Here is a 57,671-nt window from a genome sequence, read left to right on the forward strand (position 1 = left end):
TGACTTGTACACGTTGTCCGGCAACTTTCAGTTCCCAGTCTTCTTCTTTGGCATCTTTTATAAATTCTCTTAAATGCTGAATTCTTTGAGCTTTGGTCATAGCAACCTGCTGTACCAGATATTTTGTAAGCGGAATATTATGCCACCAAGCTCCAAAAAGCGACCTTATATTTTTTGAATTCACACTTGCAGGAAGATCGAGATAATTTCCTTCTTTTAAAAATTTTGTTGAAAATCCTGCAAACGGCCCAAATAACAGTGCTTTTTGGCCATCAATAATTCTCAAATCCAAATGCGGAACCGACATGGGCGGCGCATCTACCGTTGCCTGTGTGTAGACCTTTGCCTGATGCTGATTGACCAGCTCAGGATTATGTGTAACCAGCCATTCTCCGGAAACCGGAAAACCGCCATAGCCTTCACTTTCTTTAATATCTGAACTTTCTAACAGTGGCAAAGCATAACCTCCCGCACCGATAAAAACAAAATCTGCAACGACTTCCTGCTTATGACTGTGAATTCTGTCTTTCACCTTCATTTCCCATTTTCCATCTTCTCTCGGATCGATATCTTTTACTTCGTGGTAAAGGAAAACTTCGACATTAGAATCTTCGAGCAAATGTCTTCCCATCTTTCGGGTCAAGCTTCCAAAGTTAACATCTGTGCCCAAATCCATTTTTGTTGCGGCAAGAACTTCAGTTTCATTTCTTTTACTCATCACTAAAGGAATCCATTCTCTCAACTGATCGTGATCGGTAGAAAATTCCATTGCGGAAAACAAGGGCGAATCTTTCATCGCTTCGTGTCGTTTTTTAAGATATTCAGCATCTTTTTCACCGAAAACCAGACTCATATGTGCGCAGGAATTTATAAAATCTGTGGGCGTTGAAACATATTTTTTATCTACTAAATATGACCAGAACTGTTTTGAAATTTCAAACTGCTCTGCAATTTTTTCTGCTTTCGAAATATCGATCGTTCCGTCTTCGTTTTCAGGGGTATAATTCAGTTCACAAAATGCTGAATGTCCGGTTCCTGCGTTATTCCATGCGGCTGTACTTTCTTTTGCAAACCTTCCGAGTCTTTCGAAAATGGCAATATTCAAACCGGGATCAAACTCGTGGAGTAAAGTGGCTAATGTGGCGCTCATAATTCCGCCGCCTATTAAAACAACATCGTATTTTGGTTTTGGTGTTCTCCTTAAGATTGTATTTGGCATACCACTAAATTTACTACGAATTTCGTGAAAAGTTTCTTATTAAATGGATGTTTAATGATTTTTAACACCGCGAATTTGAATTAAAATTTTAGAATTTCTTTTTTCGCAGATTGAGCGGATTTCGCGCATTTTTTAATTAAACCTGTAAAAAGAAAATTATTGAATATCGATTATTTTGTGATAATGCTTGATCTCGCAAAGTCAAACAAAGAATTTTAAATCTTTTCCGTAATAAGTTATACAAAGGCGTCAACTTACATAAACAAATACAAGATATTTTCAATTACAGATTGCAGTCAATCATCAAATTATATGCATATTTGCGCCAGAGGTGCAAAAATTCCATTTGGTTTTCTCTTCGCCGGATTTTAATGCTGCAGCCCGACTTGAACGGAGCTCTTTTTGCCGGAGCGAAGCGGAGGCAAAAAAGCGGGAGTGGAAGGCGGAAAAGCTGCCAAAAAAAAACATCAGCAATGAATACTGATGTTCTGTTTTGATTTCTCAAATATTATTAATTTAATTTTGCAGTCAGTTTTTTAAACTGTTTTTCAGCGTTTTTACCTTCATATAAAATCGCATAAATGGTATCAATAATAGGAAGCTCAAGATTTTTTTGTCTCGCTGTTTTGTAAATTGAGTCAGCAGCATAGTATCCTTCTGCAACCATATTCATTGACTGGATCGCTGATTTTACCGTGTATCCTTTACCTATCAAATTTCCTAAGTTTCTGTTTCTTGAGAATAATGAATAAGCGGTTACGAGTAAATCTCCCAGATATGCACTTTCGTTAACATCTCTTGGAGCTTCATAGATCGCCTCAAGAAAAGTTTCCATCTCGCGGATTGCGTTGGATACAAAAACTGCTGTAAAGTTATCTCCGTAACCTAAACCGCTTGCAATACCTGCTCCAATAGCGAAAATATTTTTCAAAATCGCACTATATTCATTTCCTAAGATATCTTTACTCGAATTGACTTTTATAAACTCTGAATTGAAAATCGCGACCAGTTTTTCAGAAGTTTCGTCTTCGACAGTAGCGACAGTGAGATAAGAAAGTCTTTCCATCGCGACCTCTTCTGCATGACAAGGCCCTGCAATAACAGCTTGATTTCTAAAACCGATCTGAAATTCTTCTTTCAGGTAATGCGCAACAACATCATTCACTTTAGGAATAATTCCTTTAATTGCAGAAACAAAAATTTTGTCTTTGTACTCACAAGTCATTTTATCCATAGTATCTGACAAATAAATGGATGGAGTTGCCAAAACCACTACATCACATGCAGAAACCAGCTCATTAATATCGGTGGTCAGCTTTAAATTTTTAAGATTAAAATTAACTGCCGTAAGATAAGTTGGGTTATGACCACGAAGCTCGATTGCGCCTTTTACAAATTCACTTCTTACACACCAATGCACGGTTTTACAGTTTTCCACAAGCATCTTCACAATCGCTGTTGCAAAACTTCCGCTGCCGACAACTCCTACAGAAATATCTTTATTCGCCTTTTTTGAGTTTGCAGATTCTGAAATTGTTTTCTTTTTCGCCATAATTCAAAAGTGAACTGCAAATATATTAAAACAAAGAATAACCCTACTTTATAAATCAGATAAACCTTATTTTTTCAAAAATTTAACATCTTTATGCAATTAAAGATCTAAAAATCCGTTACATGTAAATTATGATTAATTTAAATTAAAGATAATTTCAAAATTAATTTTTATTTAAATTTGCACCCTTAAAACGGTTTTTAAATTCTAAGAAAGAGAAATGAAGAAATTTTTAAGAAGCAAAAAGAAAGTAAACTTACTGATTGGAGGACTTTTACTGATCGTTTTTGCACAAAGTATTTTTATCGCTAATTTATTTTCAAAGAAAGACGATAAAAATTATGAAGTGAATCTGGTAAAAATAAACACCGAAAAAGACAGCGTAGATTACCTGAAAATGAAGACTGATCTTAGTCTAGTAGATCAAACGGTAGAACAGCTGAATTCATTTTTAAAATCTAAAGATATTAAGAACGAAAAACTAATGGTTCTTGATAACGACAGCATTTCCAACTCTATTTATCTAGCTAAGCAATCAAACAGATACAGTCAATATCTGATGGATCTGCAGAAAAAACTGACACAAGTGCCATTGGGAATGCCGACAGAGGGTTATATTTCATCCAATTTCGGGATTAGAAAAAATCCGATTCCTTTCAAAACCGTGTATGCATCTGTAAAAACCACAGCAGAACCGAAAGCTGCAATAGCTGTTGAAGCTGTCCCAAAAGCTGAAGTGAAGGCAGTGCCCGTAGAAAAAATCATTGAATTAACAGACAGCTACGGAAATAAACGTGAAGTAAAAGTGATGGTTACGCCAAAAGCGAAAAGCGAAACGGTAGCTTCTGTACCAGCAGTTTCTTCAAATAAAGCTGCTGCTTCAACCGCTGCAAAAGTTCCTGCTGAGAAAAACAATCCACCTGCTGAAGCTGATCAAATGCAATATCATAAAGGTCTTGATATTGCAGTTCCTTTCGGTTCAAATGTTATTGCAACTGCTGCAGGAACCGTCATTTTCTCCGGACAGAAAGGTGGTTATGGAAACTGCGTTATCGTTTCTCATGGAAATGGTTTAGCAACACTATACGGACATTTATCTCAATTGGTTGCAAAAACAAATGATAAGGTAAAAGTAGGACAAGTGATTGCTAAATCAGGAAACTCCGGCCGTTCTACAGGACCTCACTTGCATTATGAAGTACACAAAAACAATACTCCGGTGAATCCAAAGTTGTTTATGAATTTATAAGAATTTGATCTCAAAAAATAGTTTCGGCGGCACCTTTGGTGCCGCCGAAACTATATAAATCAAGAAAATTAATAAGCCGCAGTAAAACGTTCACGAATGTGATTATTCTGTTCCAATTCATCAACCAAAGCTACTGCAACATCTTCTACAGACAAAATACTCCTTCCGTTTTCATCAAATACCGGCGACTCTAATGAGGTCCTGTACTTACCGGTTCTGATTCCTGCTGTTCCGGGGTGCATCTCGATTGCGGGGCTGAAAAACGTCCAGTCCAAAATATTGTTTTGTTTGATTATACTTAAATAATCTCTTGCAGCACTTGCCCCCGGCTTGATATCTGCGGGGAAATCCGGACCGTCAACCAATTGATTCCCGTCAATAAACAAACTTCCCGCACCTCCAACAGTGATAAATCTTTTAACCCTGGATTTTTCAACTGCTCTTTCAATATTTTTACTTCCGTTTAAAAAATCGTTGTAAAGATTCGGGTTCGTCCAGCCTGCATTAAAGGTACTGATAATTGCGTCATTTCCTTTTAAGCCTTCAGCAAGATCATCGATGTTATTAACATCAATACTTTTTGCGGTTACATTGTCCTTCAGCTCCACTTTTGAAGCATCTCTGACGATAGCCTCTACGGCATACCCTCTATTTATGAGCTCTTTTACAACTTGGGTTCCCACAAATCCTGTGGCTCCGATAACTGCTACTTTTTTGTTCATATTTTTTTTATTTAAGTAATTGTAATAATTATTGTTACATTTTTTATTAAAAAATTTTATTAAAACTGGTCTGTAAATTCCTGAAGAGATTTGTCTCCAAGAAAATCTTTCACTAATGCATCCGTTTGATCAAAAAGAATGGAAAGATGGCTGTTGATCTCCTTTCCTACCGGACAGGCAGGATTGGGATTTTGATTTTTTCTGCCTAAAACTTCATTGTTTTTTACGGCAGCATAGATTTCGGAAATTTTAATTTCTTCGGCGTTTTTTGAAAGTCTCGTTCCGCCATCTTTTCCTAGTTTGCTTGTTATCAAACCCGCTTGGCGTAATTCACCCAATTCTCTACGTACAATCACAGGATTTACATTGATACTACCCGCGATCCAGTCCGAAGTCAGCCATTCCTGCGGAACTTTTGCCAGTAACGTCATAATATGTATTGCTGTTGCAAATCTTGTATTGCTCATAATTATAAGGCAAAGATAAACAAAATTTAATTGTAACAAAATTAATTACAATTAAAAAAAGATCATTATAATTCATTTCATGAGATTATTAGAGAATTTAGTTTTCTAATTTATATGAATCATCTTTATCGATGATCGTAACTAAGAACGTCACTCATGATCCACTTTCCGTCATTCTTCGTCCAGACGGTGGTAAACTTTGCCTTACCTCCTAAAACATCATCTTTACCTTTTTCGCGAATATAAAACTGATGTTCTCCCGACTGTATGGCACCATACAATTTACCGTTATTGTACAAAGGGAATACTTCCAGACTGCTTTCAATCACCTTACGAATTGGCTTTTGATTAGGATTTGAACAAAGATTTTGTTTTGTTCTTTCTAAAAATAATTTCTTATCCTGAAAACCCCCGTTGTCGTGATAGAATTTCAGATTGTTATCAACTGTTTTTTCCAGATACGCCATGTCGCAATTATTAAAACCCCTTTCAAAGAAAAGACTGTCCTGTTCTTTTAATTCTAAAAATAATGGTGAATTTTTTGCAACTTGAGCATGAAGATTTACGATAATTACTGAAAATATAAAAATGCTGATGTTGAGTCTCTTGATCATAGATTAATTTTTTGACAAAGATTCAGAACTTTCAGAATTCATTCAAAAAAAAGACCCGACAAAGACCCGACAATTGAATGTCAGAATTATATCATGCTGAAATTCAGCTTATAATAAAGGACTTGTTTCCTATCAATTTCATATGCATTCTTCAAAATAATGCATACATTTGAAAGTACCAATAAAATCATGGTAATCATTACCGAGGGAGATCCCAGTTTTAAGATTGCAACAATCATAAAAATGATCGGTGAAATGATGGCTACAAAGATTTGTAGAGAAACAATTTGCTTTACAATTTGAGATTTCTCTTTTGTAAAAAGCATGATCAGTAAAGGAGGTAAAAAATTGGCAACCGGAAACCATGCAAAAGGAAGGGAAGAAAGATTTATTATTTTAACTAAACCCGCATTGAAAACCTCATTTTTCTCGACCGCTACTATTGTTTCTTCAATTCTGATTTCTTCTTTTGAAATTTCTTCAATAAATAAATCTTTTTGTGAAATATTGAGAGTCGCGGCCAAAGTTTTCAATGTATAACCTTTCGGTTCTGTCCCGGCTTCGATTCTTTGAATGGTTCTTACAGAAATACCTTACATTTCAGCCAATTCTTCCTGAGTGATATTTTTTTCTTCTCTGATTTTCTTTAATTGCGCCATTTGCAAAAATTTACAAAACAAATTTACAGATTCAAACTGTTGATTTAAATAAAAAATTACCCGTAAAACAGGTAATTTAATTTGAATAGATGGGTCAAAATTATTTAATATCCAACAGCTCAACCTGAAAGACAAGTGTACTGTTGGGCCCGATTTCTTTGCTGATCTGCTGATCTCCATACGCTAAATGCGGCGGAATTATTAATCTCCACTTGCTTCCTACCGGCATGAGTTGTAAAGCTTCTGTCCAGCCTTTGATTACTTTATTCAGGGGAAATGAAGCAGGAGTTCCTCTTTTTACGGAACTGTCAAAAACCTTTCCACCAATAGTTGTACCGTGATAATGACATTTCACTACCGATTTCGGACCTGGTTTCGGGCCGTCACCTTCTGTCATGATTTCGTATTGCAAACCGCTTGGTAATTCAATCACACTTTCTCTTTTTCCATATTCGACCATATATTCCTGACCATCTTTCAGGTTTTTTTCAGCCTGCTCTTTTTTACGCTTAAATAACATATCTGCTACTCCCATAATTTTTTTTTACAAAGATATGATTTATGGCTGGAAGTCAGAATTTTGTAGTTACGAGTATCTAGACAATATAATTATTGTGGCTAGAGGCACTTAATTCACAAAATTCAAACAATTTTAATATTCTCTTAACGCAGATTTAAAAACTTGGCGTTATACTTGAATTTTAAAATTTATGCCAGATCCATTACAATACAACAACAACCTTGACAAGCTTTCTTATGAAGAAAAAATACTTTTTGAAGAGACCAAAAAGAGCATTGCAGATTTTGTAGAGCATTCATCTGTGGTAAGCGATGTCAATTATGCCACAAGAAATGCACATGCCAAAACATACGCTGTTTTAAAAGGTGAGTTGATCATCAATCAGAAAATCAGGCCAGATTTGCTGCATTTTTTTGATAAGGAAAAGTATAATATCATCGTAAGACTATCCAATGCTCATTTAAAGATTAGGAAGAATAAAAAAGACATTCCAGCTTATGGTTTTGCGATTAAAATAAAAGATGATGCAGACCGTACGATTGCAAATTTTCCTTTGGTAAATTTTCCTTTATTCCCCATCAATTCTGTTTCTAAATTTTTAAAGTTATTTACTGCAATTAATCATTTTTTTATTAAAAAATGGGGAAATTTATATTCTCTCTTTTCAAATATTTATAAGATTCTGCCCGATATTCTAACCTTATCTTTTTTAAAAAAAGGTATAGAATTACTCTTGAAAAAAGATAATTTTATGATGTCTTTCGATTATCATTCCGTCGGAGCTTACCGATTGGGCGAACATATGATAAAAATTAAGCTGAGTCCAAAAAATCCACAAAAAAAATTTGGCGAACACTTAACAATGAAAAAAGCAATCGAGAGTTTTTGTTTCGAGAAAAATTATGATGCGGATGTTTTGATTCAGTTCTGTTATGATCTGAAAGACCAGCCTATCAATATTCTGAACCGTGAATGGAAAAATTCACCTTTTATTAAAATCGGTGAAGTGCATATCAAAAAAAATTCTTTGATTGATGCTAAAGCCTGTGATAATGAATTACTGTCATTTAACCCCTTTGAAAGCGCAGAAATCTTTCAACCGGTCGGGAAAATACAAAAGCTGCGAGACGAAGCGTATAAAGTTTCGCTTCAGACAAGAAAGAAAATTAATAAGCTTTTGAAATATAAATAAAGTGAATGATGAATATTGCTTCGCAAGTGAATGGTGAATTTCTCCGTAAAAATCTAAGATTTGATACAAAAAAAGGCTTTACAAATGGTAAAGCCTTTTTGCATTAGATTAATATTTTATTCTATTCTTCCTCTATTTCTTCCTTTTTATCCGGGAAAATAATTGAAAGCAGAACCGAGACTACCAATACTCCACCCACGATTCCTAATGAAACCGGTGATGAGATGTGATACCAAGGTGCAATCAACATTTTGACACCAATAAAAGCTAAGATAATGGCTAAACCATAAGGTAATTTGCTGAACATGTGAATGAAATTCGCCAACAAAAAGTACAATGATCTCAATCCTAAGATCGCAAAAATATTTGAGGTGTATAGGATAAAAGGGTCATTTGAAATTGCAAAAATCGCCGGGATAGAATCTACAGCAAACAATACATCGGTAAACTCAATAACTGCAACCACAACTAAAAGTGGGGTTGCCATTTTAATTCCGTTTTGTATGGTGAAGAACTTATCGCCATCGTAATTATCTGAAACTTTCCAGAAACTTTTGATCAACTTGGCTCCGGCGGTATCACCATAATTCTCATTATCATCATCTCCATCGTCTCCCCAGGATTTAATTCCTGCATAGATCAAAAACAAGCCGAAAAGCGTCATCACTACATTGATTTTAACAGCATTACCAAAAATGTTCATTTCAGGTAAATACGTCAATTCAATCAATTCGACTCCCGCAAAAATAAAAATAGCTCTGAAGATCAACGCTCCGATAATTCCCCAAAATAAAACTTTGTGATGGAGAAATTTAGGCACCTTAAAGAAACCAAAAACCAGAATAAAGACGAATAAATTATCCACAGAGAGCGCTTTTTCGATCCAGTAAGCTGCTTGGTACTGGGTGAATTTTTCTACGGCTACAGCATGACTTCCGGCCGAACCGTCGCTGTTGAAAACCCAATAAACAACTCCCGAAAACACCATCGATAAAGAGATCCAGACTATAGACCAAATGGTTGCCTCTTTTGAAGAAACCTCATGGCTTTTCTTATTGAAAACTCCTAAATCCAGAAGCAGCATGATAACTACTGTTATTGCAAATCCCCAGACCAACCCGGGATGCATATCTAAAATATTGTGTTGTTCCACTTTATGATGTATTAATTATATGATAAAAGCAATAGCTGTAAAGATACAGCTATTGCTAAATTTTATGAGTCTAAAACCGCACAATTTCAGACTTTTGTTTATGATTTTACAAATATTTTTGTTGAACGGTCTGAATTGTCTGCTCTAATTTTTTGTCAGCAGTAGGATCACCGATTGCGTTGAACTTCCATTCGTTATTTTTCTTATAAAAAACTCCCATTACCATGGCAACATGACCGTTGAAAGATTTGTCGTTTGCAATGTCATATTTAGCAAATACTTCTCTTACATTGGTTGGCGTACCTTCATAAATACGGATTGACGCAAAAGGAATGGTGCCAAAATCCTGACCTTTGTAACTGTTTAAAACCAAAGCTACATGCTCTACTGCAGGATCTAAACTGGCAAAATCTACAGTAATCACTTCATTATCCAGACCGTCGTCACCGTTTACATCGCCTGTCAAATCATCGCCACTGTGCTTTACAGAACCGTTTTTAGATTTCAGGTTTCCAAAATAGATGATTTCGGTTGCATTTTTGTTGGCATCATACAAAATACAGCTTCCGTCTAGGTCAACTGCTTCTTTTGAAATTCCGCCAAAAAAACTTTTTTTCTCAATTGCACCCCAATTGATTCCTATACAAGCCTGAGAAAGTGTCGTTCCGTTTTCTTTGGTAAGATTTATTCTCTGCCCCTTTTGTAAGTTAATAGCCATATTTATTTTTTTATTATTAAAATTTAGTTTAGTTATTCAAATTTAAATTCAACATTGCACGAAGTATATTGGTCTCTTCGTTCACATCAAATATTTTGCTCATAATATCTACATTTTCAATATTTCTCAGATAGTCTTTTAAAACATTGTCAACTCCTTCAGGCAAAATCCTTTTCTTTTCATGAAGGGTTTCTTCAAGGTCTTCATTTCTTCTTTTAAGCTGATGGATCACCGATGCCTGATTTGACTGATTTTCTGAAGTATCTAAGCCGGATAATTCGTCATCAATCAAATACAGCCTCTTCTCCTCAATATTAAATATAAAATACTCATTGGATTGAAATATTTTAAACAATTCATATTCATCCCGACCCACTCTGTAGCCACACACAAAACGGACTTTGAAATTCTGAATATTAAGCTTTCCCAGTAATTTTCTCTCTATCGAATAATCCTGATATTGGTAAGAAGGCGTATTACTTAATTTCAACTTTGTTTCATCAGCTACTATTCTGTAGAATTCTATCGCATATTTTTTGTGAAAATATAAAACATCATTCCAATTGAGTGTAAATTTATCCTCAGTAAGGTCTTTATACAATTTTCTCAAATGTTCAGAAAAGACTCCGCTGTAGAATTTCCGGTCTGTTTCAAAACTATCAACTTTTTTCTCTTCAAAATTGGTAATATATTGATTATTAATGTTGATTTCATTAATGACAGCTAAAAGATCATTTTCTTTTTTCTTTTTGATCTTCGTCAGTAGTTCTATCAGACTGTCAGTATATTGCAAATGAAAAAGCTCCAATTTATTGTAATCTAAAGTCTTGCTTTCTTCGAATAATTTATGAATAATATCTGTTTTGATGTATACCGATATCATGTCAATATTTTCAAAGAAATTAGAGAGAAGTTTAAGCTTTGTTAATCTTCTCCTGCTTTGAGACATTATAATTGCAACCTCATCATTCACGCTTACCTTATTTATCCTCTGATATTTGCTTTTAATTCTGATTCTAACGTCTGAAGATCCTGATCTAATTTTCTTCTGCTTTCTGTACCCTGTTTTTGAATTTGTTTCACTTCATTTAAGGTGTTGATCAGCATTGCTGTTGTCTCTTTCAGTGTTTCCGCTGAAACAATGGTTTGCTCGTTGGCTTTAGCTACGTTAATTGAATTCTGACCTAAACGTTCTGCATTTTTTCTCAGAATTTCTTCTGTTGTGGAAGATACTTTCTGCTGAACTTCAATATTCTGCTGTTGTCTGTGCATTGCAACCGCCAATGAAAGCTGGTTTTTCCAAACCGGTAAAGTTGTGGTCAAAATCGTCTGTGCTTTTTCAGCTATTGAAACATTGTTATTTTGTACCAACCTGATTTGTGGCAGTGACTGCATCATAATCAGACGAACTACTTTCAGATCAGCAAGTCTTCTGTCTAATCTATTGATGAAATCTCTTTTGTCAGCAATCTGATAATCGGCAAAATTCTGAACATTGGTTTCCATTTCTGCCAATTCAACAGCCGCTTTTTCCATCCTTAGGTTTCCTGCAATGACCAATTCTTCAATCGCTTTGATTGAATTGACATTGCTGTCGAAAATGGTCTGTAATACCGCATTATCTTTAGTAGAAGTGATGATTCCTGCATTTACTTTATGCGAAATCTGATCGATATTGCTGGTAATTTTATCATATTTCGCAAAAAGGTTGTCTACCTGAGTCAACATCTTTTTCATAAAAGGAAGTCTGCTCAGAAAGCCTTTCACTTTGCTGCCATTGATCTCATCAACATCAACATAATTTAATTCTACTAGCAAATTATTAATCAGCTCACCAACTTCACCGGAATTTGACCTTCTTACATTTCCTAGGAAGCTGTCACTCTGATTCGCCAAAGTTTTTTGTAAATCTGAACCGAAATTTACGATCGAGCCGGGATTGGTTTCATCAATTGCATTGGCTAGCAGCTCATACTTATGACGTTCTGCATCCTGAATCTGACTTAAATTCACATTTCCGTCCCTGTCTACCAAAACTGCCGGAGCCGAACTTTGAGTTGGCTGAGCCGGCTGTATTGGTGTTGGCTCAAATGTTTTCAGAGGCTCAATCGACTGAAGCGGGTCTACATTTTGATTTTCCTGATTGTCCATAATTGATTATTGATACATTGATACAAATTTATCTAAACCATCTCTTTGACCCGCACCTACCGCTTCAAATTTCCATTCTCCATTTCTGTTGTAGATTCTCCCGAATTCTACTGCGGTTTCTATTGAGAAATCTTCGTCTAATTCATATTTTAAGATCTCTTCATTGGTATCTGTATTAAAAATTCTGATGAAAGAATTTCTCACCTGCCCGAAGTTTTGCTTTCTGTTATCCGCATCATGAATGGTCACTACTACAGTGATTTCTTTTACAGCATCATCAATTTTAGTTAAATCTATTTTGATCTGCTCATCGTCACCATCACCATCACCCGTCAAATTATCACCGGAATGTATCACTGCTTTATCCGGAGATTCAAGGTTGTTATAAAAAACAAAATGGTTGTCTGACACCAGTTTTTTGCTGTCATTCAATAGGAAAAGAGAGGCATCCAAATCAAATGCTCCGCCTGTAGATGTATTGTTGATATCCCATCCTAAACCGATTGTAAATTTGGGTGCGTTTATATTTTCTCTTTGTCCTTTCTGTAAGTTAATAGCCATAATTATATTCTGTTTGCGTTAAAGTATTTATATTGGTTTCGTATTCTTTGATCAAATGATAATTGTTGCTGATGGCCAGCTCCAAAAGATGAGCTATCTGCTCTTTTTTTATTTTAGACGTAAGATAATCAAAATTACTTGATTCTAAGCCTAAAATATATTTTACAATCCTGGTATTGAACTGGAAACTGGGCTTCAGCATTACATCAGCAACATCCTTTACATCTTTTACTGTATAGTAATTAAAGAAATTTTCAATTTTCGGATCGATTTCAAAATTGGTCAGTTCGGCGTAATATAAAAAGAGAAAATCAGCATTTACATCATACTCATTTAATATTTTATTGACCGTAAACTCGTGGCTGCCTGTAATTTTGATATCATCAATAAAAATACAGAGCTTACCTTTCAGAAAATCTTTATCCAGATAATAGGTATCATTGGCAATCAAACTTTTACGATCTTCAAAACTTAGATTTCCGTAATCTGTGGTGTAGGTATGATTTCTGTTTATTTTTGAAATGATGCTCGATCTTTTTCCTTTCAGAAATAAATAAAAATCGAGTTGTTTTTTAAAATAAAAGCACAAAAAATTAGATGCTGTCGGAATTGCCATGTAAGGACTTGGCAATACGACAATTTCCTTATCTGTATTTAAAATTTCATGATGATCTGCAATAAATCCTTCAAATAATTCTTTAGCGAATTTCTCGGCAAACGATTTGTCACCATACTTAAAATAGCTGTATTCTGCAGGTGAGAAAGTAAATTCGTGCGCAGAGTCTATTTTATGTAAACTGTAGCGTGTGTTCATATTTAAATTTGGTGTGTTAGTAGATGTGCATTGAAACCGAAATCCTTTGCTCCTTTATAATCTGCAATCGCATTGTCACCAATATGCAAAACTTGGCTCATCAAAAGATTCTGATTTTTGAGATTATTTTTGACCTCCTGAAAAACCAGCGGATTCGGTTTAGAAATCTTTAATTCATCAGAATAGATATGGAAATCGATATACTGATCAAGATTTTCCTCGATCAGGAATTTTCTCATTGTGGCACCCTTAATGAAACCTGTGTTGCTCAGAATATTAATGGTTTTACCCTGATTTTTAATCTCATCAAAAAATTGATGCAAATCTTCAAAAATTACAACCGGTTTGTATTCTAAAAATAAGTCTTCACTTTTTTGGTAAAATTCATTCAGCTTGTCTCTATTTAATTGCTTCAAATCTACATTTAGAGAATTTAATATCAATAAATAAATCTCATAAGTATCAACATTCCCGCCAATGACCTCATTGATTGTATTACACAAATCGTCATAGTATTTTACGGTTTTTGTAATTTCATCTAAAGGTTGATCAATACTGAAAAATGAGGTGAAAAGCTCAACGCGTTTTGCTTTAAATTCCGGATGAGATTTTATGAGAGTGAGCCACAGATCAAAAGAGAAATGAGCGTGGTTTTGGATGTCGATATCTGTTTTCAAAATGTTTTAAGTTAGATTTTTTTAGCTTTCTATTGAAAAAGATTTTTTAAATGTTTCATATTTTTTAGATCAATTGTGTTTAAATTTTCAATTCTACCCAAAGATAAAATTTTTCTTTTAATCTTTATTTTTTTTAAGATTATTTAAGAGTTCAGCCAATTTACGGCAATCGAACTTACACATAACTTTATGATATTCATTTGTCGCATGGCACCCACAATGACATTCAAAGCTCCCCTAAACTTCGGGCATCACTTTATAAGTGGGGTCTTCCTGAATATTGACTTCTATTACCGCTTCGGCATTTTTCAACATTTTTCTGCAGTCTTCACTCAGATGTCTCAAATATAGTTTTTTACCAAGCTGGCTGTAACGTTTGGATAATTTATCTAATGCATCGATAGCGCTCATATCGACAACTCTGCTTTCCTTAAAATCAGCAACCACTTCATGTGGGTCGTTTGTGGGATCAAATTTATCTGCAAATGTTGCTACGGAACCAAAAAACAAAGGTCCGAAAATTTCATAATGCTTAATTCCATCTTCATCAATATGCTTTCTCGCACGAATTCGTTTGGCATTATCCCAGGCGAAAACTAAAGCTGCAATAATGACTCCCACCAAAACCGCTAAAGCCAAATTGTGAAGAAGAATCGTAATCAGAGCAACCGTCATCCCTACAAAAATATCTGACTTGGGCATTTTGTTGATAATTCGGATTGAAACCCACTGAAATGTACTTACCGAGACCACCATCATGACACCAACCAGAGCCGCCATCGGAATTTTACCTATAAAAGGTGCTCCAATCAAAATGATTATTAAAATCGTGAGTGATGCAATAATTCCTGAAAGTCTTGCTCGGGAACCTGCATTAAGATTGACCAAAGTCTGCGCAACCATCGCACAGCCACCCATTCCTCCAAAAAAACCATTGGTAATATTTGCAAGACCCTGTGCAACAGATTCTTTGTTTGCATTTCCTTTAGAATCGGTAATCTCATCAACCATTGATAGAGTCAGCAAAGATTCAATCAATCCCACTCCCGCCATAATTATTGCGTAAGGAAAAATAATCTGTAGCGTCTCGAAAGAAAAAGAAATTTCCGGAATATGAAAAGAAGGCAGACTGCCACTGATACTCGCGATGTCTGAAACCGTTTTTGTAGGAATATTAAATCCTAAAACAATTGAAAATACGACAATGATCGCAGCAAGAGATGCGGGTACTATCTTTGTTAGTTTTGGAAAAAAATAAACGATTGCAATTGTTAAAGCAGTCAAACCTCCCATAATATATAAGGAAGAACCTTGAAGCCAACGGACAACTCCATTTTCTTCAATAACTTTAAATTGTTCGATTTGTGCCATAAAAATAATCACAGCAAGCCCGTTCAGAAATCCGTACATGACCGGCTGCGGGATCAGACGTACAAACTTTCCTAATTTAAGAACTCCAACCAGCATTTGAAAAATTCCGGCAAGGGCAACAGCGGCGAAAAGATACTCTACACCGTGAGACTTTATTAAGGCAATCAAAACTACAATTGTAGCTCCTGCTCCACCGGAAACCATTCCGGGACGTCCTCCTAAAACCGCAGTGACCAACCCCATCATAAAAGCCGCATACAAACCCGTCAATGGTGATAATCCTGCGAGAATTGCAAAAGAAAGCGACTCCGGAATCATGGTCATGGCAACAGTAAACCCGGCTAACAGTTCATTTTTATAGTTTATTTTTTTTGAAAAATCAAAAAGAGCAGTGTTTCTCATGAAGAAATGATCAGTACATATGATTGTAAAGTATGCAAAAATATAAGATAAATCAATTAAAATATAATTTTACGTAATAATGTGAATTGGAATGTGGCGAAATTTAATTATAACATTTTTAATTGCAATACAAATGAACAATCATACTATTTCTGTAATGAACAAATTTTGTGATTACAACCTGATTTTCAGGAGAGGATAAAAAATTAAATACAATAACCCTGATTTTTTTGTCACTTAATTGTTAACATAAATTAATTATCGTTCATAATAATTAAAACGCAACTTTAGTGATAGACTGATTATTTTTTTCTAAATTTGGAGTATTGATAAGCCAATTTTTATACGATATTCACATGACTTTTGATTTATTTGCAAGAATTTATCCTTTGAAAATGTGATTTAATGATAAAATTGTTTTAAAAACTTATTTAATACTGATCATAGAGCTCCCTCGCCTTTAATTAGTTTAAAATTATTTTACAGAAAACTATACAGTACGATTTCAACAGCTTTCACCAGAGCTTAAAAACACAGATTTTTCAGTTATGAATTGATGAAAAATATTTACAAATAAACTATTATTTATAAATGTTGTACAAAGTAATACATATCGGTCAATCAATCAAGGAACTTGTAGATCAGAAAGAAATTAATATAGAAAGAATCTGCAATTTTTTGAATAAAGACGAGGAATTTGTAAAAAGCAATTATGAAAGCAAGTCGATTGACACTGATCTTCTTTTAAGATGGTCAAAATTGCTCGAATATGATTTTTTCCGGATTTACAGTTCACATATGATTCTTTATGCGCCTCCATCTGCAGTTAATAAAACGAATCAGAAATCAGACAAAGCACCTCAATTCAGGAAAAATATCTATACTCAGGAAATTAAGAATTTTATTATAAAAAAAATAGATTCCGGCGAGATGACACAGGCAGATGTAATCAAAGAATACTCGATCCCAAAAAGTACTCTTCACCGATGGCTTCAGAAAAAGTAGAAAATAAACAACAATTTATTATTAAATGAAACCAAATTACACCAAAATCTATCACGATCTTCTGCTCGAAGAATATCCTGAAAAATTAAAAGACGTAAAAGTACGAGAGCTTCTGCAAAAGCTTAATACCAGCGATGAAGTCATTAAATTCAATGAAAAAATTTTCGAGCAATCAAAAGAAAGTCTGGAGAACAATCAAAAGCTGAGAACATACGATAAAGAAACGATGTTGAAAATTCTGATGTACCAGAAAGAGCACGGCTTTTCGAGCAGTTATATTTCAAAAAAATATAAAATCAGCAGAACGACCCTTACAAAATGGAAGCGAATCTGCGAAGAAGATTTGCAATAAATAAAATAAGAAATGCTGCATAGATCGCAGCATTTTTTAATTAAACATAATGTCATTTCGCAAAAATCTCTTTCAGCTGAGAAAGGATATTGCTGTTACCGGAAACGGTGATATCTCCGATTTTGTCGGCGATTTTCTCCATGTATTCCATTTCTTTTAGTTTCCACAGTACCTCATTTTCTTCCATCAATTTTGCGGTGTTCAGCAAACTTCTTGTAGAAGCCGTTTCCTCACGACGCATGATGCTGTTGGCTTGGGCTTTTTTCTCAGCGATCAACACCTGATTCATGATTTCTTTCATCTCACCGGTTAAGATAACATCACGAATTCCGGCATCAGAAGCTTTTAGACCCAATTCACCGGCTTTTGTTCCGAGATTTTCAAGAATTTCTCTGCCTACAGAATCTTTCTTCACCAGCAATTCATCCAATGTAATGGCTCCTACGAATTCACGCAAAGCCAATTGCATCAAAATGTAAAGCTGCTTATCATACTCTTTGTTATTCATCAAAGCTTTCACAACATCTTCTACCTGGTAACGCACATAAAAATTGATGCGAAGCATTGCTTTATCTTTTGTCAGCAGTTCCTGGCCTGCAATTTCCATTTGCTGCATGCGCGTGTCGATGGCTTTTACCTCAACAGAAATTTCATTGTTCCAGAAGTAATAGGTGCCTGCTTGCAAAACCTTGTTTAGTTTACCGTCGATCAGCAACAGACCTTGATACTGATTGGTGATAACAAACTTTCTTACAAAACTTTTAAGCTTTACGTTTTCAAGAATTGTTTTAGAAATATTTTCAGTGATTTCTACTTTCGTTAAATCAACTTTTTGAAATTTTCTGTCAACTACATCTTTCCAGAAAGCATATTGACCTACGTTCAAAATTTCTTTAAAAATTCCGTTTTCGTAAACCAAAACAATCTCGCCGTCTTTTACCTCTACGACTTCTACCATTGAAGCCAGATTTTCATTCTTTAGCAAAAGATTCAGATCTTCTCCTGCCTTAAACTGAGATTTCGTTTCAAAAATCTCTACCGATTTATTTCCGAAAAGCCAGTAATGACCTTCTTTCAAAATCTCAACCAGATTCCGGTTTTTAAAAACCAAACCGATCTGATATGCTTTAATATGTACATTTTTTACCATCTTGTTTATTTTATAGTGTTATTAAATAATTTAAAAAGGAAAAACTGAGATTCTATCTTCCAAAAAATGGCGGAAGAAAAGGAGTTCAGGAAATATCTATTCTTATCAAAGCTTGATAGTAAACTATTTTTTAAGATTTAGATTGGGCGTGTCCCTCACCGCCGCAAAGGCAGCAGCTCGGGTCGCTACGTTCATTTCTATCTTTTTTGCAAACAAAAAAGGATATCCATTCCCATCGCTCACGCGGAAAACCGTCATTTTATAAAAATTGGTTTAAAAATCATAAGCTCATCAACCGAATTTCATTTTTCCAGAAACCGTCTTTTCCTGCAAGCTTTCCCGAAATGCTGATCCAACAGCCGAAAAAAACCTCAGAATTCTCCTCTGTTAAATGCTTTTTTAAGGGAGAAAACATCAAAACTCGCCTGTGGGATACAGATTTTGAGCCTGTTTCCATAAAACTACATTAAACGTGTAGTGCTCTAACCAACTGAGCTATCTCAAACCTAAATTGAGAGAGGGAGTCGAACCCTCGCATCCTAAGATTTCCATTGCTATACCATTTAGCTACTGTGTCCATTCACAGAGAGGACTCGAACCTCCATACAAAGAAATAGGGTAGAAATTTTTTGGCAAACTTCTGAAACCTTCAGATCAAGCTGAACAGAAAGCGATGATGTTTCTCAACAAACGCTTCTGCAATGGCGATATACCGAAACGCTCAACATGACCTGTCTGATATTTTGACTCAGATATTGTTTAAAATTCTGAGTATAATTTCTAACTGTTGATGCAAAGTAAAAGCCCTGGTACGCAATCATTTTGCGTAGAGGAAATAATTCAAATTTTATTCAATTTCTCGCTGCAAATGGCGGTGTCCATTTCTTTTTCTTCATCAACTCCTTCACTTCCTCGTAAGAAACCGGATAAAAATTATGACAATCGACTCCAACATCAAGGCTTAAACTCATTTCATCATCCGGCAAAGTTCCGTGTGAGTGACCGTAAAGTTGCCATGTGCCTCGATGAGATCCGTTCCAGGTGCGCATGGCGTAGTGCAAAAGAATTATTTTTTGTTTGCCATTAGTATTCTCCGGCTCATCAATCCGTAATTCATGATAATCTCTTATGGATTCAAATCTTTTAGGATAGGTCAGTGTCGCACCTTCATGATTACCTTTTATCAAGTGGATTTTACCCTGTAACCGATCTAAAACCTCTTTCGTAAAATCCGGTTTTCCTAAACTCACATCACCGAGATGATACACGATGTCGTCTTTTCCTATTTTGTCATTCCACCTTTTGATGAGTTCTTCGTTCATTTCTTCCAAGGACTCAAAAGGCCGCCCGGAAAATTTTATAATATTGGCATGACCAAAATGGTGGTCTGCCGTAAAAAATATATTTGTTTTCATTTTTTTTATTTGTTTTAAAAATTTTTAAATAATTACACCATCATATCAGCACAGTTAGAACTTGCAAAAGCATAAGGTTTCGCTTTAAAAACGTAGCCCATTCCTAATATATAGCCCATTGCATCTTTCAAGGCAACATTAGATTTAAATTCGGGATCGGTATTGATGTCAGCGTGAACTTCCATTTCCACATCATACATTTCCAGAATTGAGCAAATTGCGTAAGCGATTTCTACTGATTTGTTGACCTCGTTGAGCATTCTTTCTTTGATACTGATTTTCCGGATCTCTCTTTCTTTTCTGATAAAGGTAAACGCTCCTTTTCCCTCACGGATAAAGACAACTGCTGTCGCATAATTAATTGTATCACCGTAAACGTGGGAATCTGAACCTACACAAACTTTTATCAGGTGCCCATTTGCCTGTTCGCGGATGATGGCTTCTTCTACCAAATGTGTGATAGAATTCCGGAAGATTTTTCCGGTCATGTTTTGCCAGATTTGTTGTTGCGTTTCCATTTTTTCTACATGTTTTAAATTTGTTTGTTTATAATTATTTGTGAACTTTTCATTTAATGATTCATTTTTACTTTTGAAGAAAAATAAAGCCTGTCTAAATTTTTGTTTGATATAAGAACTTCTGCGCTCGACAAACTTTAGTTTTTCTTCGGAACTCATCTCATTTGATTTATGTGAGATGGCTATGGGAGTTGAACCCCACTCAGTTTACACAGAGGTTTTGCAGACCTCCCCGACTCTCCTACTTCGGCGAACCATCAAGTTATTAGTAATAGGCAATTGATAAGTAGTAATTTCCATGCTGCTGATCAATCTGTGTAAAGAAGAAAAAAGTTTGTCTATTATAATTTGTGTTTTTTTAAAGAACTTCTGCGCTCGACAAACCTTTCTTTTTCTCTTTGAAATAATTATTTTTTTTTTGAAATAATCAATCGTTAATTGGTTTTGCAGTCAATTAAATTCACATAACAAAACTCACAATTCATTCCTACATTTGTCTGGAAAGCAGAGTTCGAACCTGCGACCTCCCGCGTCCAAGACGGGTAAACAACCACCGTTATCTTTCCAGTTAAATTCACCTGATAATCCGGAGTAGAACTACCAGTAAATCATTGCGGTTTATACGAGAATCGAACTCATAGTGCCCGAGAGACAGTCGGGAAGGTTAGCCATTACCTCAATAAACCATAACATTAGGGTTTCTTCGGGGATTGAACCCTGTGTTCTTCGGTACCACAAACCGACGCTTTACCAAATAAGCTAAAGAAACCATAAAAAGAGCGCCTCTTTTAGGGAGGCGCTCTATATATTTTGAAGTGTCAGTTCATCAGCTGACCCACTTATATAAGCACCTTTTATCCAAAAATTCACATGCACATCCCATCGGATCTTGTCCGTCAAGTTTTGAAGATTGATTGGGTATGTGTTGTAAATGTTTCATTTTATTTAAATATTTTAAAGTTGAAAATTATATTTGATTTTAATTTTCGGTTGCAAAGTAAATAGGTTTTTTTTGAACTTGCAAATTTATTTATAATACAAATCATTGAAAATCAATCATTTAAGCATTAAATTTAGCATAAAGGATTATCGTCCGCAATATTTTACAGATACTTTAATTACCTAAATGACTGTCTCTCATCGGTTTATTAATCACTCTTATTTATCGTATTAAATGTTCATTGCTCGTTAAAAAATTTTTATTGTTATGATTATTTTTTTTCATTCTAAATAATTTCAAGTATAAAAACGCAAAAAACGCCTCGTAATTAGAGGCGTTTTGCAGTATTTTGTTTTTAATTTTACGAGTTTACAGTAAAAAATTTCCAAAGTCAGCACATTTCGCCTCATCCCATATCATCAGTTCATATCCGAACAATCCTTTTATTGAAGGGTTGTCGCATAGGCTTGCATTGATATGTGCTCTTTGTATTGTCATAATTTTACTGCTGCAAAGATAAATGTTTTTTGTATTTTTAAGAAAAATTCTAATAACCTATGAGAAAAATTTATCTTTTATTTATTATTTTAATTAATTCTTTAATCTATTCCCAATGTTGGAAAGCCGTGACAAGCGGATACAGAACATCGTTTGGAATTAAAAATGACGGAACATTATGGGCTTGGGGCAAAAATGAGTTTGGCCAGCTTGGAAATGGAACCACTGTAGATTCAATTATTCCAATTCAAGTTGGAAATGAAAATAACTGGGCTCAAGTAGTTGCAATGGATGGTTCAAGTCATGTATTAGCTATAAAAACAGATGGAACTCTTTGGGCATGGGGATGGAATACTTGGGGACAAGTCGGAAACGGAACTAATACAAATGTGTACACCCCTGTACAAATTGGCATCGATCAAAATTGGAAGAGTATCGCATGCTATGATAACCATAGCCTTGCATTAAAAACAGACGGAACTCTTTGGGCATGGGGAAACAACTATCATGGTCAGCTTGGGATGACGGGAGGGCATCGATATTTCCCTACGCAAGTGGGTAGCGATAATAACTGGACAGTCATTGCAACAGGACTTGAAACCTCATATGCTATAAAAACCAATAATACTTTATGGTCTTGGGGGGATAATAACAGATCTCAGTTGGGTAATGGAACATATGGAATATCAAACAATCCTAATCCTACACAAGTAGGAACAGATACCAACTGGAAAACTGTAAGCTCAGGACATGTTCGTGCTGCAGCTATTAAAACTGATGGTACACTTTGGCAATGGGGAGAAAAATTCGACTTTCCAGCAAGCGCACCCTATCAGACAACTCCTATTCAGGTTGGCAATCAAAACAATTGGAAAGATTTAGAATTAGGATATTTGTATGCAACTGCAATAAAAACAGATGGTACATTGTGGTCTTGGGGATATGGGGAACTAGGTGATGGTGTTTTTCATAGTTTTACAGCCAATCCTATTCCGGTTAATTCACAAAACACCTGGAAATCAATATCATCAGGAATGTATTATTCAATGGGGTTAAAAAACGATGGGTCACTTTGGGTTTGGGGGAGTAATACCAATGGAGTTTTAGGTGATGGAACGACAGTTACAAAACTATATCCGATTCCTATTGCTTGCCCTCTCTCGGTTTTATCAACTAATGAAACTGTTTTCGATCATAATTTTGGAATCTATCCCAATCCTGCGAAAAATACTGTTTCCATAATTGGAAATATAGATATTATAAACATTTATATATACAGCATTGACGGAAGATTAATTAAAAAATTATCTTCAGCGAATAAAAAGCTAAATATCAGCTTTTTGGAAAAAGGAATTTACATTCTCAAAGTTCAGGATAAAAAAAATAATTTATATACAAAAAAGCTGATTAAAGAATAATCAATAAAAAGGTGATCGGGATAAATTCAGTCACCTTTTTTTAATTAGAATCTTCATCATTCAACAATTTATCCAATTCTTCAAGATCAGTAAGTAAACTTCCTTGCTAGTCGCATAAGCTCACGTGCTTAGTCGTTCTAATAATTACAATTTCTTTACGTCTACTAAAGATAGATTTAGAAAATTTCTCTAATTTTTTTTAATCGTAAATAATGAATTTTTATATTTACTCCTCATTTCATCTATAATTTCGTAAATGTCTGTACTGTTATGTTTAAATTAAGATACTTCGTTAGGTGGCCCATTTCTTTAAATTTTTAATCTTAAATACTTAATTTAATATAAAATTAAACTCCTAAACATCTTATTTCTCCCAGTTCTGCATTTCGAAATATCTTTTAAATTTCTTGTCATACGGAATTCGTTTCCATCATCTAACAAAAATAGAAAATATTATTTGTGAATTGTCAATCTTAAGATACAATTCAAATCACTTTTAAAAATTCGCAAGAGAAGCAAATTGACTATTCACTTTTCACATATTTTCTATCTTTGCATATTCAAAATAAAATTATGAGTGTTCACATCAGTGCAAATAAAGGAGAAATTGCAAAAGTGGTATTACAGCCGGGCGACCCGCTCCGTGCAAAATATATCGCAGAAAATTATCTTGAAAATGCAAAATTGGTAAGTCAGACAAGAGGTATTTTTTATTACACCGGTTTATATAAAGGTAAAGAAATTACCGTCGGAGCCAGCGGAATGGGTTTTCCAAGCATCGGAATTTATTCTTTTGAATTGTACACTGAGTATGAAGTCGACACTATCATCAGAATCGGAACTTGTGGTGCTTATACCACAGATTTGAAAGTTTTTGATCTATTAAATGTTGAAAATGCAGCAAGCGAAAGCACCTATGCAAAATTTGCCTGGGGAATTGAGGAGGAGATGATATCTCATCAGGGAAATACCTTTGAAATCATCAATCAGACTTCGGAAGAATTATTTTTAACTACAAAAGCTACCAATATCCACAGCAGCGATATTTTTTACAGAAAAGACCCTGCTGTTCCTGATATCGCAAAAAAATACAGCTGTCCTGCAGTAGAAATGGAAGCCTTCGGATTGTTCGCCAATGCAAAACATTTAGGAAAAAATGCAGCCACGATTCTTACGGTTTCTGATATCATTCCTACTCACGAAAATATTTCAGCTGACCAAAGAGAAAAAGCCTTACAACCAATGATCGAATTGGCATTGGAATCGGCTTTACGAGCTTAATTAATTTCAGATGCAAATAACTGAAGAGTTTTATCGAAAGATGAAACTTTTTTTAGCATCAAACAGTATTTGTGCAATCGATTAACCTAATTTTGTATTTCAGATAAGATTTTGGGGAATTATAGGCCATAAATAATATCCAGATTTATATCCCTCTATAAAATCCAAAGTTAAAAATAGTGACATAAAATACTCAAAATGAACAAATAAGAGATTCTAAACAGTTCAATATTTTCAGATTCTTAAAAATCTAATGAATATTCGATAAAATTATTACATTTAATGATTAACAATTATCAAATGTAAATGAAATTTATAGGATATGATGTCGGGAGCTCTTCGATAAAGGCATCCATTGTAGATGAAAACGGAAAATTGATCGCTCACGCAAAATATCCGGAAAGCGAGATGCCAATTGATTCTCCAAAGATTGGTTGGGCAGAACAAGATCCGGAGCAATGGTGGCAGAATCTTCGTATTCTGACACAAAAGATCATCGAGGAAAGCCACATTGATAAAAACGAGATCAAAGGAATCGGTATTTCTTATCAGATGCATGGTTTGGTTTTGGTGGGCAAGGACAAAGAAGTTTTGCGTCCTTCGATCATCTGGTGCGACAGCCGTGCAGTAGAAACTGGTGACCAGGCATTCGACGATTTGGGTGAAAAAGTTTGTATGAATAAACTTTTGAACTCACCTGGGAATTTTACCGCTTCAAAATTAAAATGGGTCAAAGAAAACGAACCGGAAGTGTATGAAAAGATCTGGAAATTTATGCTTCCTGGAGATTTTATCGCTTTAAAATTAAGCGGAGAAGCTACTACAACTATTACCGGACTTTCTGAAGGTGTACTTTGGGATTTCCAGAAACATCAGGCTTCAAAAACATTATTAAATCATTGGGGAATTAATGGGTCTTTGGTTTCAAAAGTGGTTGATAATTTTACAGAGCAATGTGTCGTTTCAAAACAGGGAGCAGAAGAAAGTGGTTTGCCGGAAGGTATCCCGATTTTGTACAGAGCCGGAGATCAGCCGAATAATGCGTTATCACTCAACGTAATGAATCCCGGAGAGATTGCTGCGACGGGCGGAACTTCAGGCGTTGTTTATGGTGTGACGGATAATATTCATTCTAAAGAATCGGTAAGAGTGAATAATTTTGCGCATATTAATCATACAAAAGAACAACCGAGAATCGGGAAAATGCTTTGTCTAAATGGCGCAGGAATTCAGTACAGCTGGTTGCGTCACCAGGTTGATCAGAAAAGACATTCTTATCAGGAGCTTAATGATTTAGCTTCACAAATCCCAATCGGATCTGATGGAATTATTGTTTTACCATTTGGAAATGGTGCTGAAAGAGTATTAAAAAATAAAGACATCGGTTCTTCGACTTATAATGTGAATTTTAACCGACATAAAAGTGTTCATTTATTCAGAGCCGGACTGGAGGGTATCGCCTACTCTTTCGTTTACGGAACTGAAATTCTGATGAATGACGGTTTACAGAAAGGAATTATTAAAGCCGGTGGAGACAACTTATTCCGTTCTTCTCTGTTCGCGCAATCGATTGCAACTCTATTGGATACCGAAATCAGAATATTTGATACCACAGGATCGACAGGAGCTGCAAGAGCAGCAGCAATCGGAGCAGGAGCATTTGAAACCTTAACGGATATTTTAACCGAAAAAGATATTACCACAACGTATATTCCTGATTTTAAAAATATGGATCAGTACAGGGAAAGTTATGGTAAGTGGAAAAACAAACTTGAGCAGGTTTTAATCAATTCTTAAAAAAATATCTCGAAGATTTTAAAGATTAAGCAGATTTTTCTTCTTAAAATAAATCTGCAAAATTTTCTTGATCAGCGAGAACATAAATTAAACAAATTACAATCAAAAATATAAAATCAAAATAATGGCAATTACAACAGGAAACAAGGAGTATTTTAAAGGAATAGATAAAATTCAGTTTGAGGGTAGAGAATCAGACAATCCGTTGGCATTCAAATTTTATGATGAAAATTTGGTGGTTCGTGGAAAAACAATGAAGGAATATTTCAAGTTTGCTTCTGCTTACTGGCACACCTTCTGCGCAACCGGTGGAGATCCATTTGGTGCCGGAACTCAGCAATTTGATTGGTTAACCGCTTCTGATGCAAAACAAAGAGCGACAGAAAAAATGGATGCTGCTTTCGAATTTTTCACAAAATTGGGTGTTCCTTACTACTGTTTCCATGATTATGATTTGATTGATGAAGCAGATAATTTCACAGAGTCAACCAAAAGATTAGAGTTCATCACTGATTATGCTAAAGAAAAGCAGGCAGCTTCTGGCGTGAAATTACTTTGGGGAACTTCAAATTGTTTCTCAAACCCAAGATTTATGAACGGGGCGGCTACCAATCCTTCATTTGATGTTTTGGCTTATGCAGGAGGTCAGGTGAAAAATGCTTTAGACGCAACAATCAAATTAGGAGGAGAAAACTACGTATTCTGGGGCGGTCGTGAAGGTTATATGTCACTTTTGAACACCAATATGAAGCGTGAGCAAGAGCATATGGCGAAATTTTTACATTTGGCTAAAGACTATGCAAGAGCTCAAGGTTTTAAAGGAACATTCTTCATCGAACCAAAACCGATGGAGCCTACAAAACACCAGTATGACTTTGATGCGGCAACTTGTTTAAATTTCCTACGTCAGTACGATTTATTGAATGATTTTAAATTAAACCTTGAAGTAAACCATGCTACTTTGGCTCAACATACTTTTGAGCACGAACTTCAGGTTGCAGCTGACAACAATGTATTAGGAAGCATCGATGCGAACAGAGGTGATTACCAGAACGGTTGGGATACAGACCAGTTCCCTGTTGATTTGTATGAAATGACTCAAGCGATGTTGGTGATTATCCAGGCTGGAGGTTTCCAGGGCGGAGGTGTTAACTTTGATGCGAAAATCAGAAGAAATTCAACTGATCTGGAAGATATCTTCATCGCTCACATCAGCGGAATGGACAATTTTGCAAGATCATTCTTAGCTGCTGATAAAATTTTAGAAAAATCAAAATATTCTGAAATCAGAACCAACAGATATGCTTCATTCGACAGTGGAAAAGGCAAAGATTTCGAAAACGGAAACTTATCTTTAACCGATCTTGCCACTTATGCTCAAGGACTTGGAGAAGTTGGAAGAGAAAGCGGAAAGCAGGAATATCTTGAGAGCATCATCAATCAGTATTTATAAAATTTAATTTTAATTATAAACTAAAACAAATTATGCAAATAATAGATTCTGGTCCTAAATATTCTTCAGGAACAAAGGCGCAGATCAATATGCTGTACGTTACTGTACTCACATTGGTCGCCACTTTGGGAGGACTTTTGTTTGGATACGACACCGCTGTAATTTCAGGAGCCGAAAAATCAATTCAGGAATATCTTATCATTCCTTTGGGATTGAGTTCACTGGCTCACGGAGCGACCATTTCGAGCGCATTGATCGGATGTATCATCGGTGGCGCCATTTCCGGGATGATCTCCACAAAGCTGGGAAGAAAAAAATCATTGATGCTTTCTGCATTTCTGTTCTTCATCAGTGCTTTGGGAGCGGCGTATCCTGAATTTTTATTCTTCAAACACGGCGAACATTCAATGGGTGTTTTGCTGGCATTTAATTTTTATAGGATCATTGGTGGAATCGGCGTTGGACTGGCTTCGGCGGTCTGCCCGATGTACATTGGTGAGATTGCACCTGCCGAAATACGTGGTAAACTGGTATCACTGAATCAGTTTGCCATTATTTTCGGGATGCTCGTGGTTTACTTTGTGAACTGGGGTATCGCAAGCGGACAAACCGTAGAATGGATCAACGAGATCGGATGGAGATATATGTTTTTATCACTGACGATTCCCTCTGCTTTATTCGGAATCCTGTTGGTTTTTGTTCCTGAAACGCCGCGTTATCTGACGTTCGTGAATAAAGATGCAGAAGCGCTGAAAATTTTAACCAAAATCAATGGTGAAGCGCGTGGAAAAGAAATTTTCTCAGAAATTAAAAGCACCGTTGTTGAGCATAAAAGCGAAATTTTCGCCTTCGGGAAAACGGTGATCGTAATTGGAATTTTGCTTTCTGTTTTCCAGCAATTTGTGGGAATTAACGTGGCATTATATTACGCTCCGAGGATTTTTGAAAGTATGGGCGTTCACAAAGATTCATCGATGCTGCAAACTGTTGTAATGGGATTGGTGAATGTTGTGTTTACCGTTATCGCTATTTTCACGGTGGATAAATGGGGAAGAAAACCTTTATTGATCGTAGGTTCTGTCGGAATGGCTATTGGAATGTTTGCGATTGCGATTTTATCTTATTATCAGATTATCGGGATTGCAACTTTGGTATTTATCATCGTTTACACGGCTTCGTTTATGATGTCTTGGGGACCGATTTGCTGGGTTTTAATTTCAGAAATTTTCCCGAATAAAATCAGAGGAAGTGCGATTGCGATTGCTGTTGCCGCTCAGTGGGCAGCGAATTATTTAATTTCATCTACTTATCCTTTTATGATGGAATTCAGTGGAGCATTTACTTACGGATTTTATGGGGTGATGAGTGTTCTGTCCCTTTTCTTTGTCTGGAAATGGGTTCCAGAAACCAAAGGCAAATCTTTAGAGGAGATTGAGAAGATTTGGGAAAAATAAATATATCTTAATAATTAATTTGTTTGAAGCAGCGGAATGTCGCTGCTATTTTTCGAAAGATCTACGCTTTTGAGGGGAAGATTTCATACAATACAATTTTATATGTTTTTAAATATTAAATTTTTCATAAAATTCATCAGAAACTATATTATTAATCATTAAAATAGGTATAATTTGATTAATTTTACCATTGTTTCTCAACAGAATAGACAAGGAAAATAACGATAGTCCAGAATACTATGACAAAGAAAAATGCCACAATTTATGACATTTCAAAGAAGCTGAACGTAAGTGTGGCAACTGTTTCCAGAGCATTGAATGACAACCCGAGAATAAGCCAGGCAACCAAAGATCTTGTAGTGAAAACCGCCAAGGAAATGAACTACAAACAAAATAATCTGGCAAAAGCCTTAAAGAGCGGTGAAACAAAAAATATAGGAATCATTGTTCCGTACATCAACACCAACTTTTTCTCGTCGGTTATCCGAGGAATTGAGGAAGAATTATCTCCGCACGGTTACCACGTGATCATTTGTCAGAGCCACGAAGATGTTTTAACCGAGAAAAAACATTTAAACACTTTACTCAATGCACAAGTGGACGGGATTTTCATGTCGGTTTCCAGAACTACAATTGATACCGAACATATTCAGCACATTTTAAATACGACTAATACTCCAATTATATTCTTTGACCGAAAGAAAGACATTCCGGGGATCAGTACTGTAACCATCGACGACTACAGAGGCGGTTATATGGCAACAGAACATTTAATTGACGAAGGTTACAAAAACATTTGCCACTTTGCCGGAGATCTGAATCTTGAGATATATCAAAACCGTCTGAACGGTTATAAGCAGGCTTTGATTGATCATCAGTTTCAGGTAAAAGAAGAAAATATTATCTCTACCGGCAGCTCGATCGATGCAGGAATTGAAGCTGTTAAAAAACTTTGGAACAGCTCATCCGTTCCCGACGCTATTTTTTCTGCAAGTGATTCTACCGCTTTGGGAGCCTGTCAGGAATTGAAAAAAAGAAAAATAAAAATCCCTCAGGAAGTGGCCGTGATTGGTTTTTCAAACGAACCCTTTACCCAATTTATGGAACTTCCGATGAGCTCTATAGACCAGACCCCTGTTTTGATGGGAAATATGGCCGGACAGGTTTTTATTGATAACATTAAAGACAATTCTTCAGGTGTTTCTATTGAGAAGAAAGTTGTGCTTGCACCGCAGATTTGCGTGAGAAAGTCTTCGAAAAGAAAATAGTTTTACTTTATTTTTAATGCTCTTTAAAACCATCCTGTCTTTCGGAAAATCCAACCTCCAAGGGAGGAGGGTTATTGTCCGTTTAAGAAGGTTGAATCTTAATTCAAATTTAAAAAATGTAAGCCAAATATTAATAAAAACTACAGGTGAAATATTACCCTCCTGCGGAAAGGTGGTGAAATTCCATAGAATTTTTGACAGGGTGGTTTTGAATCATAGTTGTCACAGATTACTAATCTGCGATATCGGGATTCTTCAATTTATAACTTTTTTCAAGTTTTAGTTCTTTGTTATAATCAGGTAGTGATCCAGAAGTTTTGTAAACAGAAATAATTTGTAATTCATCATTCTTTTTTATTGCACTTACAGTTCTTATTACGGTTTCTTTTAATGGTTTCTCACGAATAATAATTGTTATTATATTTGGCAATTCTGATATTTTTTTATTTACAGTTTCATTTTCTGTTAAGTAACCATAAATTTTTCTATCATCGTAATTTGTCTCAAATCTTAATGAAGCTAATTTTGTTTGGTTAGGAATTTTACTAAAAGAAATTTCTATGTTTCCATTTTTATCAGTAACAAAATCTATAGAATCATCAAATTTTATTTTAGAATCAAAATCATATTCATAATTAATTTTAACTTTAAGATCTTTCATAACTATTTTTTGATCAGTCTTAAAAGCTAAAATATATTTATCTATATTCTTATTTCTATAAATTTCACGAGAATCTGACTCTTGAACATCGTATTTGTCAGTAAATAAAAGTTCATCACCCTTTTTTTTCCAAGTTCCTTTAAAACTTCTCCAAGTAAGACAACCAACGTGAGGACGCATCCACATTTCATATGTGAAATCAGGATTCAAAATAATTTCATTTACACTTATATTATTATTTAATAAGTTTTCGAATTCACCTTTTCCATTATAATAAGCTGTAGCATTATTAACATAAGTTTCTTGTGAAGATAAATTCAAAAAAATAAAATGGAAGAATATTATAAAAAATTGTTTCATTGTGGTAGCTAAAAATCAAATATATGAAGTTTCGGATAAAGCTAATCCTCATACTTCACAGAAAATTGGGCTTCCTTTGACTTCGCTAAGGAAACGGTTATTATTGATGCAGACATTATGCTTATTTGTGAAAAACATTCGTGTCATTTACATTTAAAAACTACAAACAATCCAAAAAATAAAATGCTCCCTACCGAAGCAAGAAGCATTTTCAACCCTAATATTTAATATAATTAACCCATTACAGAGAGACGCCTCGTCTCCATGGAATGAAATCACTCTGTAATTTTTCTGAAATAATAAGAGGAAGTACAACTTCACATTATTTAAAAAGTCAAAACTTGCTGACACAATTTATTTCCTTACTTTTATCGATATAAATATTGATGAAATACCAAATGTTGGATAAAATACTGTCAGATTAAAATCTGTTTAAAATAATATAGCAATCAGCAACAAAAAACTAAAAATTTAATATTATGAAAACTCTCTTACTTTTCTTACTAATGATGTTTAGTGTCACCAAAATTTCAGCACAAAATAAAACTGACGAAATATCAAAAATTATTAACCAGCAGGAAACCGACTGGAACAAAAACGATATGAAATCCTTTTCCAATGCATTTTCAGATGATGGTATTCTCATTAATTTTTTAGGGTTAGTTTGGAAAGGAAAGAAAATGATCAATGAACAATTTTCATACATTAACGACTGCTGCATCAAACCCACTTCTGTTAAATTTGAAGTGACCGGAGTAAAAGTAATTGATGACAAAACAGCCATCGCTTATATTAATGAAACTTTAACCGCAAAAGAAGATTATCAGGTTCCCGGTGCTACAGTAAAGAAAGGAAGTATTGATAAAAAAATCGTGACAGCAGTATTTCAAAAAGAATCGAAATCGTGGAAAATTGTTTCGATGCAGGTTACGCAGGTAAATCAAATGATGACTAAATAACGAATGCTAAATTTGTTATTTTTATTAAACTGAAATACCTTCAGCAAATTTGTTCATATCATAAAAAAGAAAATGCTCCTCACCGAAGCAAGAAGCATTTTCAACCCTAATATTTAATGATCATTAACCCATTATAGAGAGACCCCTCGTCTCCATGGAATGAAACCATTTTAAATTATAAGAGAAAAACAAAATAGCAATTTTGAATGCTGTAGAAATTAGATTATCTTATGCATACTTAAAACTATTTAAGCTGGATCAACACGAAACATTAAAATCAAAACGTTTTGAAAAAATCTACTATATTAATCTTAATTAATTTCATTACATTCATCGTTTTCATATTTTTAATTTATTCATATATTTCGAGGGAGAAAATTATGAAATCTAATAATTTTATATCAAATTATTGGATTGTTAAATATTATTGTGGGGAAGGATCAAGAGGACGTTCATCAATTAAAATTAATTACAATTCAAAAGAATATTATGTCTCTTTACATTATAATGCATGTGAAGATCTAATGAATAATAATCGGAGCGTAAAATTATATTACGACGATTCATTAGATCAAGTTTTCCATAAAACAGGATTAAACATTCAAATGGTTATTCTTTTTGGATGTGTTTTTATTTTTTTTATTTTTTTCTGGTTGCTTCCAAAAAAATATTGGTGAATTTAAAAACGTAATATGTCAAATTTAAAATCCGTTTCCTTTTCAATAAAATTCTAAGCTGAATTACAAACCCAAAAAGAAAATGCTCCCTACCGTAGCAAGAAGCATTTTCAACCCTAATATTTAATATAATTTACCCATCACAGAGAGACCCCTCGTCTCCATGGAATGAAATCATTCTGATTAAGAACGTCTGCTTTGGTTTTTACTTCGCCGCTGGCTACGTTGATGATGAGTTCCAGAAGCTCGTCTGCTGCTTCGGGAATTGTTTTGTCTCCGCTGATTACGGTACCTGCATTGAAATCAATAATGTCTGACATTTTTTCTGCCAAAACAGTATTGGAAGAAATTTTCACAACCGGAGTAATAGGATTTCCCATCGGAGTTCCAAGACCTGTGGTGAAAAGTACGACTGTTGCACCTGAACCGACTAAAGCGGTTGTACATTCGGCATCATTTCCTGGTGTACACAAAAGATTCAGACCTGGTTTTGTGGCATATTCTGTAAAGTCAAGCACATCAACAATCGGTGCCGCTCCGCCTTTTTTAGAGGCTCCTGCAGATTTCATGGCATCGGTAATTAAACCGTCTTTGATATTTCCGGGAGACGGATTCATATCAAAACCAGATCCTGCCGCAACTACAGAGGCTTCAAAATCTTTCATCAGTTTCAGGAATTTTACTCCGTCTTCATCGTTGATGCAACGGTTGACCAGCTCCTGCTCTACTCCACACAATTCAGGGAATTCGGCCAACATGGTTGTTCCGCCTACTGCCGCCATAATATCTGAAACTTCACCCAAAACAGGATTGGCAGAAATTCCTGAAAAACCGTCTGAGCCGCCACATTCCAAACCAATGTTCAGCTTGGTGATGGACGCCGGTTTTCTCTCTATCTCATTGGCTTTTTTAATGCCTTCGTATGAATCTTTGATAACGCCGGTCAGCATTTCATCGATGGTTCCCGATTTTTGCTGTTCGTAAACTACGATTGGTTTTTTGTTATTGGGAGCCAATGCATGCAGTGAATCCATGAAAATCTGTACCTGAAGATTCTGACAACCTAAGCTGAGAACCGTAGCTCCGGCAACATTCGGGTTGTTGACATATCCTGCAAACAATCTTCCCAATGCTTCAGCGTCCTGACGAATTCCGCCACAACCGCCCTGATGCGTGATGAATCTTGCATCGATGTTTTTAAATATTCTTGTATCCGGCTGTTCTTCTTCAACTTCAACAGTTGCTCCGCCGTTTAACAACGAACGTAATAACAACTGATGTTTGCTGGCTTTATCATGAAGCAATTCTTTTTCAAAAATATCCTTCAGTGTTTCGATATTCTTGTTTTCGCAGAATACTAACGGGAAAAATAACCAAACGTTTTCTGTACCAACCTGTCCGTCTTCACGGTGGTAGCCAATAAAAGTACGGTCTTTCCACTTGTCAACATTGGGTGGAGTCCAGCCCAAAGTTTCGGTTTTCCCGACCACTTTTGCACTTTGATGCTTTACGTTTTCGGTGGTAATCACTTCGCCCTGTCTTACGGATTGGTTGGCTTTTCCAACGATTACGCCATACATGATGATATGGTCGCCATCCTCAAAATCTACGGCAGCGAATTTATGTTTTGCTTTAATATCTTTAAGAATCGTATAATCTGTACCGTCTAAGTGCACCGATTCTCCGGCAGGTAAATCCAACAGCGCTACAATAACGTTGTCTTTGGGATTTACTTTCAGTACTTTCTTTTGCATGATTGTTTAAGAATAAAATTGAATAAAATTTTTGTAGGCAGTTTCCATGTCATTGTGATCGATTTCGAACAATGCTTTTGCGACTGCGGCTTTCAGGCCTGCTACCTGTGTAAGGTCGGTATCCCAGAACAGTTTTTCGCTTAATGCCTGCTCTGAAACTACTTCGTAATCTTCGTTTTTCCAGATTTCTTTAAATCTGTTCACGATCGCTTCTTCGTCATTCAGAGGAAGAGATTTTTCACCAAAACTTCCCTGATAGAATCTGATTAAACTTGCCAGAGAGAACGTTAAGTTCAACGGAAGTTTGTTATTTCTTTCAACATATATCAACAAACTTGGAACGACTCTTACTTTAAATTTAGAAACAAAATACAAAGCGATGCTTGCCAAATGATGCTTGATGAAAGGATTTCTGAATCTGTCGAAAACTTCTTCTGCAAATTCCTTCAGTTCAGTTTCGTCTAAACCTAAAGTCTGATTGACTTCATTAAATATAGAATCACTTAAAAATGTTCCGATAAATTGATCATCAATAGCTTCTTTTACGATTTCTTTTCCTGCTAAAATTGCCGGAGCCAACATCAAGGTATGTCCGCCATTCAGAATTCTAACCTTTCTTAAACGGTAGGGCTGAATATCATCTACCACCAAAATCTGTTCATTGATCTGATCGAAAGGAATTCTTTTTTTCAAATCTTCACCTCCCTGAATCACCCATAAAAGGAACGTTTCAGAAACCACCATCATCGGATCTTCATAATCCAACTGGTCTTCGTAAGTCGCAGCGTCATCTTTCGGATAGCCCGGAACGATTCTGTCTACCAAAGTATTGTGGAAGTGATTGCTGTTTTCAATCCATTCTGCAAATCCTTCTTCTAAATTCCAAAGTTGGGCATATTTTAAAATAATTCCTTTTAAAACGATTGCATTTTCTTCAATCAGTTCGCAAGGAATGATTCTTAAACCTTTGTCTGCTGCTCCATTGAAATGCTTATATCTTTCGTGAAGTAAAACCGCCACTTTCGCTGGGAAATTTTTGTGCGGACCTTCGTAGGTATTTTCAGTTTCGTCGTAGGCAATTCCTGTTTCTGTTGTATTTGAAAAAACAAATTCAAGTTCTTCTTCTTTCGCCAACTTCAAAAAGCTGTTGTAATCCGCATAAGGATTAACTGACTTCTGAATCGCTGAAATCACACATTTCTCATCAATGATTTCTCCTTTTTTGATTCCTCTTGAAAATAAAGTGTAGAGATTCCCCTGCTCTTCAAGCTTGTGAACTGAACCGTTGGGTGTCGGCTGAATATTGACAATTCCTGCATTGAAATCTGCTTCTTTATTTAATTTATCGATCACATAATCTGTAAATCCGCGCATGAAGTTTCCTCCCCCAAACTGTACGATTTTTATTGGTAATTTTGTATTGAGTCCGCTGTTTTGGCGGTTTAACTGTTGTTTTGTCTGATTTTCCATCTTATTGTTGATGATTTTTTTAACGCAAAGTCCGCAAAGATTTTTGGACAAAATGCTGTATATTTTTAAGCTCGCAAAGGCGTTCTACTTAGCAAAGAACTCAAAGTCGTTATTTGAACCACTAAGGTTTAATAAGGAGTTAAGGTTATTTAAGAGAAATAAATTTCTTAAGCTTACACTTAAATTTGCCTGCAAATTCTTAATCATTCTTAACCTCTTAATTCTCCTTAATTGTTTTAAATTTTATTTTCTATTTACTGATCACCTTATATTTTGGAACCAATGATTTCATTACGACCCATGCAATTAGATAAGCGACTGCACAGATGGAGAAAATGATCATGTATCCTTTGTCAATTCCGTCTGAAACTACAGCGCCTGATTTTTCTAACTGCTTAAAGAAATCATCCGGCAAACGGTCGTTGATGTACTGAGGATATTTTTCCAACAAAGGAACTCCGTCTACTGTTGACCATGCTTTGTGAGCGTGATCGAATAAAACTCCAGAAGATTTATTAATGATGAACGAACCGATTCCTCCAGCCATTCCGCCAATTCCTGTGATGGTTGCAATGGCTTTTTTAGGGAACATATCGCCTACTGTCGAGAAAATATTGGCTGACCAAGCCTGGTGTGCTGCTCCTGCAACTCCAATAATTAAAACAGGTAACCAATATGTAATTGTTCCAAGAGGTTGTGCTAAAAGTGCCAACAAGGGGAAAAATGCGAAAATTAACATTGCTTTCATTCTTCCTGTATAAGCGTTCATTCCTAATTTTTCAACAAAATATTTTGGAAGCCAACCCCCAATAATCGACAGTAAAGTAATCATGTATAATACGAATAATGGCAATGCACTTTGAGTGGAATCCATTCCGTAAACTGAGCTTAAATAAGCCGGAGTCCAGAATAAAAAGAACCACCAAACGCCATCTGTCATAAATTTACCGAAGGCAAAAGCCCAAGTTTGTCTGTAGCTGAAACATTCTTTAAACGTAAATACTTTTTCCGGAACTGATTTATCTTCATTCGGAAGATCGTCCTGATCCTGATTGATATACGTTAGTTCATGTTCGTTAACTCTCTTGTGCAAGTGAGGTTTTTTGTAAACGAAAACCCAAAGTCCCATCCAAACAAATCCTAGTGCACCAATAATGATAAACGCCCATTCCCAACCCAATGATTTTGCGATAAAAGGGATTGTAAGCGGTGCTGCCAAAGCTCCTACTGTTGCTCCTGCATTCCAGATACTTGTAGAAAATGCTCTGTCTTTTTTAGGGAAATATTCTGCTGTCGTTTTGATCGCTGCCGGGAAATTTCCAGCCTCACCAATTGCCAGTACGAAACGTGCAAAAACAAATAAAGTAACACTTGTACTGATAATTGCAGAAGTATTGGAAACTGTTCCGATCAATTCTTTAGAACCATGAAAACCAGCCGCCCATTCTCCAGTAAGGATTCCTGAAGTTGCAATTCCGCAGAATGCGTGTAAAACTGCACCCACAGACCAAACTCCGATTGCCCAAAGAAAACCTTTTTTGGTATCCATGAAATCCACGAACTTTCCTGCGAAAAGCATTCCCACTGCGTAAAATATGGAGAATAATGCGGTGATGTTTCCGTAATCGTTGTTATTCCAGTGAAATTCCGGTGCTATAAAATCTTTCCACGTCAAAGATAAAACCTGACGATCCAGATAATTGATCGTGGTGGCGAGGAATAACAGCAGACAAATCGTCCATCTGTATTGCGTCGGCTTAAGAGATTTAACTGAACTCATAGTCATTTATTTATTTTAAAGTCTGAATGATATCCAGCACTTTTTTGGTTTCATTTTCTATTGTCGCATAGTCTTTCGCAAGCATTAATTCGTTACTTACCAGCTTGCTTCCCATTCCTACTGCAGAAACTCCTGCCTTATACCAGCTTTCAATACTTTCTTTGGTAGTATCAACACCACCTGTTGGCATAAATTTCAGATTAGGGAACACATCTTTGATGGCACTCATAAATCCTGGTCCCAAGGCGTTCCCTGGGAATAATTTTATGAAAGTTACACCAGCAGTTTCCGCCGCAATAATTTCGGTAGGTGTCATACAACCCGGACTGTACAACAAGTCTTTAGGAATTAAAAATGCTGCAACTTCCGCTACAAAACCCGGACTGATAAAGAAATCTGCACCTGCTTTGTAATATTCTTCTGCTTGTTTTACATTTTTAATAGTTCCGATACCAAGAAGCATTTCAGGCATTTCTGCATTACGAACTTCAACCATTTTTGTGAAATTACTCAACGCAGCTTCACCACGGCTGGTATATTCTACAGCGCGGATTCCTGCTTTGTAAAGCGATTTTAATATTTCTAAAGTTACCGTTTCATCAGCATTATAATACAGAGGCAGAGCTCCCTGATTGATGATGGTGTTTGTAACCAATTGTATTTTTGTCATTTTGTTTTAATTATTTTGTTAAAATAATCTTTGATGGGGTTTTATCCATCCTTTGGTATGCTGTAACTTCAACACTTCCTTTTTTTTAACGCAAAGGGTGCAAAGATTTTCTTTTTAAAATTTGATGTATAATTTTAAGTTCGCAAAGGCGTTTCACTCAGCGAAGTTCGCAATGTTTTTGTTTAAGCAATAAGCCAATTGCCAAAAGCTAACAGCAAAGAACTACCTTTTGATTCTTCCTCCGGAATTTCCGGCCATTACTTCGAGAATATCTTCTGCGCTGCAGTAATTGATGTCGCCTAAAATGGTGTGTTTGATGGCACAGGCCGCGTTGGCGAAATTCAGTGCTTTTTCATCATCGAAATTTAATAAACCATAAATTAAACCTGCTGCAAAAGCATCTCCCGTTCCGATTCTGTCGACTACGTTGTCTATTTCCAAAAATTTAGTTTCAAAATAGTTTTCGTTAATTAAAGCTCTTCCCTGCGTCTGCTGAGAACTTGCCGTAACCCCGATTCTTATTTTGTCAAAAATTTTATAAATGGATGGACACTGTTTTTTTAATTCTTCACAAGCTTCAATGAAACCTTTCTGATCTGATGAAAATTGAGTTCCCAAAATTTCATTGATCTCATTCACTCCACCGATGAAAATCGTTGAGTACGAAACCAATTCTTTTAAAACTTCATTTCCATTTTTACCATATTTCCACAGGTTGGAACGGTAAGCAGGATCGGTGGTCACTTCGATTCCCATTTCACGGGCGGTCAATAAACCTTCTTTTAAAGCTTCGTAAGCACCTTCAGAGATTCCAGGACTGATGCCTGTCCAGTGGAAATAATCGCAACCTTCCAAAGCTTTTTTCCAGTCAACCTGTTCGGGTTTGATGTTGGCAAAAGAACCGTTCAGCCTGTTGTAAGCAATTCTGCTCGCACGAACCGATGAACCTACTTCAAGGAAATATAAACCTAAAGGATGTTCGTTTTTATTGATGAAAGTTGTATCAATTCCAAAACTTTTAATGAAAGATAATGCAGATTCTCCCACAAAATCATCAGAAACATTGCTGATGTGCGTTACCTCGCAACCCATTGTTGCCAATGAAGAAGCTACGTTGAGCTCAGTTCCGCCGAAAAAGAATTCCATCTCGTGGCTCTGTTTCATTGTTTTGTTTCCGGGAGGTGAAAGCCTCATGATTACTTCACCGAAAGTAAGTATTTTGCTAGCCATATTTTAAATACTCTGTTTAATATCTACTGTTATTTAAACGCAAAGTGCGCTAAGATTTTTATAAACTACTAACTGTTTTTAAGTTCGCAAAGGCGTTCTATTCAGCCAAGCTCACAAAGATTTTCAAGTTTAGAAAAATTGCAGATATGAAAATTATTGTTTTTTTTCTCTCGCAGATTTAGCAAATTTTGCAGATTTAAAATTGATCTGCTTTATCAGCTCAATCTGCGAGAGATTTTATTTAATTCGAAATTTAAAAATCGAAATAATTTTTAGCATTATGATAACAGATATCGGAAATGGTTTTTCCGATCAGTTCCATATCATCCGGCAATTCTCCGTTTTTCATTTCTTCTCCAAAAAGATTACACAATACTCTTCTGAAATATTCGTGTCTTGGGTAAGATAAGAAACTTCTTGAATCTGTCAGCATTCCTACGAAACAGCTGATCAATCCCATGTTTGAAAGGGCATTCATCTGCTTGATCATTCCGTCTTTCTGATCCAAAAACCACCATCCGGAACCGAACTGTACTTTTCCTTTGATGCTTCCGTCATTAAAATTCCCGATCATCGTTGCGAAAATTTCGTTGTCTGCAGGATTTAAGTTATAGAGAATTGTTTTGGTCAGTTTGTCTTTTCCGTCTAAAGCGTTTAATAGTTTAGATAAAGTTTCAGCCTGTACGAAGTCACCGATAGAATCCCAGCCTGTATCAGGACCTAAAATTCTGTGCATTCTTTCGTTGTTGTTTCTTAAAGCACCCAAATGGAACTGCTGAACCCATCCGAATTTGTGATATGTTTCTCCTAAGAATAATAAAATCGCAGTTTTAAACTGATTTACCTGCTTTTCAGCAATTACTTTTCCTGAAATTTTATCATTAAAAATGGCGCTTACTTCAGCTTCTGAAGTTTCTTCGAAAGAAATATTGTTTAATCCGTGGTCACACAATCTGCATCCGTTTTCGTGGAAATATTCAACTCTTTTTAATAAAGCATCGCACAAAGTCTGGTAAGAATTAATCTCAATTCCTGCTGACTCGCCTAATTTAGAAATATAATCTGTGAAGTTGTGGTTCTCAATTAAAATCGCTTTATCCGGACGGAAAGCTGTACTTACTTTAATGCTGAAATCGCTTTTCGCTAAATCCTGATGGTAATTTAAAACATCAATCGGATCTTCGGTGGTGCACAAAGATTCTACGTTCATCATTTTCAGCAAACCTCTTGTCGACTTTTCAGGAGTCTGAAGCTGTGCCGTGATGTTGTCGTAAATATCTGATGCGTTTTTTTCGTTCAATAATTCATCAATTCCGAAATAACGCTTCAATTCTAAATGCGTCCAGTGGTACAAAGGATTTCTTAACGTATAAGGAACCGTTTTTGCCCAAGCCTCGAATTTTTCTTTGTCTGATGCGTCGCCAGTGATGAATCTTTCGTTCACGCCCATCGTACGCATTGCACGCCATTTGTAATGATCGCCCGCAATCCAGACTTTAGATATGTTTTCGAAAACCGTATCTTCAGCGATATCTTTTGGAATCAAATGATTGTGATAATCGATGATCGGCTGTTTTTCTGCGAAATTGAAATATAATTCTTCCGCGTATTTATTTTGTAATAAAAAGTTATCTGTAATAAAATATTTCATTTCTGTAAAATTCTTGTGTTATTCATTAGCAGGTTTCCCGATGGTCGCCAAAATACCTCCGTCCACATAAATAATGTGTCCGTTGATAAATTTACTCGCGTCTGAAGCTAAGAAAATAGCGGTTCCTGCAAGATCTTCAGGGTTCCCCCATCTTCCTTCCGGTGTTCTGCTGATGATAAAATCGTTAAACGGATGACCGTCTACTCTGATTGGTTCTGTCTGGGTTGTCGCAAAATATCCGGGACCGATACCGTTCACCTGAATATTATGTTTTGCCCATTCTGTTGCTAAATTTTTGGTCAGCATTTTCAGTCCGCCTTTTGCAGAAGCATACGCTACTACATTGTCACGGCCAAGCTCACTCATCATTGAGCAAATATTGATGATTTTACCGGATTGTCTTTTAATCATGTGTTTCCCAACCAGTTGAGACATGATGAAAGGACCGGTAAGATCTACATCGATTACTTTTCTAAAGTCTGCAACATCCATCTCCAAAGCCGGAACACGTTTAATGATTCCTGCATTATTGACCAAGATGTCTATTTTCCCATGCGTAGCAAGCATTAATGCTACTTTCTGAGCTGCTTCAAGTTCGTCTGTCACATCAAAAAGATAACCTGTAGCATTATATCCTTTACTGCGATAATATTCTAAGGCTTCATCTAATTTTGAGGGAGTTGTACTTGTGATTGCCAGTTCAGCACCTGCAGAGGCAAGGCCTTCAGCCATTGCCATTCCTAATCCGTGAGTACCGCCTGTTACAACGGCTACTTTTCCGGATAAATCGAATAAATTCATGTAGAAAAAATTACTTTAGTTCGTTAGTTTTAACAGCGTCCATGTCGCCATAATCCATATTTTCTCCTGCCATTCCCCAGATAAAAGTGTAGTTGGAAGTACCAACTCCTGAGTGAATAGACCATTCCGGAGACAAGACTGCTTCGTTGTTTTTCATAAAGATATGACGGGTCTCGTTCGGCTGGCCAAGAAAATGACTCACAGCCTGCCCTTCTTCAAGATCAAAATAAAAATATGCTTCCATTCTTCGGGTATGTGTGTGGGAAGGCATCGTGTTCCAAACACTTCCTTCATGCAGCTCGGTCATTCCCATTTGTAGCTGGCAAGTTTCCAATACGCTATTGACGATCAATTTATTAATCGTACGTCTGTTGGCGTATTTTGTTTCACCTAATTCTACAATTTCGGCTTCATTTTTAGTGATTTTCTTTGTAGGGAAAGTGTGATGCGCAGGAGCTGAATTGAAATAAAATAAAGTCTGACCTTCACTTCCGTTTTCAAAAACAACATCTTTTGCTCCTTTTCCAATGTATAAAGCCTCCTTATTTCCAAGCTCGAAAACCTCTCCGTCAACCGTTACCTTTCCGGCAGCGCCAACGTTGATAATTCCTAATTCTCTTCTATCTAAGAAATTTTCTGCCTTCAGATCATCAGTAGGTTCAAGTTTCAAGACGCTATTTACGGGCATTGCACCACCTACGATCATTCTGTCGTACATAGAATATACTACATTGATTTGATCTTCATTAAATAAATCATTCATTAAAAACTCCCTTCTCAGGTCCTCAGTTGTATATTTTTTTACATCTTCAGGATGATGGGCGTAACGAAATTCTGATTTTGTCATACTCTAGATTTTAAACTTAAAATTGTGGTTTTAAAAAAACCTGTTGAACATTGCGTAATCGATTGCATTAAATTACACTAAAATTGTACAGAAATACTTGTCGATAAATATATAGATAATATGTATTCCGTTAACAAAAAATTCACTTAAATTTTTAAATATCTGACTAACAGTAAAATATAATTTATATTTTGGAGTAAAATGAGAATTTTTAAGAATAAAGTGTGTTTTATTTTAACGAAATCAACCGTAAAAATCGGTTAAAATAAAATCATGCCGCAAAATAAAGCTCTGATAGTAGTCATGCAACAAATACAACAACAAAACAAAATAATTCATCAGTTCATGTTAAATTATGGCAATTTGGTAATAATTATAAAATATGTAAATTTTATGAACTGATAAAACTGATAAAAATCACATAAAATTTCGCAAAAATGATTCTTGCGTATCTTTTTGGGGAAATTTCATGAGTGTAAAACAGGTAATTTTCATAAAAATCTATCAATTTTTAATAATAGAGTACAGAATATTTATAATTCTCGAAAAGATTGGAAATTGAATGAGTACATCAATTAAACGTTTAATAATCAAATATTTAAATAAAATAAATTGGTTCTGTATTTTGTATTTATAAACAAATTTCATCTACTAATTAATAAAAAAATAATATTTTTTTCTTTGTATAATGAAAAATAATATTAGTTTAGGAGCCACGATAAATATAAGTCGTGAAAAATTACGCAATCGATTGCACAAGTTTAGCGTAAAAGAATTACAAAGATCAAACAGAGTACTTAAAATCCACAAAAACTAAGCGGAAGGTCTGCAAAAATGCTTTCTAACCATACTTTAAAAACTATATAAGGATATAATAATGAATAAAAAAGTACACTCAATAAAGTGGTTATATTTAACTGTTTTTCTGCTTCCGGTACTTGGGTTGGCGCAGGAAAAAGGTAAAGAAAAAGAAACCAACATTGACGAAGTGGTTTTGGTAGGTTATACCAAAGTCTCTAAAAAAGATGTTACCAACGCTGTTTCATCTGTAAAAGCTGAGGCTATTAAAGATATGCCATCAACCAACGCAGCTGAAGCAATCCAAGGCAGAATGGCAGGAGTTAGAGTTGCCCTAAGTGAGGGCTCACCAGGTGCTGATGTAGATATCGTAATCAGGGGTGGTAACTCGATTACCGGAAGCAATGCGCCATTGTATATTGTAGATGGAGTTCAGATGGACAATGCCTTATCTATTTTATCACCTAAAGAAATTGAGTCTATTGAGGTTTTAAAAGACGCATCATCGACTAACATCTACGGAGCCCGTGGAGCCAACGGAGTCGTTTTGATTACAACAAAAGGCGGCCGTAAAAGAGCTAAAACATCTATCAACTATAACGGATTTTTGGGAGTAAGAAAAATTCAGAATACGATTGATGTTTTGGACCCTTACCAATATGTGCTTTATCAATACGAATTGTATAACAAAGCCGGAGTCCAGACTGACATTGATGCTTTTGCAGCAAGATATGGAGCCTACAACCAGCTAGACAAATATAAAGACATCAAAAAGAGAGACTGGCAAGATGAGGTTTTTGGAAGAGATGCATTTAACTTTACTCACAATTTGGGTATAACGGGAGGATCTGAGAATTCAGCTTTCTCATTAACATTGAACAATATACAGGAAGACGGTATTATGATTGGCTCTGGTTTTAAAAGAAACATGGCAAATTTCAAATACGATTATGATCTTTCAAAGAAACTAAGCATGAGTTTGAATGCCAGATACAGCAGACAAACCATCTTTGGAGCAGGAACGTCTTCTACAGGATCACAAAGCAGTAACCGACTTAGAAATGCAGTAAGATATCAGCCTTTTGAAGGTGGCTCTACCGTAAACGTTGATGAGTTTGACCCTTTATTTGCAGATCAGACCAACCTGGTAAATCCGGTTTTATTAGCCAATAGCGAGGTTAAGGAAAGTGGTAGAAATGATTTATTACTTAACGGTGTTATAGAATATAAAATCAACAAAAATTTCACCTTCCGAAGTGTAATTGGGTATGTGCAGAGAGATGAATTTGTCAATCAATTTTCTGGGACAGTAACAAGTTTAGCAAGACAAAATAATGATCAGCCTGTTGTGTTTTTAAGTAAAACTCAAACAAGAAGAATTACGAATACCAATACTTTAAATTTCAAAAAGACATTTGGAAAACATAAGCTAGACTTATTAGCAGGACAGGAAACTGTGAAAACAGATGGTGAATCATTGGTAATGAATATCAAATGGTTTCCAAAATCGATAACTGCAGAAGAAGCATTTGCTAATATTCAGTCGGCTTCACCTCCTTCAGGATTGGTGCAAGATGCTCCAAGAGCAGGAAGAGTGCCTGATCGATTAGCGTCATTCTTCGGTAGAGTCAACTACATCTACAATAACAAATATATCATTACTGCTTCAATGAGAGCAGATGGCTCGAGTGTCTTCGGACCAGGAAACAGATGGGGATATTTCCCTGCAGCCTCTGTAGCATGGAAAGTTGCTGAAGAAAACTTCCTAAAAGATAGTGAAACAATCAGTGAATTAAAACTTCGTGCAGGATATGGTCTATCTGGAAACAACAGAATCGGATCTTTCTTGTATGACACATTTTTTACCACATCATCTGATTACGGATATGCATTTGGAACCAATGTTACTCCTGGTGCTACCACGGGAAATATTCTAGCAAACAAAGGTGTAAAATGGGAATCTGCAACCTCTAAAAATATTGGTTTAGACTTTGGTTTATTTAAAGGAAGAGTATACGGTACGCTTGATTTTTATCAGACCGATACAAAAGACTTATTGCTTTTAGCTAAAATTCCTCAGACAACAGGATATGAATTTCAATATCAAAACTCTGGGAGCACAACCAATAAAGGAGTTGAGCTTACTTTAGGAAGCACAATCATCAACAAAGATAATTTCACCTGGAAAATTGACGCCAATATATCCTCCAATGAAAATACAATCAAAAGCTTAGGTAATAACGCTTCTGCAAGTGCTGATTACTATTTATACCCTTCTGGCTGGCAAAACAATTTAAATGATTTCTTAGTACAGGTGGGCAAACCAGTTGGTACTTATTGGGGATATGTTACAGCAGGAAGATATGAAATCAGTGATTTTGATTATAATGCAACTACACAAGTTTATACTTTGAAAGCGGGTGTACCTAATGCCGCCTCTGCAGCAAATGGCGCAAAAGCCATACAACCGGGAGATCTTAAACTGACGGACTTGAATGGTGATGGCAATATTGATAATAAAGACATGACCGATTTAGGAAATGCTCAGCCAAAATTCTATGGCGGATTTAATCAAACTTTCCGTTACAAAAACTGGGATATGAGCTTGATGTTCAACTTCTCTGTCGGTAATAAAGTATACAATGCCAATAAACTTGAATACTCTACCCAGTATCTTTACAAAGACAATAACATGTCTGCAGATGTAGCAGACAGATGGAAATGGTTTGATAACAATGGGGTAAAAGTAAATGATCCAACTGCATTGGCTGCATTAAACGCAAATACTACCATGTGGACTCCTCCGGCTGGAGCATATTTCTTACATTCGTACGGTATTGAAGACGGATCTTTCTTAAGATTAAATAACGTAACCCTTGGTTATTCACTTGGAAAAGATTTTACAAAACAGTTGGGACTTTCTAATTTCAGATTGTACTTTACCATGAATAACGTATTTACGATCACAGGATATTCCGGATATGATCCTGAAGCAAACACAAGAAGAAACCCTCTAACACCCGGTGTAGATTACGCAGCGTACCCACGAAGCAGATTTATCTTATCCGGAATTGATATTACTTTTTAAACTTTAATATAATGAAAAAATACAAATATTTAACGCTTCTATTTTCCGTTGCCGGAATTTTATCGCTGAGCTCTTGCAATGACTACCTTGAGGTCGAGAGCTTATCAAACACAGCAGAAGAACAGCAGTTTGATTCTGCATCAGACACATTCTCTGCATTGGTTGGAGTGTACAACAGTACGATGGGAGACAATACCTATGGTCAAAGAATGAATCTTATCCTTACGCAGTCTGGCGATGATTTCAGAACTTCTGGAGATTATAATGCTAACGACAGAAGAGGGATCAGCTGTTTCGGAGCAATCTCTACAAATACAGAACTTCTTAGACCGTTTTTGGACACATATGCCGGAATTGAAAGAGCCAATCTTGTTATTAAAAACATTCCGCTTTCGGTGGTTTACAAAACAGGTTCTGAAGCAGATAAAAAATTGATGGATCGCTATTTAGGTGAAGCATTGACGCTGAGAGCTCACTTTTATCATGATTTGATTAAAAACTGGGGTGATGTACCTTTTCAGGATGTCCCTTCTGCTGATCTGCCATCACTGTATCTTGCAAAAACAGATAAAGATGTGATCTACGACAAGATTCTTGACGATTTATTAAAAGCTGAAAATCTTGTTCCATGGAAATCTGAAGGAAATACTACGGCTCAAAGAATCTCTAAGGCTGCTGTAAAAGGCTTGAGAGCCAGAATTGCATTGACAAGAGCGGGATATTCTCTGAGAAGAAATCCTCAAATGATGATGCAGGGATCAAATCCTCAAAAATATTATCAGATTGCTTATGATGAATGTAAAGATATCATCAACTCTGGTCAGCATAAGCTAAACCCTAGCTATGAAGGTTTATTCAGATCATTACACACCAATACTCCTGATGCTACAAACGAAATAATTTATGCAATCGGAGCTTTCGGAGGAAACTCCCGAACAGACAGTAAAATTGGTTATTACAATGGTTTGAGACATGAAGATACAGACTGGAAATCTTCAGGAGGTATCAATGCCATTCCTGTATACTTTTATGAATTCACAAAATTCGACTTAAGAAGAGATGTCAACATTGCAATCTTTAGGGTAAGTACTACAAAACAAGAAGATCTTCAGACATCAGTGAACTGGAACGACGGTAAATTCAGAAAATCATGGACAAGCATCACCGGAACTTCTCAAAACCTTGGGATCGATTGGCCAATGATAAGATATGCCGATATCCTGTTAATGTTTGCTGAAGCTGATAATGAATTGCACAGTGGGCCTTCTCAGGAAGCTGTAAATGCAGTTTTGTCTGTAAGACAAAGAGCATATGCCGGAAATTTGGCGCAAGTGGGTACAATTCCTACCGATAAAATTGGCTTCTTTAATTATCTTGTAAAAGAAAGATCATTGGAGTTTGGTGGAGAAGGTCTTAGAAAATACGATCTGATCCGTTGGAATCTTTTAGAAACTAAAATCAATGAAACCAGAGCCAAACTTACCCAATTCATGAATGGAACTGGTGCTTATGCTAACGTTCCGGAATATGTTTTCTATAAAAAACCTGCTGCTACAGTTGCCAACTATGTTCCAACAAAAACAGCACAGCAAAACGTTTTAGATATTGATTTCTATACAACCGGCTCAGTGGCAAAGGCAGATGTTTTCTACAGCCCCAATCAATCAGTAGCAACGCCGTCAGGATATACAAAGGTTAACTGGAGATTAGCCATGACCCAACCATACATTAGTGGTGATCCTGTAAAGAGTTATGCCTATTATTTCCAGCCAAATAAAAAAGAATTGTTGCCCATCGCATTAGACATCATTAATTCTAACTACAATCTTACACAAGATTACGGTTATTAGAATCAAGATACATTCATATTAATTTTGATACAGACTTTCTCCTTTATTGGGGTAAAGTCTGTATTTTCCTAATGAAATTAAAATATATGAAGATTTCAAATTTTTACAAAAAAATAAAGTTTTTGTCTATTTTTTCAGTAGTTGTGATCAGTTTTTTTTCTTTCAAGATTAATGATGAAAAGACCATCATAGTTTCGAAAGACGGGAAAGGTAATTTCACTACAATCCAGCAGGCTATCAATTCTGTTGAAGATGGAAAAACAGTAAGAACAAAAATCATTGTAAAACCAGGAACTTACAGAGAAAAAATTACAGTTTCAGCTGCAAAAAGCCCAATCATTTTAATGGGAGAAAAAGCAGAAAACACCATTTTAGTGTACGGTGACTTTGCTTCAAAACAAAATAGTGAAGGTAAAAACATAGGAACTACAGGTTCATCAACAATATTTATTTTTTCCGATAATTTTTCAGCTAAAAATTTCACTTTTCAAAATGACGCAGGACCAGTAGGACAAGCCGTTGCAGTTTTGACAGCCGGAGACAAAATTGCATTTGAGAATTGCCGATTTCTAGGATTTCAGGATACTTTATACACAAAAGGAATGCAGGACAACGCCGACAAAAGCAAATCTTCGCGGAATTATTTTAAAAACTGCTATATCGAAGGAACTACTGATTATATTTTCGGAGCAGGAACCGCAGTATTTGAAAACTGTACGATTTACTCCAAAAAAAATGCATCTTACGTTACAGCTGCTTCCACAATTGAAGGGATTGAGTTCGGATATGTATTTATTAACTGTAATTTAACAGGAGCTGCCGATGCAAATTCTGTATATTTGGGTCGTCCGTGGAGACCATTTGCAAAGACTGTTTACATCAACTGTGCAATCGATTCCACAATAAAAGCTCAAGGATGGCATAATTGGGGAAAAGTAGATGCTGAAAAAACCGTTTTCTACGCAGAATACAATTCCAAAGGTCACGGAGCAAATGTTTCAAAAAGAGTTTCTTGGTCACATCAGATCACAAAAAAGGAAAGTAAAAAATATACTTCTAAAAATATTCTGTCCGGAAAAGACAACTGGAATTTCAAAAAAGCCACTAAATAATCTCAAAAAGTTATAAATGAAAATCTTTTCTACATTCTTCCTTTTGGGACTTTTATCTTTACAAAGCTGTACAAGCCAGATAAAAACTTCATCCGCATCTGAAACCACAGTTTCAGGAAAGCTGATCAGTTTTCCCGGCGCAGAAGGTTTTGGAAGATTTACTAAAGGCGGACGTGGCGGAAAAGTTTTATTTGTAACTAAATTAACTGATGACGGCTCAGAAGGAACTTTACGACACGCTTTAGAACAAAAAGGGCCGCGATATATCATCTTCAGAACTGCAGGAACTATTTTTCTTGAATCTCCGTTAAAAATAAAAGAAGGCAACGTCACCATTGCCGGACAAACTGCTCCCGGCGACGGAATCACTATTGCGAACTATGAAACTTTTGTTTCGGCTGACAATGTAATTATCCGTTATATGAGATTCAGAATGGGTGACAAGAAAAAGTATGAAGGCGATGCTTTGGGCGCAAGATTTATTAAAAATTTGATCGTTGATCATTGTTCGATGAGCTGGTCTACTGATGAGACGGTTTCCATTTACGTCAATGAAAATACAACGCTTCAATGGTGTGTCATTGCTGAAAGCCTGAGAAATTCTGCCCACCAGAAAGGCGCTCATGGCTACGGAGGAATTGCAGGTGGAAAATTCGCATCTTTTCATCATAATATCTATGCCAACCACGACAGCAGAAATCCCAGATTGGGAGAATATGCGGGAAGTAAATTTGCACTGACTGATCTTACAGACTTCAGAAACAATGTAATCTACAACTGGGGACACAACAATATTTATGGTGGCGAAGGAATGAATGTGAATATCATCAACAATTACTATAAACCCGGACCTGCGTCGATGAACAGAAAAAGAATTGCTGCCATCGACAAAAATGAAAAACCGGAAACAGAAGTTTATAATATCTGGGGGAAATACTACATCAACGGAAACGTTTCTGAAGGAAATCCCGACGTGACAGCAGACAATTGGGAAAAAGGAGTTTTCAGTCAGATGAAAAATTCTTACAACCTTACAGATAAAGATAAAAATTCTATTAAAATCAATCAGCCGCACGATATTCAGAATAATGTGAAAACCGATTCTCCAAAAGAGGCGTATGAAAAAATATTAAAAATTGGAGGAGCGAGTTTGGTAAGAGATGAGGTAGATGTACGTATTTTGGAACATGTTAAAAATGGAACGTTCTCCCATAAAGGTTCGCTTGGAAGTGACAATGGAATCATCGATTCTCAGGAAGATGTAGGTGGATTTCCATATCTAAAATCCGGAAAAGCTCTGCTTGACTCAGACAACGACGGAATGCCCGATGAATGGGAAACCAAAAATAATATTGACCCGAAAACAGCCAATGCCAACGGAAAAGATTTAGATAAAAATTATGATAACATTGAGGTGTATATAAACAGCCTCGTTAAAAAAATAACCTAAAAATCAACGATAGTTCCAGAACTTTCAGACCATTCGGTTATCTAAAATAAAAATAATGTCAGTAAAAATAAAATCAAACGTATTCAAAATACTTCTAGCGACAGCAGTTTTCGCTGGCAGTTCATCTTTCGCTCAGAAAAATGTGATTGAGAAAATCCGTAAAAACCCGAAAGCTCCTTTCTCCTACGCAGAATTGTCTATAAAAGATGGCGGAAAATGGCAGGGTAACGAGTATATCGGCGGAATTTTCAAAAACGTTAACGAATTAACCCTTCCGACTGAACATACCGACCATTCTTACTACATCAGATACGAAGGAATTGGCTTGGAAAACAATCAAATCGGTTACAGATTGTATTTGGACTGGAGAAATGCCACAGATATTTTCGGTAAAAAAGTGAATACTCTGGTGTTGCCGGAAGTGGGACAAGATGGCTTTGAAACTTATCATCACGATGCACCTTGGGGACAGGATATTTTAAAATCCGGTCGTACCATCGGAGTCGGTTCTTACGGAAGATATGACGAGCAGAATGATTTTGTTGAAACTTTTAAAACAGTAAAAAGCACCACCGCAAAAGTTTTTAATGAAAACGATAAATCTTTCGCAACCATCGATTACAATGGCTGGAAAACTTGGGGAAAAGCGGTTGACCTTCAATCGAAGCTGACGATTTTTAACAAAGACCGTTTTGTGAGGGTTGATTTAAATTTGAATGAAACAATTTCAGGATTATGTACCGGAATTGTTGCATTCAAAGATATTCCCATGAAAGAGGCAGTCAGTAAAAACAAAAAATGGGGTTACATTGCAACTTACGGAATGCAGACTTTGGCTAAAAAAGAAGACAATTTGGGAATGGTCATCTTCTACCCTGTCGGAAATTTAGATAAAATTGTAAAAACCAAATCGACCCACGTTGTAGTTTTCAAAAAAACCAAAAACGTTTCGTATTACTTTATGGGAGCTTGGTCACAGGAACCCAACGGAATAAAAACCGAAGCAGACTTTTACAAAGATTTAGATAAAAAATTAGAAATTTTAGATAATAACAATCAACTTTAAAATTGAATGACAATGAGTTTTATTAATCAAAAATTAAAAATATACGCTGTTGCTGTTTTAGGTTCAGGAATTTTCATGGCATGTGCACAGACAAAAACCGCAACTGCTACAAAAAGTACAACCCAAACTTCACAATCAGGTAAAGTAGTTCCTACCAACCTGAAATGGTCTGAAAGAATGATGCTTTCAGAAATGCAAAGATTCCCGGAAGCGTGGATGCTCGATTTCAGCAAAAGTCCGAAATGGACGTATCCTTCAGCAATTGTGTTAGACGGTGCAGAACAACTTTATATTAAAACAGGAAAAAAAGAATATTACGATTACATCAGCGGTTTTGGAGAAAAACTGATCAAAGAAGACGGCACGATCCTTACCTACGATCTCGACAAGTACAACATCGACATGCTGAACAGTGGAAACGTATTGCTTTATCTTTACGAAAAAGAGAAAAAAGATAAATATCTGAAAGCTCTTCAAACACTTCGTCTGCAAATCGACGGACAACCAAGAACCAACGAAGGATCTTTTTGGCACAAAAAAATATATCCTAATCAGGTTTGGTTAGATGGTCTTTACATGGGAATGCCTTTCTACACGCATTACACGAAAGATCTGTCAAAAGGTGCAGATGCAACCAAAGCATATGATGACATCGTTATGCAGTTCGACTCAGTTCAGAAAAATCTTTTAGACAAAAATACTGGATTGCTGTATCACGCTTGGGATGAGAGCAAAAAAGAAGCCTGGGCAAACAAAGAAACCGGACTTTCACCTAATTTCTGGGGAAGAGCGATGGGTTGGTACGGTATGGCGATGGTAGACGTTTTGGATTATTTGCCTAAAGATCACCCTGGAAGAGCAAGAATTATTTCTTACATTAAATCTTATTCTGATGCCGTCATCAAATATCAGGATAAAAAATCAGGTCTTTGGTATCAGGTTTTAGATAAGCCATTGGCAAACGGAAATTACGAAGAAGCTACTGCTTCAGCAATGTTCGTGTATACAATGATCAAGTCAGTGAACAAAGGATATCTTCCAAATTCATACAAAGCTGCAGCAAAAAAAGGCTACGACGGAATCATCAAAAATCTGATTACAGTGGATGAAAACGGTGTTGTAAATTTAAATAAATGTTGCGCCGTTGCCGGTTTAGGAGGAAAACCTTACAGAGACGGTTCTTACGAATATTATGTAAATGAAGAAATCCGTTCGAATGACGGAAAAGGAACAGGACCATTTATTTTGGCAAGTCTGGAATTTGAAAAGTAGAGTAAATATTTGGGCAGCTTGATCCGCCTTCCACTCACGCTTTTTTCTGAAAAAACTCCAGGGCTTTTCCCATACTTTTTTTTCAGAAAAAGAGCTCCGTTCAAGTCGGGCTGCAGGCAATTCACCGACAAAAAGTTTCAAATTTTTAAAAGAACTCTGATATTTCAAACATACAACCTTTGCTGAGCAAAGCGCCTCTGCGAAAGAAAAATGCAGATAATATTAAAAGAATCTTTGCGCTCACTGCGTTAAAACAGAATCTGATTTTATGACAAACAAAATTTTAAAAATACTTTCAATCACCACATTTTCCATTGCATCCACTTATCTGAATGCACAGGAAAAACCATACGTTTCAGAAGTCTGGATTGCCGATCAGGGAAAAAATTACAGAAACCCAATTTTATACGCAGATTATTCAGATCCGGACGTTACGCGGGTTGCTGATGATTATTATATGACCGCTTCAAGTTTCAACGAAGCTCCGGGATTGCCTATACTTCATTCAAAAGATATGGTCAACTGGAAATTGGTCAACTACGCCATTCAGGACGTTTTGCCTAAAGAACACTTCTCAGTTCCAAGAAGAGGTGATGCAGTCTGGGCGCCAAGTATTCGTTTTCACAAAGGCGAATTCTATATTTATTGGGGTGACCCCGATTACGGAATTTACATGGTAAAAACCAAAGATCCGCTTGGAAAATGGGATGAACCCATTTTGGTGATGGAAGGAAAAGGCTTGATTGATTCTTGCCCGTTTTGGGATGAAGACGGACAAGCCTATTTAGTTCACGGTTGGGCAGGAAGCCGCGCCGGAGTGAAAAGTATTTTGTCTTTAAATAAAATGAATCCCGAAGGAACGAAAGTTTTAGATAAAGGAGTTCACATCTTCGATGGTCACGATGCGCATCCAACGGTTGAAGGTCCAAAAATGTACAAGAGAAACGGTTATTACTACGTTTTCGCTCCGGCGGGAGGTGTTGCAACAGGATGGCAATTGGTTTTAAGATCAAAAAATATTTATGGTCCTTACGAAGAGAAAATTGTTCTCGAACAGGGCAAAACAAAAATCAACGGTCCTCATCAGGGAGCTTGGGTAGATACGCCTTCTGGTGAAGACTGGTTCTATCATTTTCAGGATGTGGATGCAGGAGGAAGAATCGTGCATTTGCAACCGATGAAGTGGGAAAAAGACTGGCCGGTACTGGGCATTGACAAAGATAAAAACGGAATCGGCGAACCGGTTCTTACTTATAAAAAACCAAACGTTGGAAAAACATTTCCTATCGTAACTCCTCAGGAAACTGATGAGTTTGATGGTGAAAAATTAGGTTTACAATGGCAATGGAGCGCCAACGAAAAAATTGTTTGGTCATCCAAACTTCCCGGACAGAAATTCCTGAGATTATTCTCGATGAAAATGGGAGAAAACGATAAAAACCTTTGGAATGTTCCGAATCTGCTGACTCAAAAATTTCCCGCTCCGAATTTTAGTGCATCCACTAAAGTTAAATTAACTCCCGAAGATGCCAAAGAAGGAAAAACTGCCGGACTTTTGGTCATGGGAATGGATCATGCATCGATTGTCATCACCAATAAAACAGACGGATATTATGTTCAGTTAAGAAAAGCTGAAAAGGCTGAAAAAAACGGCGAAGAAAAGATTTTATTTGAAACTAAATTAAAAGGAAACGAAGCTTATTTTAGAGTAAACGTCAGCGAACCGAACGGAATCTGCACATTCAGCTACAGCGAAAACGGTAAAAATTTCATCAAAGCCGGCGAACCATTTCAGGCAAAACCAGGAAAATGGATTGGTGCTAAAGTGGGATTGTACTCTGTAAGCACACAGAAAGCAAATCGCGGTGGTTATGCAGATTTTGAATATTTTAGAATAACAAAAAATTAGTTAATCTCTTGCAGATTACATCAGTTTTCTAATAATTAAATCTGAATCATCTGTTTAATCTGCGAGAGATAATCAGAACACCAAAAAATTTTGTGCCTTTTAACTTTGTCGAATCTTCGATTTGTGATTAAGAATTAAAATAAATGAATCAACCATTTAATCATATCATCTTATTTTTAGTTGCAGTTTTTCTTCTGTCTTCATGTCAGTCCCAAAATGTTATTACCAAAAATAAAAACGATAAAAAGATTACACATATTTACCTCATCGGCGATTCTACAATGGCTGATTACACAGGAAATTACGAGCCCGGAAAAGATTATATGAAAGTTCGGTATCCGATTACAGGATGGGGACAGGTTTTTCAGCCGTTTTTTGTAAAAGATAGTTTGAATGGTTTGTCAGCATTAAAAGATTCGGTGAAAATTGATGACAGAGCGCATGGCGGAAGAAGTACGAGAACATTTTTTCAGGAAGGAAGATGGAGATCTGTTTATGAAAATCTAAAACCCAACGATTATGTAATCATGCAGTTTGGGCACAACGATGGTTCGGAAAAACATATTGATCGTTACGTAAACATCCAAGGATACAAAGAATTTTTAAGATTATTCGTTATTCAAACCATTCAAAAAGGTGGAAAACCAATTATTGTAACTCCTGTTGCAAGAAACTTCCCTTGGAAAGATGGTAAACTGGAGAATGTTCACGGAGAATATTGGCAGGCTCCGATTGATATTGCGAAGGAAATGAACGTTCCTTATATTGATTTAAACAAAATGTCCATAGATTTTTTTACAAAGAAAGGTCAGGATTATGTAAGTAGTCATTACTTTATGAATTTACCGGAAGGAGTTTATGAAGCATATCCGAAAGGTCAGAAAGACAACACCCACTTTCAGCCCGAAGGAGCAAAAGTGGTGGCGCAAATGGTGTTCACTGCATTTAAAAAAATAATTAAAACTAAATAATAAAAGAATAATGAAGAAGTCATTCAAAATAATTGGTCTTGTTGCGGCAATGATGTTTTCGGGACAGATTTACGCGCAAAATGTAGACATATATAAAGATATTGATTTTAAAATGCCACAGGTGGCAGAAACTTCTTTTTCTGCTTATACCGTTTCTATTAAAGATTTTGGTGGGGTTTCAGGTGGAAAGGTAAAAAACACGGAAGCTTTCAAAAAAGCAATGGACGCTTTGGTAAAAAAAGGCGGAGGAAAACTGATTGTTCCGAGAGGAATCTGGTTAACAGGTCCAATAGTTTTGCAAAGCAACATCAATCTTCATATAGAAGACGGTGCTTTTATTACTTTCAGTAAAGATAAAAGCGATTATCCTTTGGTTGACGTAAGCTTTGAAGGATTAAATACCATTCGTTGCCAGTCTCCTATTTCTGCTAGAAATGCTACAAATATTGCCATTACCGGAAAAGGGGTGATCGACGGAAATGGTGATGTATGGAGAGCGGTTAAAAAAGGAAAACTGGCAGAAGCTGAATGGAAAAAATTTGTTGCTTCAGGTGGAGTTGTTTCTGCGGATGGTAAAACCTGGTATCCTTCAGAAAGCTATAAAAAAGGATTTGAAAGCAGCTCAAACTTCAATGTTCCCGATAAAATTTCAAAATCTGAACTGGAATCTGTAAAAGATTTTCTTCGTCCGGTAATGGTGAGCAT

49 protein-coding genes and 2 tRNA genes (2 of these 51 running past the window's edge) are annotated in these 57,671 nt (G+C 36.0%); 20 read left to right on the forward strand and 31 right to left on the reverse strand.

Features of this window, described 5'->3' with window-relative positions:
- Together mqo and K0U91_RS03025 are read right to left on the reverse strand one after the other, a co-directional pair.
- On the reverse strand, nucleotides 1-1,219 hold the 5' portion of the coding sequence (mqo, locus tag K0U91_RS03020; RefSeq protein ID WP_220180357.1) for a malate dehydrogenase (quinone). It extends 287 nt beyond the left edge of the window; only the first 1,219 of its 1,506 coding nucleotides appear in the window; its start codon is at nucleotides 1,217-1,219; its stop codon lies beyond the left edge, outside the window.
- 511 nt (nucleotides 1,220-1,730) lie between these two features.
- Nucleotides 1,731-2,771 carry an NAD(P)H-dependent glycerol-3-phosphate dehydrogenase gene (locus K0U91_RS03025; protein WP_220180358.1) on the reverse strand — a complete coding sequence of 347 codons (1,041 nt, stop codon included), beginning with the start codon at nucleotides 2,769-2,771 and terminating at the stop codon, nucleotides 1,731-1,733.
- Nucleotides 2,772-2,991: 220 nt separating this feature from the next.
- Here K0U91_RS03025 and K0U91_RS03030 point away from each other — a divergent pair, with 220 nt between their 5' ends.
- Entirely contained in the window at nucleotides 2,992-4,020 is a 1,029-nt protein-coding gene (locus K0U91_RS03030; protein WP_219970772.1) for a M23 family metallopeptidase, read from the forward strand.
- A 68-nt stretch (nucleotides 4,021-4,088) separates the two neighbouring features.
- Here the strand turns inward: K0U91_RS03030 and K0U91_RS03035 are convergent, their stop codons facing one another.
- From K0U91_RS03035 to K0U91_RS03055, 5 genes are all read right to left on the reverse strand, one after another.
- Nucleotides 4,089-4,742 (reverse strand): NAD(P)-dependent oxidoreductase, encoded by a 654-nt coding sequence (locus K0U91_RS03035; RefSeq protein ID WP_219970771.1) that lies wholly within the window; start codon nucleotides 4,740-4,742, stop codon nucleotides 4,089-4,091.
- A 59-nt stretch (nucleotides 4,743-4,801) separates the two neighbouring features.
- Nucleotides 4,802-5,209, reverse strand: coding sequence for an Rrf2 family transcriptional regulator (locus tag K0U91_RS03040; protein WP_220180359.1), 408 nt, complete (start codon nucleotides 5,207-5,209; stop codon nucleotides 4,802-4,804).
- Between the two features lie 125 nt (nucleotides 5,210-5,334).
- Nucleotides 5,335-5,823, reverse strand: a complete 489-nt coding sequence (locus tag K0U91_RS03045; protein WP_219970769.1) for a nuclear transport factor 2 family protein — start codon at nucleotides 5,821-5,823, stop codon at nucleotides 5,335-5,337.
- A gap of 86 nt (nucleotides 5,824-5,909) precedes the next feature.
- Entirely contained in the window at nucleotides 5,910-6,347 is a 438-nt protein-coding gene (locus K0U91_RS03050; RefSeq protein WP_259429446.1) for a DUF4870 domain-containing protein, read from the reverse strand.
- 235 nt (nucleotides 6,348-6,582) lie between these two features.
- On the reverse strand, nucleotides 6,583-7,017 hold the full coding sequence (locus K0U91_RS03055; protein WP_219970767.1) for an FKBP-type peptidyl-prolyl cis-trans isomerase: 435 nt from the start codon (nucleotides 7,015-7,017) through the stop codon (nucleotides 6,583-6,585).
- A 175-nt stretch (nucleotides 7,018-7,192) separates the two neighbouring features.
- Between K0U91_RS03055 and K0U91_RS03060 the strand changes: the two genes are divergently transcribed.
- Nucleotides 7,193-8,194 (forward strand): catalase family protein, encoded by a 1,002-nt coding sequence (locus tag K0U91_RS03060; protein WP_220180360.1) that lies wholly within the window; start codon nucleotides 7,193-7,195, stop codon nucleotides 8,192-8,194.
- A gap of 121 nt (nucleotides 8,195-8,315) precedes the next feature.
- Here the strand turns inward: K0U91_RS03060 and K0U91_RS03065 are convergent, their stop codons facing one another.
- From K0U91_RS03065 to K0U91_RS03100, 8 genes are all read right to left on the reverse strand, one after another.
- A complete protein-coding gene (locus K0U91_RS03065; RefSeq protein WP_220180468.1) occupies nucleotides 8,316-9,323 on the reverse strand; it encodes a TerC/Alx family metal homeostasis membrane protein in 1,008 nt (335 codons plus the stop codon).
- A 130-nt stretch (nucleotides 9,324-9,453) separates the two neighbouring features.
- Nucleotides 9,454-10,065, reverse strand: coding sequence for a TerD family protein (locus K0U91_RS03070; RefSeq protein WP_220180361.1), 612 nt, complete (start codon nucleotides 10,063-10,065; stop codon nucleotides 9,454-9,456).
- Between the two features lie 28 nt (nucleotides 10,066-10,093).
- On the reverse strand, nucleotides 10,094-10,948 hold the full coding sequence (locus tag K0U91_RS03075; RefSeq protein WP_220180362.1) for a hypothetical protein: 855 nt from the start codon (nucleotides 10,946-10,948) through the stop codon (nucleotides 10,094-10,096).
- A gap of 101 nt (nucleotides 10,949-11,049) precedes the next feature.
- Nucleotides 11,050-12,216, reverse strand: a complete 1,167-nt coding sequence (locus tag K0U91_RS03080; protein WP_219970763.1) for a toxic anion resistance protein — start codon at nucleotides 12,214-12,216, stop codon at nucleotides 11,050-11,052.
- Between the two features lie 6 nt (nucleotides 12,217-12,222).
- Entirely contained in the window at nucleotides 12,223-12,777 is a 555-nt protein-coding gene (locus tag K0U91_RS03085) for a TerD family protein (protein ID WP_219970762.1), read from the reverse strand.
- The gene (locus tag K0U91_RS03090; protein ID WP_220180363.1) at nucleotides 12,767-13,591 is read right to left on the reverse strand and encodes a phosphoribosyltransferase family protein; all 825 of its coding nucleotides are present in this window, start codon (nucleotides 13,589-13,591) and stop codon (nucleotides 12,767-12,769) included. Before K0U91_RS03090 ends, K0U91_RS03085 begins: the two co-directional genes overlap by 11 nt.
- 2 nt (nucleotides 13,592-13,593) lie before the next feature.
- Nucleotides 13,594-14,268, reverse strand: coding sequence for an HAD family hydrolase (locus tag K0U91_RS03095; RefSeq protein WP_219970760.1), 675 nt, complete (start codon nucleotides 14,266-14,268; stop codon nucleotides 13,594-13,596).
- 237 nt (nucleotides 14,269-14,505) lie between these two features.
- Nucleotides 14,506-16,041 carry a SulP family inorganic anion transporter gene (locus K0U91_RS03100; RefSeq protein WP_220180364.1) on the reverse strand — a complete coding sequence of 512 codons (1,536 nt, stop codon included), beginning with the start codon at nucleotides 16,039-16,041 and terminating at the stop codon, nucleotides 14,506-14,508.
- A 591-nt stretch (nucleotides 16,042-16,632) separates the two neighbouring features.
- Here K0U91_RS03100 and K0U91_RS03105 point away from each other — a divergent pair.
- Both K0U91_RS03105 and K0U91_RS03110 read left to right on the forward strand, forming a co-directional pair.
- A complete protein-coding gene (locus K0U91_RS03105; protein ID WP_220180365.1) occupies nucleotides 16,633-17,046 on the forward strand; it encodes a transposase in 414 nt (137 codons plus the stop codon).
- A 25-nt stretch (nucleotides 17,047-17,071) separates the two neighbouring features.
- Nucleotides 17,072-17,398, forward strand: coding sequence for a helix-turn-helix domain-containing protein (locus K0U91_RS03110; RefSeq protein ID WP_220180366.1), 327 nt, complete (start codon nucleotides 17,072-17,074; stop codon nucleotides 17,396-17,398).
- A gap of 52 nt (nucleotides 17,399-17,450) precedes the next feature.
- Here K0U91_RS03110 and K0U91_RS03115 read toward each other — a convergent pair whose 3' ends face one another.
- The 7 genes from K0U91_RS03115 to K0U91_RS03145 form a co-directional block, all read right to left on the reverse strand.
- Nucleotides 17,451-18,548: a slipin family protein gene (locus tag K0U91_RS03115; RefSeq protein WP_219970755.1), complete on the reverse strand. Its 1,098-nt coding sequence runs from the start codon at nucleotides 18,546-18,548 to the stop codon at nucleotides 17,451-17,453.
- Nucleotides 18,549-18,828: 280 nt separating this feature from the next.
- Nucleotides 18,829-19,005 (reverse strand): hypothetical protein, encoded by a 177-nt coding sequence (locus tag K0U91_RS03120; protein WP_219970754.1) that lies wholly within the window; start codon nucleotides 19,003-19,005, stop codon nucleotides 18,829-18,831.
- Between the two features lie 394 nt (nucleotides 19,006-19,399).
- Complete coding sequence (locus tag K0U91_RS03125; protein WP_220180367.1) at nucleotides 19,400-19,963, reverse strand: metallophosphoesterase family protein; 564 nt, start codon at nucleotides 19,961-19,963, stop codon at nucleotides 19,400-19,402.
- A 32-nt stretch (nucleotides 19,964-19,995) separates the two neighbouring features.
- A complete protein-coding gene (locus K0U91_RS03130; RefSeq protein WP_258561903.1) occupies nucleotides 19,996-20,640 on the reverse strand; it encodes a ribonuclease H-like YkuK family protein in 645 nt (214 codons plus the stop codon).
- 337 nt (nucleotides 20,641-20,977) lie between these two features.
- Nucleotides 20,978-21,049: transfer RNA gene (locus tag K0U91_RS03135), tRNA-Pro, on the reverse strand.
- Nucleotides 21,050-21,177: 128 nt separating this feature from the next.
- A tRNA-His gene (locus K0U91_RS03140) sits at nucleotides 21,178-21,250 on the reverse strand.
- A gap of 540 nt (nucleotides 21,251-21,790) precedes the next feature.
- Nucleotides 21,791-21,919: a penicillin-binding protein gene (locus K0U91_RS03145; protein ID WP_219970752.1), complete on the reverse strand. Its 129-nt coding sequence runs from the start codon at nucleotides 21,917-21,919 to the stop codon at nucleotides 21,791-21,793.
- Nucleotides 21,920-21,978: 59 nt separating this feature from the next.
- On the opposite strand from K0U91_RS03145, the gene K0U91_RS03150 reads away from it, so the two are divergent.
- From K0U91_RS03150 to K0U91_RS03175, 6 genes are all read left to right on the forward strand, one after another.
- Nucleotides 21,979-23,337 carry a T9SS type A sorting domain-containing protein gene (locus K0U91_RS03150; RefSeq protein ID WP_220180368.1) on the forward strand — a complete coding sequence of 453 codons (1,359 nt, stop codon included), beginning with the start codon at nucleotides 21,979-21,981 and terminating at the stop codon, nucleotides 23,335-23,337.
- Nucleotides 23,338-23,910: 573 nt separating this feature from the next.
- The gene (gene deoD, locus K0U91_RS03155) at nucleotides 23,911-24,618 is read left to right on the forward strand and encodes a purine-nucleoside phosphorylase (protein WP_219970750.1); all 708 of its coding nucleotides are present in this window, start codon (nucleotides 23,911-23,913) and stop codon (nucleotides 24,616-24,618) included.
- A gap of 306 nt (nucleotides 24,619-24,924) precedes the next feature.
- Nucleotides 24,925-26,415 (forward strand): xylulokinase, encoded by a 1,491-nt coding sequence (locus tag K0U91_RS03160; RefSeq protein WP_220180369.1) that lies wholly within the window; start codon nucleotides 24,925-24,927, stop codon nucleotides 26,413-26,415.
- Between the two features lie 124 nt (nucleotides 26,416-26,539).
- Entirely contained in the window at nucleotides 26,540-27,868 is a 1,329-nt protein-coding gene (gene xylA / locus K0U91_RS03165) for a xylose isomerase (protein ID WP_220180370.1), read from the forward strand.
- A gap of 32 nt (nucleotides 27,869-27,900) precedes the next feature.
- Nucleotides 27,901-29,322, forward strand: coding sequence for a D-xylose transporter XylE (gene xylE, locus K0U91_RS03170; protein ID WP_220180371.1), 1,422 nt, complete (start codon nucleotides 27,901-27,903; stop codon nucleotides 29,320-29,322).
- A gap of 239 nt (nucleotides 29,323-29,561) precedes the next feature.
- Nucleotides 29,562-30,590: a LacI family DNA-binding transcriptional regulator gene (locus K0U91_RS03175; protein ID WP_219970746.1), complete on the forward strand. Its 1,029-nt coding sequence runs from the start codon at nucleotides 29,562-29,564 to the stop codon at nucleotides 30,588-30,590.
- 232 nt (nucleotides 30,591-30,822) lie between these two features.
- Here K0U91_RS03175 and K0U91_RS03180 read toward each other — a convergent pair whose 3' ends face one another.
- The gene (locus K0U91_RS03180) at nucleotides 30,823-31,611 is read right to left on the reverse strand and encodes a hypothetical protein (protein ID WP_220571814.1); all 789 of its coding nucleotides are present in this window, start codon (nucleotides 31,609-31,611) and stop codon (nucleotides 30,823-30,825) included.
- Nucleotides 31,612-32,090: 479 nt separating this feature from the next.
- Here K0U91_RS03180 and K0U91_RS03185 point away from each other — a divergent pair, with 479 nt between their 5' ends.
- The gene (locus tag K0U91_RS03185; protein ID WP_220180373.1) at nucleotides 32,091-32,570 is read left to right on the forward strand and encodes an SgcJ/EcaC family oxidoreductase; all 480 of its coding nucleotides are present in this window, start codon (nucleotides 32,091-32,093) and stop codon (nucleotides 32,568-32,570) included.
- Nucleotides 32,571-33,387: 817 nt separating this feature from the next.
- Here the strand turns inward: K0U91_RS03185 and K0U91_RS03190 are convergent.
- From K0U91_RS03190 to kduI, 8 genes are all read right to left on the reverse strand, one after another.
- A complete protein-coding gene (locus K0U91_RS03190) occupies nucleotides 33,388-35,001 on the reverse strand; it encodes a UxaA family hydrolase (protein ID WP_220180374.1) in 1,614 nt (537 codons plus the stop codon).
- A 6-nt stretch (nucleotides 35,002-35,007) separates the two neighbouring features.
- Nucleotides 35,008-36,471, reverse strand: coding sequence for a tagaturonate reductase (locus K0U91_RS03195; RefSeq protein ID WP_220180375.1), 1,464 nt, complete (start codon nucleotides 36,469-36,471; stop codon nucleotides 35,008-35,010).
- Nucleotides 36,472-36,721: 250 nt separating this feature from the next.
- Nucleotides 36,722-38,251, reverse strand: coding sequence for an MFS transporter (locus K0U91_RS03200; RefSeq protein WP_220180376.1), 1,530 nt, complete (start codon nucleotides 38,249-38,251; stop codon nucleotides 36,722-36,724).
- Nucleotides 38,252-38,261: 10 nt separating this feature from the next.
- On the reverse strand, nucleotides 38,262-38,921 hold the full coding sequence (locus K0U91_RS03205; protein WP_220180377.1) for a beta/alpha barrel domain-containing protein: 660 nt from the start codon (nucleotides 38,919-38,921) through the stop codon (nucleotides 38,262-38,264).
- Between the two features lie 222 nt (nucleotides 38,922-39,143).
- Nucleotides 39,144-40,151 carry a sugar kinase gene (locus tag K0U91_RS03210; RefSeq protein ID WP_220180378.1) on the reverse strand — a complete coding sequence of 336 codons (1,008 nt, stop codon included), beginning with the start codon at nucleotides 40,149-40,151 and terminating at the stop codon, nucleotides 39,144-39,146.
- 253 nt (nucleotides 40,152-40,404) lie between these two features.
- Entirely contained in the window at nucleotides 40,405-41,802 is a 1,398-nt protein-coding gene (uxaC, locus tag K0U91_RS03215; RefSeq protein WP_220180379.1) for a glucuronate isomerase, read from the reverse strand.
- Between the two features lie 18 nt (nucleotides 41,803-41,820).
- Nucleotides 41,821-42,603, reverse strand: coding sequence for a gluconate 5-dehydrogenase (locus tag K0U91_RS03220; RefSeq protein WP_056035171.1), 783 nt, complete (start codon nucleotides 42,601-42,603; stop codon nucleotides 41,821-41,823).
- Between the two features lie 10 nt (nucleotides 42,604-42,613).
- Nucleotides 42,614-43,450 carry a 5-dehydro-4-deoxy-D-glucuronate isomerase gene (gene kduI, locus K0U91_RS03225; RefSeq protein ID WP_220180380.1) on the reverse strand — a complete coding sequence of 279 codons (837 nt, stop codon included), beginning with the start codon at nucleotides 43,448-43,450 and terminating at the stop codon, nucleotides 42,614-42,616.
- Nucleotides 43,451-44,327: 877 nt separating this feature from the next.
- Here kduI and K0U91_RS03230 point away from each other — a divergent pair.
- The 9 genes from K0U91_RS03230 to K0U91_RS03270 all read left to right on the forward strand — a co-directional run.
- Nucleotides 44,328-47,336, forward strand: coding sequence for a SusC/RagA family TonB-linked outer membrane protein (locus tag K0U91_RS03230; RefSeq protein ID WP_220180381.1), 3,009 nt, complete (start codon nucleotides 44,328-44,330; stop codon nucleotides 47,334-47,336).
- Between the two features lie 11 nt (nucleotides 47,337-47,347).
- Nucleotides 47,348-49,186 (forward strand): RagB/SusD family nutrient uptake outer membrane protein, encoded by a 1,839-nt coding sequence (locus tag K0U91_RS03235; protein ID WP_220180382.1) that lies wholly within the window; start codon nucleotides 47,348-47,350, stop codon nucleotides 49,184-49,186.
- A gap of 122 nt (nucleotides 49,187-49,308) precedes the next feature.
- Nucleotides 49,309-50,298, forward strand: a complete 990-nt coding sequence (locus K0U91_RS03240; protein WP_258561904.1) for a pectinesterase family protein — start codon at nucleotides 49,309-49,311, stop codon at nucleotides 50,296-50,298.
- Nucleotides 50,299-50,314: 16 nt separating this feature from the next.
- The gene (locus tag K0U91_RS03245) at nucleotides 50,315-51,748 is read left to right on the forward strand and encodes a pectate lyase family protein (protein WP_220180384.1); all 1,434 of its coding nucleotides are present in this window, start codon (nucleotides 50,315-50,317) and stop codon (nucleotides 51,746-51,748) included.
- Between the two features lie 55 nt (nucleotides 51,749-51,803).
- Nucleotides 51,804-52,814 (forward strand): DUF4861 domain-containing protein, encoded by a 1,011-nt coding sequence (locus tag K0U91_RS03250; RefSeq protein ID WP_258561905.1) that lies wholly within the window; start codon nucleotides 51,804-51,806, stop codon nucleotides 52,812-52,814.
- Between the two features lie 12 nt (nucleotides 52,815-52,826).
- Nucleotides 52,827-54,086, forward strand: a complete 1,260-nt coding sequence (locus K0U91_RS03255; RefSeq protein WP_220180385.1) for a glycoside hydrolase family 88/105 protein — start codon at nucleotides 52,827-52,829, stop codon at nucleotides 54,084-54,086.
- Nucleotides 54,087-54,354: 268 nt separating this feature from the next.
- Complete coding sequence (locus K0U91_RS03260; protein ID WP_220180386.1) at nucleotides 54,355-55,995, forward strand: glycoside hydrolase family 43 protein; 1,641 nt, start codon at nucleotides 54,355-54,357, stop codon at nucleotides 55,993-55,995.
- 143 nt (nucleotides 55,996-56,138) lie between these two features.
- Nucleotides 56,139-56,966, forward strand: a complete 828-nt coding sequence (locus tag K0U91_RS03265) for a rhamnogalacturonan acetylesterase (RefSeq protein WP_220180387.1) — start codon at nucleotides 56,139-56,141, stop codon at nucleotides 56,964-56,966.
- 10 nt (nucleotides 56,967-56,976) lie between these two features.
- Nucleotides 56,977-57,671 carry the start of a glycoside hydrolase family 28 protein gene (locus K0U91_RS03270; protein WP_220180388.1) on the forward strand. Its footprint extends 967 nt past the window's final position, so 695 of the gene's 1,662 nt are visible here — the first part of the coding sequence; its start codon is at nucleotides 56,977-56,979; its stop codon lies beyond the right edge, outside the window.

Origin of the sequence: Chryseobacterium sp. LJ668, from assembly GCF_019613955.1 — a bacterium.
Lineage (GTDB): Bacteria > Bacteroidota > Bacteroidia > Flavobacteriales > Weeksellaceae > Chryseobacterium.

Excerpts from the sequence above, each read along its gene's own strand:
- K0U91_RS03025 (WP_220180358.1), bottom strand. The coding sequence starts at position 2,771 with ATGGCGAAAAAGAAAACAATTTCAGAATCTGCAAACTCAAAAAAGGCG.
- K0U91_RS03030 (WP_219970772.1), top strand. The coding sequence starts at position 2,992 with ATGAAGAAATTTTTAAGAAGCAAAAAGAAAGTAAACTTACTGATTGGA.
- K0U91_RS03035 (WP_219970771.1), bottom strand. The coding sequence starts at position 4,742 with ATGAACAAAAAAGTAGCAGTTATCGGAGCCACAGGATTTGTGGGAACC.
- K0U91_RS03040 (WP_220180359.1), bottom strand. The coding sequence starts at position 5,209 with ATGAGCAATACAAGATTTGCAACAGCAATACATATTATGACGTTACTG.
- K0U91_RS03045 (WP_219970769.1), bottom strand. The coding sequence starts at position 5,823 with ATGATCAAGAGACTCAACATCAGCATTTTTATATTTTCAGTAATTATC.
- K0U91_RS03055 (WP_219970767.1), bottom strand. The coding sequence starts at position 7,017 with ATGGGAGTAGCAGATATGTTATTTAAGCGTAAAAAAGAGCAGGCTGAA.
- K0U91_RS03060 (WP_220180360.1), top strand. The coding sequence starts at position 7,193 with ATGCCAGATCCATTACAATACAACAACAACCTTGACAAGCTTTCTTAT.
- K0U91_RS03065 (WP_220180468.1), bottom strand. The coding sequence starts at position 9,323 with ATGCATCCCGGGTTGGTCTGGGGATTTGCAATAACAGTAGTTATCATG.
- K0U91_RS03070 (WP_220180361.1), bottom strand. The coding sequence starts at position 10,065 with ATGGCTATTAACTTACAAAAGGGGCAGAGAATAAATCTTACCAAAGAA.
- K0U91_RS03075 (WP_220180362.1), bottom strand. The coding sequence starts at position 10,948 with ATGATATCGGTATACATCAAAACAGATATTATTCATAAATTATTCGAA.
- K0U91_RS03080 (WP_219970763.1), bottom strand. The coding sequence starts at position 12,216 with ATGGACAATCAGGAAAATCAAAATGTAGACCCGCTTCAGTCGATTGAG.
- K0U91_RS03085 (WP_219970762.1), bottom strand. The coding sequence starts at position 12,777 with ATGGCTATTAACTTACAGAAAGGACAAAGAGAAAATATAAACGCACCC.
- K0U91_RS03090 (WP_220180363.1), bottom strand. The coding sequence starts at position 13,591 with ATGAACACACGCTACAGTTTACATAAAATAGACTCTGCGCACGAATTT.
- K0U91_RS03100 (WP_220180364.1), bottom strand. The coding sequence starts at position 16,041 with ATGAGAAACACTGCTCTTTTTGATTTTTCAAAAAAAATAAACTATAAA.
- K0U91_RS03105 (WP_220180365.1), top strand. The coding sequence starts at position 16,633 with ATGTTGTACAAAGTAATACATATCGGTCAATCAATCAAGGAACTTGTA.
- K0U91_RS03110 (WP_220180366.1), top strand. The coding sequence starts at position 17,072 with ATGAAACCAAATTACACCAAAATCTATCACGATCTTCTGCTCGAAGAA.
- K0U91_RS03115 (WP_219970755.1), bottom strand. The coding sequence starts at position 18,548 with ATGGTAAAAAATGTACATATTAAAGCATATCAGATCGGTTTGGTTTTT.
- K0U91_RS03120 (WP_219970754.1), bottom strand. The coding sequence starts at position 19,005 with ATGGAAACAGGCTCAAAATCTGTATCCCACAGGCGAGTTTTGATGTTT.
- K0U91_RS03125 (WP_220180367.1), bottom strand. The coding sequence starts at position 19,963 with ATGAAAACAAATATATTTTTTACGGCAGACCACCATTTTGGTCATGCC.
- K0U91_RS03130 (WP_258561903.1), bottom strand. The coding sequence starts at position 20,640 with ATGAGTTCCGAAGAAAAACTAAAGTTTGTCGAGCGCAGAAGTTCTTAT.
- K0U91_RS03145 (WP_219970752.1), bottom strand. The coding sequence starts at position 21,919 with ATGACAATACAAAGAGCACATATCAATGCAAGCCTATGCGACAACCCT.
- K0U91_RS03150 (WP_220180368.1), top strand. The coding sequence starts at position 21,979 with ATGAGAAAAATTTATCTTTTATTTATTATTTTAATTAATTCTTTAATC.
- deoD (WP_219970750.1), top strand. The coding sequence starts at position 23,911 with ATGAGTGTTCACATCAGTGCAAATAAAGGAGAAATTGCAAAAGTGGTA.
- K0U91_RS03160 (WP_220180369.1), top strand. The coding sequence starts at position 24,925 with ATGAAATTTATAGGATATGATGTCGGGAGCTCTTCGATAAAGGCATCC.
- xylA (WP_220180370.1), top strand. The coding sequence starts at position 26,540 with ATGGCAATTACAACAGGAAACAAGGAGTATTTTAAAGGAATAGATAAA.
- xylE (WP_220180371.1), top strand. The coding sequence starts at position 27,901 with ATGCAAATAATAGATTCTGGTCCTAAATATTCTTCAGGAACAAAGGCG.
- K0U91_RS03175 (WP_219970746.1), top strand. The coding sequence starts at position 29,562 with ATGACAAAGAAAAATGCCACAATTTATGACATTTCAAAGAAGCTGAAC.
- K0U91_RS03180 (WP_220571814.1), bottom strand. The coding sequence starts at position 31,611 with ATGAAACAATTTTTTATAATATTCTTCCATTTTATTTTTTTGAATTTA.
- K0U91_RS03185 (WP_220180373.1), top strand. The coding sequence starts at position 32,091 with ATGAAAACTCTCTTACTTTTCTTACTAATGATGTTTAGTGTCACCAAA.
- K0U91_RS03190 (WP_220180374.1), bottom strand. The coding sequence starts at position 35,001 with ATGCAAAAGAAAGTACTGAAAGTAAATCCCAAAGACAACGTTATTGTA.
- K0U91_RS03195 (WP_220180375.1), bottom strand. The coding sequence starts at position 36,471 with ATGGAAAATCAGACAAAACAACAGTTAAACCGCCAAAACAGCGGACTC.
- K0U91_RS03200 (WP_220180376.1), bottom strand. The coding sequence starts at position 38,251 with ATGAGTTCAGTTAAATCTCTTAAGCCGACGCAATACAGATGGACGATT.
- K0U91_RS03205 (WP_220180377.1), bottom strand. The coding sequence starts at position 38,921 with ATGACAAAAATACAATTGGTTACAAACACCATCATCAATCAGGGAGCT.
- K0U91_RS03210 (WP_220180378.1), bottom strand. The coding sequence starts at position 40,151 with ATGGCTAGCAAAATACTTACTTTCGGTGAAGTAATCATGAGGCTTTCA.
- uxaC (WP_220180379.1), bottom strand. The coding sequence starts at position 41,802 with ATGAAATATTTTATTACAGATAACTTTTTATTACAAAATAAATACGCG.
- K0U91_RS03220 (WP_056035171.1), bottom strand. The coding sequence starts at position 42,603 with ATGAATTTATTCGATTTATCCGGAAAAGTAGCCGTTGTAACAGGCGGT.
- kduI (WP_220180380.1), bottom strand. The coding sequence starts at position 43,450 with ATGACAAAATCAGAATTTCGTTACGCCCATCATCCTGAAGATGTAAAA.
- K0U91_RS03230 (WP_220180381.1), top strand. The coding sequence starts at position 44,328 with ATGAATAAAAAAGTACACTCAATAAAGTGGTTATATTTAACTGTTTTT.
- K0U91_RS03235 (WP_220180382.1), top strand. The coding sequence starts at position 47,348 with ATGAAAAAATACAAATATTTAACGCTTCTATTTTCCGTTGCCGGAATT.
- K0U91_RS03245 (WP_220180384.1), top strand. The coding sequence starts at position 50,315 with ATGAAAATCTTTTCTACATTCTTCCTTTTGGGACTTTTATCTTTACAA.
- K0U91_RS03250 (WP_258561905.1), top strand. The coding sequence starts at position 51,804 with ATGTCAGTAAAAATAAAATCAAACGTATTCAAAATACTTCTAGCGACA.
- K0U91_RS03255 (WP_220180385.1), top strand. The coding sequence starts at position 52,827 with ATGAGTTTTATTAATCAAAAATTAAAAATATACGCTGTTGCTGTTTTA.
- K0U91_RS03260 (WP_220180386.1), top strand. The coding sequence starts at position 54,355 with ATGACAAACAAAATTTTAAAAATACTTTCAATCACCACATTTTCCATT.
- K0U91_RS03265 (WP_220180387.1), top strand. The coding sequence starts at position 56,139 with ATGAATCAACCATTTAATCATATCATCTTATTTTTAGTTGCAGTTTTT.